This window comes from Thauera sp. 2A1 (genome assembly GCF_009469595.2).
GTDB lineage: Bacteria > Pseudomonadota > Gammaproteobacteria > Burkholderiales > Rhodocyclaceae > Thauera.
On the sequence record NZ_SSXV01000006.1, the window covers coordinates 1 to 57,671 of the forward strand.

The window sequence follows — 57,671 nt, forward strand, 5'->3', positions numbered from 1 at the left end:
GGGCTCATGACACTTCTCCTTGAACGCGGGGACATCCCCGGTTTCAAGGTAGGTCGTCGTCGCAGACGTCATGAAAAACGCGGTGGCGCTTGGGTTCGCGGCCACCGCGTCAGCGGTTTAGTTCAACATTTGAAATGAGCGGCCTCGCGCGGCTTTTCGCGCGAGGTCCGCTCGATTGATGGGTTGGGCATCACTTCTTCTTCGCCCTCCGCAACATGGCCTCCGCACTCTCTGCTGGCTTGCAGTTAAGCGCCTTTTCATACTCGACCAGCAAGCTTCTAATTTCCTTTTCGCAGTCAGGCAGGGCAAGCCTTCGAGAGATAATTTCAGTGGCCATGATTGCCCGATAAACGTAAGTGACGAGTTGATCGGCCCATTCCGCCATGCGAGGAGTGCCAAGCATGCCGGACATATGAAAACACGGCGGATTCCCGCCGTACATTTCCATGATGTGCGGATAGGCCCCATGAACGTATCCCGAAAACGCCTTGTGCACGGTGGAAACCGTATGCTGGGCATCGTGCGGGTTTAGTTCATCTTTTGCGATTTGCCCGAATGCTGCATTGATCTTTCGACGAGGCACGTTGTCTCGATCCTTTGCCGTTCCCAAAGGATTGTCGGGGTCTTCAAATTCTTCGCGAAAGAAGTCGTCAAACATTCGTTGCTGATCCTTGCTCGGCGCATCCGTCCCAAGAGGCTTTACAAAGAACATGATCTCGAAGAAGAAGTCGTCCGCCATTCGGCATAGGGCGCCAATCTCTTGCACGTACCCACGCCGAAAAAGAACTAGTGAGGCGTTTAGAGTGCTTACGAGCTTCACACCTTTCAGATAGCACAGCAGCACGTCGGAATACTGTTGATGCCGAAAGAACATCTGGTTCCCGACCTTTGCTCGGATCGGGGCCTCAATGGCGCGTCCCATCTGGTCGTAGTAACCCGCCAGTTTCGCTAGAGTCGATTCAAGGAAATCAGCGAGCGGCATGTGATGCCCAACTTTGTTTTCTGGTGACGGTTCTACGGCAGAACATCAGAATGCAGGATAAGTTGCTCTACAAGTTACTGTTTCAAGGGAGAAACTATGCGCAAGGCAGAGCAACAAGACAGTAAAAGCATCAACTGTCGGCATAGTGGATTGATCCGATCCATGTGGCACGTAGGCGGCGAGCATACCTCCTCGTGCGGATGGCCGCTATCTGGGTCGAGTTGCGACTGGCGCCTTCTGGCCGCTAGTACTCCCTCGCCCTACCGCCAGATAGCGGACACACGACCTCACCGCTGCGGTCGCGTTAGCGGCAAGCTCATTCAGCCGCTCGGCGGCGATCCGCGAAAGCCTTGTCGACGGACTTTGCAGTGGCCTCGAAGATCGCGTTCCACGTGGCATCCGCCTGCCCCGTCGGGTCCGCAAGTTCATTGACCCGGCCGTAGGCGAGCAGTCGGCGGCCTGCGTACTCGGCAAATCCCCCGTTACTGTCGAGCATGCCCAGCAACCGTTCCCGATTTTCCTCGGGCAGCTCATCCGCCCGATCGCCCATCGGCTCGTAGTGATTGGATGCGCTCCACATCACGGCCGAATACGCGGCCAGGGCGCGACCGGTCGCTTCATGGTCGCCGAGCAGCAGGCTCACGTGAATCAGGAGCTGAATGTGCGCGACGAAGAGCGGCAGGCTGTCGATCGGGCCGGTCTGGCCGGCCTCGACGAGCTTGGCGAGCGCGTGCGACATCTCGCGCAGTCGATCGAGCTCACTTCCTTCGGCGGCGGGGTAGAACGCGAAGTCGAGCGTGGTCTCTCGTTCCCCGGGCTTGAGTTCGGAATGGCTGTCATCGATGCGCTGCCTGACGGCTTCGATGTTCGCCTTGAACTCGTCGGGGCGCATCACGGTGAACACGTCGGCCAGGGCTTCACGGAGCTGTGCGGCGGTCAGCGACGGTGCCCCGCCCGGTTTGCTCCAGATCGTGCTGCCCGCCTTCCCGTCCATGGCTTGCTGGAGGTCGAGCTGCGACGCCTTCTTCTCGAGCGCTTGCTCATCGAATACGACTGTCACCCGGTCGCGGTATCGCGCGTCGCGCAGTTGTTCGAGTTCCCACAGGGCGCTTTCGGTGATCGACGACACGTAGACGATGAAATGGTCCATCCGCGGAATCAGTTCGAGCACCCCGCGTCGCCAATGCAGCGCGTTGAGGTAGAGGGCGGCCGGGCGCTGGCTGATCCACCGCATCATCTTGTCCAGGTTTTCGTAGTACCGCTCTGCGGTCACCGTCTCCGAATCGACCTCCTTGGGGCTGAGGATCTTGAACAGCGGGCGCTGCAGCAGCGCCGGCAGATCCAGCGTGAAACCCGTCGTATCCCAGGTCGAAATCCCCGCCGCCACGCCGCCGCCGGTCGTGAACGCCGCCTCGAAGTCGTAGCCCCGCAGATAGAGCACCCGCTTCGCATCGTCGCGGTGCTGGAGTCGCGCGTTTGCGGTGGTGTGGCACAGAAGCACGTACAGGCACACGCCAACGACATCTGTCAGCGCGTTGTAGTCGAGGGCGCGGAAATCGATCAGCATCGCGCGGCCCAGCGGCGTGGGTTGCGTCAGCCCCTCGTTCATGCCGTCGCGGTATTGCTGGTTCAGCGCGGCCACGATCGACGACAGATGGTTGTGGAACTTGCGATGGACGTAATAGCCCAGCAGCTTCCGGGAGGCCTCATCGAGCAATCTGAAGTCGACGGGCGCGGCGGCGGTCGGACTGGTCATCGGCGCTCCTTGCGATTCGGCATGAGAAAACCCGGGCCCGAGAAATCGTCTTGAATATAGCCCAGCCCATGCCTGTCGACCGGACGCCTCTATAATCCTGGCCGACGCTCATCCTGATTTGCTCGATGGGCATGTTCCTCCGATGAGCCCGAGCGGGCGGGGGACGTTCTCCGCCAAGGGTTTCCAATCCACTCCATGCGCACCTATCTCGCTCCGATCTCCGCGGGCTTCGTCACCGTCCTCGTCGGCTTCACCAGTTCCGCCGCCATCGTGTTCCAGGCCGCGGCGGCGGCGGGGGCGACGGCGGCGCAGATCAGCTCATGGATGTGGGCGCTGGGGCTGGCGATGGGGGTGACCTGCATCGGGCTGTCGCTGCGCTATCGCGCGCCGGTGGTCACCGCATGGTCGACGCCGGGGGCGGCGCTGCTGGTGACGGCGCTGGCGGGGGTGAGCCTGGCGCAGGCGACCGGGGCCTTCATCCTCTGTGCGGTGCTGATCCTGCTGGCGGGCGTCACGCGCGGCTTCGAACGCGTCATGGACCGCATCCCGCCCGGCATCGCGGCGGCGATGCTGGCCGGCGTGCTGGTGCGCTTCGGCATGGAGGTGTTCGTCGCGATGGGGCAGCGCTTCGGGCTGGTGCTGGCGATGTTCCTCGCCTACCTGATCGCGCGCCGGCTGCTGCCGCGCTACGCGGTGGTGCTGGTGCTGGCGCTGGGCAGCGTGATCGCGGCGGCGCAGGGGTTGCTGAACTTCGGCGCGCTGCGGCTGGAGATGGCGGCGCCGGTGTTCACGATGCCGGAGTTCGACCTGCGTACGACGATCGGCGTCGGCGTGCCGCTGTTCATCGTCACCATGGCGTCGCAGAACGTGCCGGGTGTCGCGGTGCTGCGCGCCTCCGGCTATGGCGGCGTGCCGGTGTCGCCGGTGATCGGCTGGACCGGGGCGGTGAGCCTCATCCTGGCGCCGTTCGGCTGCTACGCGATCAACCTCGCGGCGATCACCGCAGCGATCTGCACGGGGCGCGAGGCGCACGAAGATCCGGCGAAGCGCTACTTCGCCAGCGTGTTCGCCGGGGTGTTCTACCTGCTGGTGGGGCTGTTCGGCGCCACCGTGGGCGCGCTGTTCGCCGCCTTTCCGCGCGAGCTGGTGCTCGCGATTGCCGGGCTGGCGCTGTTCGGCACCATCGGCGGCGGGCTGGCCACGGCGATGAAGGATGAGGCGCAGCGCGAACCGGCGCTCGTCACTTTCCTCGTCACCGCGTCGGGTCTGTCGCTGGGCGGTATCGGCTCGGCGTTCTGGGGCGTGGTGGCAGGGGCGATCGCGCTCGTCATCCTGAACTGGCGCAAATAGGCGAAGGAAAACCGCATCGATGCCAACCAGAACCCACCTCGACCGCTTCGCCATCGGACTGCTGATCCTGTTCTGCACGATCTGGGGCGTGCAGCAGGTCGCGGTCAAGATCGCCAACGCCGGCATCTCACCGGTGTGGCAGGCGGGCTTGCGTTCGATCGGCGCCGCAGTGCTGGTGTGGGCGTGGGCCATGGCGCGCGGCATACGTCTGTTCGAGCGCGACGGCACCTTGTGGCCGGGGCTGATCGCGGGGCTGCTGTTCTCCGGCGAGTTCGCGCTGCTGTTCTGGGCGCTGGAGTTCACCACCGCGTCGCGCGGTGTGATCTTCCTCTACACCGCGCCCTTCGCCGTCGCGCTGGGCGCGGTGTGGCTGCTGCCACAGGAGCACATGCGGCGCGTGCAATGGGTGGGCATGGGGCTGGCGTTCGCCGGCGTGGTGGCGCTGTTCGGCGAGAACCTGCTGCGCCCGGCGGGGCAGGCGTGGATCGGCGACCTGATGATGCTGGGCGCCGCGGTGTTCTGGGCGGCCAACACGCTGACGATCAAGGTCTCGGCGCTGGGGCGCTCCTCAGCGGAGAAGATGCTGCTGTACCAGCTCGGCGTCTCGGCGCTGGCCTTGCCGATGCTGTCGTGGCTGTTCGGCGAGCCCGGCGTGTTCGCGCCCACGCCTGCGGTGTGGGCAAGCCTCGCGTTTCAGATCGTGGTGGTGGCTTCGGCCAGCTATGTGGGCTGGTTCTGGCTGATCCGCCATTACCCGGCGACGCGCCTGTCGTCCTTTTCCTTCCTGACGCCGGTCATGGGCGTGCTCGCCGGCGGCCTGCTGCTGGGCGAGCCGCTGACGCCGGCGGTGTTCATTGCGCTGGGGCTGGTCGGCGCCGGCATCTTCATCGCCAACCGTCCACCACGCGGCTGAGGTGCGGCCTCCTCCCGCTGCAGTCTCGTGTAGGAGCGCGCTTGAGCGCGACCGGGCCGTGGAATCGCGGTCAAGCCCGCTCCTACACGAGCGATTCGTCGACGTAGAGGGGCGTCATTCCCTGGCGGTTGTAGGCTGTGCGAGGTGCTTGCGTGCCGCGTCGGCCACCAGCGTGTGCAGGCCGTGCGTTTCGCCTGCGTCGCCACCCCTGGCGACGCAGGCGAGCAGTTCGCGGCGCATCTGCGGCGTCCAGAACATCTGGATGTGTTTGGCGATCGCGGCCTGCGCCTCGGCCTGGTCGGGGTATGCGGCGAAGTAGTCGCCGATGCGGTTGGCCATGCGCACGAGGTTGTCGAGGTCCATGAGGGCGTCTACGCAGTGAGGGATTCGGGAAAGGTGTAGGCGGTGCAGCGCTCGCCACGGGCGAAGCCGATCAGCGTGAGCCCGGCGGTTTCAGCCAGCCGCACCGCATGGGCTGTGGGCGCGGACACCGCGGCGAGCGCGCCGATGCCTGCCGAGGCAGTCTTGTGCACCATCTCGTAGCTGGCGCGGCTGGTGACGAGCACGAAGCCGGTTCGCGGATCGCCACCCCAGCGCAGCAGCGCGCCGATCAGCTTGTCGAGCGCGTTGTGGCGGCCGACGTCCTCACGCACCAGCAGTACCTCGCCATCGGCCGCCACCCAGGCGGCGGCGTGGGCGCCGCCGGTGCGGCGGTGCAGCGGCTGGTCGTCGTTCAGCTCTGTCAGTCCGCGCGCGAGTGCGGCGCGCGACAGCGCGAAGCGATGGGGAAGCCGCGCCACCGGCCGCATCGCGGCGGCCAGGCTGTCGACTCCGCACAGCCCGCAGCCTGTCCTGCCGGCGAGCGAACGGCGGCGCAGCTTGAGGTGGGCGAAGCGCTCCGCAGCGAGTTCGATGCGGATCTCGATGCCTTCGCCGGTCGGCACGATGTCCATGCCGTAGATGTCAGAGCGCGTGGGGACGATGCCCTCGGTGAGGCTGAAGCCGTAGGCGAAATCCTCCAGGTCGGACGGCGTGGCCAGCATTACCGCGTGCGAGATGCCGTTGTACACCAGCGCGACGGGCGTCTCCTCGATCAGGGTGTCGTCCACCGCATGCGGCCGCTGCTGCCCGCCACCCGACCAGGCCGATGCCGGCACGACGACATGATCGGGCGGCAGCGCCGCGTCGGCCGCGTCGTCGGCGTCGGGCAGCGTGAAGTCGACGGGGCGGGTGCGCGGCTCAAGCATCGACGCGATCCTTGCCGGTTTGGCGCTGGCCCTTCAGGTAAGCCTGCTGGCGCTCCGCGAAATCGCGGTGGCGTTGCTGCCATGCCGAGGGCTGGCTCACCTTCACCACCTGCACCGCGGTGACCTTGTACTCCGGGCAGTTGGTCGCCCAGTCGGAGTTGTCGGTGGTGATGACGTTGGCGCCCGACTCCGGGAAGTGGAAGGTGGTGTAGACCACGCCCGGCTGCACCCGCTTGGTGACGGTGGCGCGCAGCACGGTTTCGCCGGCGCGGCTCGCTACGCCCACCCAGTCGCCGTCCGCGATGCCGCGTTCTTCGGCGTCATGAGGGTGGATTTCCAGCTTGTCCTCGGCATGCCACACGATGTTGGCGGTGCGCCGCGTCTGCGCGCCGACGTTGTACTGGCTGAGGATGCGGCCGGTGGTGAGCAGCAGCGGGTAACGCTTGTTGGCGCGCTCGTCGGTGGGCACGTAGGCCGTGAGCATGAAGCGGCCCTTGCCGCGCACGAAGTGGTCAACGTGCATGATGGGCGTGCCGTCGGGCGCTTCGTCGTTGCACGGCCACTGGATGCTGCCCAGCTCGTCGATGCGCTCGAAGCTCACGCCGTGGAAGGTGGGTGTGAGGCGCGCGATCTCGTCCATGATCTCGGACGGATGGGCGTAGTCCATCGGGTAGCCCAGCGCCTTCGACAAGGCGCAGGTCACTTCCCAGTCCGCCATGCCCGCCAGCGGCGGCATCACCTTGCGCACGCGCGAGATGCGGCGCTCGGCGTTGGTGAAGGTGCCGTCCTTCTCGAGGAAGGACGAGCCGGGCAGGAAGACGTGGGCGTACTTCGCCGTCTCGTTGAGGAAGATGTCCTGCACCACCACGCATTCCATCGCGCGCAGCGCGGCTTCCACATGCTGGGTGTTGGGGTCGGACTGGGCGATGTCCTCGCCCTCGATGTAGAGGCCGCGGAAGCTGCCGTCCAGCGCCGCCTCGAACATGTTGGGGATGCGCAGGCCGGGTTCCGGATCGATCGACACGCCCCAGGCCTCCTCGAACTGGCTGCGGGTGGCGACATCGGAAAGATGACGGTAGCCGGGCAGCTCGTGCGGGAAGGAGCCCATGTCGCACGAGCCCTGCACGTTGTTCTGGCCGCGCAGCGGATTGACGCCCACGCCCATGCGACCGACGTTGCCGGTGACCATCGCCAGGTTGGCGATCGCCATCACCATGGTCGAGCCCTGCGAGTGCTCGGTGACGCCGAGGCCGTAGTAGATGGCGGCATTGCCGCCGGTCGCATACAGCCGCGCCGCGCCGCGCACCGCTTCTGCCGACACGCCGGTGATCGCCGCGGTGGCCTCGGGCGAGTTTTCCGGGCGGGCGACGAAGTCCTTCCACTGGCGGAAGGCGGCGTCCTCGCAGCGCTCGGCGACGAAGGCTTCATTGACCAGCCCTTCGGTGACGATGACGTGCGCCAGCGCGTTGGCGATGGCGACGTTGGTGCCGGGCATCAGCTTCAGGTGGTAGTCGGCCTGCACGTGCGGCGTCTTCACCAGCTCGATGGTGCGCGGGTCGATCACGATCAGTTTCGCGCCTTCGCGCAGCCGGCGCTTGAGCAGCGAGCCGAACACCGGGTGGCCTTCGGTCGGGTTGGCGCCGATCACCATCACCACGTCGGCCTGCAGCACCGATTCGAAGGTCTGCGTGCCGGCCGATTCGCCCAGCGTCTGCTTGAGGCCGTAGCCGGTGGGCGAGTGGCATACGCGCGCGCAGGTATCGACGTTGTTGTTGCCGAAGGCGGCGCGCACCAGCTTCTGCACCAGGTAGGTTTCCTCATTGGTGCAACGCGAGGAGGTGATGCCGCCCACCGCGTTGCGGCCATACTTGACCTGGATGGCGCGGAACTCGTTGGCGGCATGGTTGATCGCTTCTTCCCAGCTCACCTTGCGCCAGGGTTCGTCGATGCTGTTGCGGATCATCGGCGTGGTGATGCGGTCGGGGTGGGTGGCATACCCCCAGGCGAAGCGGCCCTTCACGCAGGAATGGCCCATGTTCGCCTTGCCGTCCTTGTGCGGCACCATGCGCACCACCTCGTTGCCCTTGACCTCGGCCTTGAACGAGCAGCCGACGCCGCAGTAGGCGCAGGTGGTGATCACGCTCTTTTCCGCCTGGCCCATCTGGATGACGCTCTTCTCCATCAGCGTCGCGGTCGGGCAGGCCTGCACGCAGGCGCCGCAGGACACGCATTCCGATTCCAGGAAGGGCTGGTTGGTGCCGGCGGCCACGCGCGAGTCGAAGCCGCGGCCGGAGATCGTCAGCGCGAAGGTGCCCTGGATCTCCTCGCAGGCGCGCACGCAGCGGTTGCAGACGATGCACTTGGCCGGGTCGTAGGCGAAGTAGGGGTTGGAGACGTCGGGCGCGACCGCGCTGGCCTTGTCGAAGTGGTTGCGGCCATCCATGCCGTAGCGCACTTCGCGCAGGCCGACCACGCCGGCCATGTCCTGCAGTTCACAGTTGCCGTTGGCCGAGCAGGTCAGGCAGTCGAGCGGGTGGTCGGAAATGTAGAGCTCCATCACGCCGCGCCGCAGCTCGGCGAGCTTCGCGCTCTGCGTGCGCACCACCATGCCGGCTTCGACCGGTGTCGTACAGGACGCCGGATAGCCGCGCCGGCCTTCGATCTCGACCAGGCACAGCCGGCACGAGCCGAAGGGCTCCAGGCTGTCGGTGGCGCACAGCTTGGGGATGCGGTTGCCGGCGAGTTCCGCCGCGCGCATCACCGAGGTGCCTGCCGGCACGGTCACGCGCTCGCCGTCGATGACCAGCGTCACCATCTCGCTGGAAGTGCGCTTGGGCGTGCCGTAGTCGGGTTCGCGAAAGATCGTCATTGCTCTGTCTCCTCGCCGCGCTCGTGCCATTCAGGCCGCTGCGGTCTTGTCGATGCTGAAGTCCTCGGGGAAGTGCTTCAGCGCGGACTGCACCGGGTAGGGCGTCATGCCGCCCATCGCGCACAGCGAACCGGCCAGCATGGTGTCGCACAGCGAATTGAGCAGCGCGATGTTCCGCCCGCGTTCCTCGCCGGCGATGATGCGGTCGATGACTTCCACGCCGCGCACCGAGCCGATGCGGCAGGGCGTGCATTTGCCGCAGGATTCCACCGCGCAGAAGGCCATCGCGTGGCGCGCCATCTTCGCCATGTCCACCGTGTCGTCGAAGGCGACGATGCCGCCGTGGCCCACCATCGCGCCCATCGCCGCGTACTGCTCATAGTCCAGCGCCACGTCGAACTGCGACGCCGGCACATAGGCGCCGAGCGGCCCGCCCACCTGCGCGGTGCGCAGCGGCTTGCCGCTGAAGCTGCCGCCGCCGTAGTCCTCGAGCAGTTCGCGCAGCGTGACGCCGAAGGCCTTTTCCACCAGCCCGGTGTGGCGCAGGTTGCCGGCGAGCTGGAAGGGCAGGGTGCCGCGCGAACGGCCCAGGCCGTAATCGCGGTAGAAGGCGGCGCCGCGCGCCAGGATGATGGGCACCGTGGCCAGACTCATGACGTTGTTGATCACCGTCGGCTGCCCGAACAGGCCGGACACCGCCGGCAGCGGTGGCTTGGCGCGCACCACGCCGCGCTTGCCCTCGAGGCTCTCCAGCATCGAGGTCTCCTCGCCGCAGATGTAGGCGCCGGCGCCCAGGCGCACGTCGATGTCGAAGGCGTGGCCGCAACCGGCGACGCTCGCGCCCAGCCAGCCGGCGGCGCGGGCGCGCTCGACGGCGGCCTGCAGCGTGCGGAAGGCGTGCGGGTATTCGGAGCGCACGTAGATGTAGCCCTGCGTCGCACCCACCGCGAGGCCGGCGATGGCCATGCCTTCGATCAGGCAGTAGGGGTCGCCTTCCATCAGCATGCGGTCGGAGAAGGTGCCGGAGTCGCCTTCGTCGGCGTTGCAGGCGACGTATTTCTGCGCCGCCGGCGTGTCGAGCACGGTCTTCCACTTGATGCCGGTCGGGAAGGCGGCGCCGCCGCGGCCGCGCAGGCCGGAATCGGTGACTTCCTTCACCACTTCGGCCGGCGCCATCACGATCGCGCGCTGCAGGCCGTCGAAGCCGCCGTGCGCGAGGTAGTCGTCCAGGCTCAGCGGGTCGGTGATGCCGACACGGGCGAAAGTCAGGCGCTCCTGGCGGGCGAGGAAGGGAATCTGGTCGGTCGGGCCGTGGCACAGCGAATGCGCCGCGCCCTGCTGGAAACCGGCATCGAACAGGCCGCGCACGTCTTCCGGCTGCACCGGCCCGTAGGCGATGCGGCCCTGCGGCGTGTCGACCTCCACCAGCGGCTCGAGCCAGAACAGGCCGCGCGAGCCGTTGCGCACGATGTCGACGGCGATGTCGCGCACCGCCGCTTCATGCCGGATCGCGCGCGCGACCTGCTCGGCGCCCAGTGACAGCGCGCTGGAATCGATCGGGACGTAGATGCGGATGCTCATGCCGACGCTCCTTCCGTCTGCTGCAGCTCATGTAAGACCGCGTCGAAGCGGCGCCCGTTCATGCGGCCGAGGATGTCGTCGTCGACGCGCATCGCCGGCGAACAGGCGCAGTTGCCCAGGCAATACACCGGCTCCAGCGTCACCGCGCCATCGGCAGTGGTTTCGTGGAAATCGACGCCCAGCTTCGCCTTGACGTGGGCTTCGAGGGCTTCGGCGCCCATCGCCAGGCAGGACTCGGCGCGGCACACCTGCACGACGTGGCGGCCGGGCGGCGTGCGGCGGAAGTGGTGGTAGAAGCTGACCACGCCCTGCACCTCGGCGCGCGACAGGTTCAGCGCCGATGCGATCATCGGCAACGCCTCGTCGGGCACGTAGCCATAGGCGTCCTGGATCGCGTGCAGCATGGGCAGCGTGGCGCCGGGCAGATCACGGCGCGCGTCTATGAGTGCGGCAAGCCCCGCCGCCGAGGGAGTCTCCTTCGTCATTGTCTTCACACCTTGCGCAAGTGTTGTGTGACATGACGATAGGCCGGCACCGTGTTCGTGCCAAGCGAATTATTTAGAAGAGGTGTTTGGTTTTTTAGAATGCATTGACGAGCGTGCCAGCCTGCTCGAGCAAGGCGGCGATCATGGTGGGACGCGGCTCCCGCGCCAGCGTGACGAGGCCGGTGTGCCATTTCACCGCCGGGCCGACCAGGCGCAACGCGTGGAAGCCGCTCGGCGCACCGATCAGTTCCAGCACGCTGCGCGGCAGGATGCTGCCCCACGGTCCGGCGCGCACGTGGGCCAGGATGCTGAGGATGGAGTTCGTCTCCAGGCTGATCTGCGGTGCGCAGCCCAGCTCGCCGAACACGCGGTCTATGGTCTGGCGGTTCTGCATGTCGCGCGACAGCAGGCACAGCGGCTGCTGCGCCGCGTCGCGCCAGGCGATCTCGGCCTGTGCCTGCAGCGGGCCGCCGCTGCGCGTCAGGAAGGCGAGGTCTTCCTCCCAGATCGGCAGGCAGTGCAGGTCACCCGCGCTGCCCGATTCCACATACAGGATGCCGGCCTCGAGCTCGAAGCTGCGCAACTGCGCGAGGATGCTTTGCGTGCTGGCCGAGCGCACCTCGATGTTCACCCGCGGGTGGCTGCGCGCGAAGGGCGCGGTGAGCGCCGAGATCACCGCCAACGCGGTCGGGATCACGCCGATGCGCAACTGCCCGCTGAGTCCGCCGCGCATCACGTCCAGCGCCTGGCGCAGGTCCTCGGCGTCGGCTACCGCGCGCTTGGCGTGCGCCACCACGCACTCGCCCTCGGGCGTGAAGCCGGCGAACTGCTGGCCGCGCTCGACCAGCACCACGCCCAGCTCCTGCTCGAGGTCACGGATCGCGGTCGATAGCGTGGACGGCGACACATGGCAGCTTGCCGCCGCCTTGCCGAAGTGGCGCTCGCGGGCGAGTGCGATGAGGTAGAGGTATTTGCGCGCGATCATGGGGCGAGCGTACATCCGAACGCGATGCCGTCAGGCATCGACTATATTGGCAGCGTCAACTTTTCCGGCTGCCGACCATGCCCCGTCCCACCATCGAGTTCTGGTTCGAGTTCGCCAGCACCTATTCCTATCTCACCGTGATGCGCATCGGCGAGGCGGCGCGGCAGGCCGGGGTCGATCTCGAGTGGAAGCCCTTCCTGCTCGGCCCGGTGTTCCTCGCGCTGGGCTGGAACGACTCGCCGTTCAACATCTACCCGCCCAAGGGGCGCTACATGTGGCGCGACCTCGCGCGGCTGGCGCACAAGTATGACCTGCCGCTGCGCCTGCCCAGCCGTTTCCCGCGCAATGGGCTGCTGGCGGCGCGGGTGGCGCTGGTCGGCGCCCGGGAGGGCTGGGTCGAGCCGTTTGCGAAGGCGGTGATGACGGCGAACTTCGCCGAAGATCGCGAGATCTCCGAGCCGACGGTGATCACCGCCATCCTGGATGCGCTGGGTCTGCCGGCGGACGACATCCTGCAGCGGGCGCAGGCCGAGTCCAACAAGACCGCGCTGCGCGAGCAGACCGAGCGCGCGGTGGAACTGGGGCTTTTCGGCGCGCCCAGCTTCCGTGTCGATGGCGAACTGTTCTGGGGCAACGACCGTCTGGAGGATGCGCTGGCCTGGGCGAGCGGCGGGCAGCGCCTGCCGCCAGCGGGCTGAGCTCAGCGCTTGCCTGCGGCGTCGCGTGCCTGCTGTTCCTCGTATTCGCGCATGCGCTTCTCGTAGCGCGCGCGGTCTTCCTCCGCCTGGCGGGCGCGTTTGGCAGCGTCGGCTTCGGCCCTGGCGCGCTGGCTTGCCCGGACGGCGTCCTTTTCCGCGCGTGCCGCCGCGGCGTCGCTGCCGGCCTTCTCCAGGCCGGCTTCGCGCTGCGCCCGGATGCGCTCGGCCTCGGGGGTCGGCTTGACCGTCGCCTCGCTGGTGGAGGACGGGCCTGCGGGCGTGGTCGGCGCAGTGGTCACGTCGCCGTGGCCGGCGGCGTCGGCTGCGCGCTGGCGCTCGGCCTGTTCGATGCGGCGTGCCTCGGCTTCGATTTCCCGTGCCTTGCGAATCTCCTGCAGTCGCTCGGTCTTGGCCTTGTCGATACAGTCGTTCACGAGGAACTTCCTGTAGCAGCCTGCTTCCGTGCGCAGGTAGGTCGCCTCCGCCGCCTGCCGCAGGGCCTGGCCCTGCTCCTTGAGGCGTGCGGCCTGCTGTGCCGGGGTCTCCTCGGTAGCACCGGGCCGCTGCGCTGCCGGATCCGCATCCCTTGGGGCGGCGGCGTCCTGTGACGCAGGCTCCCCGGCCCAGGCTGGAGCCAGCGGGGCGCAACAGGCAGACAGGGTCAGCAGCAGGGCGGCGAGACGGCGGGACATGCGCGGCAACTCCAATGGGTTCGGGCGAAGAGCTCGGCTGGGCGCGTAGAATACCGCCTTTATTTCATCGGGCGCGCCTGTGCGCTCGTTTCAAGACGTGATCAGCCTCCGCAACCTGCGCCTCGCCCGTGGCGCCAAGACCCTGATCGAAGGCGCCAGCCTGCAGATCTTCCCCGGCTGGAAGGTCGGCCTCACCGGCGCCAACGGCAGCGGCAAGTCCAGCCTGTTTGCCATGCTGCGCGACCAGTTGCACCCCGACCAGGGCGACCTGGAGATGCCGCCCGCCTGGGTGATCGCCCATGTGGCGCAGGAGACGCCCGGCCTGCCGCAGCCGGCGATCGACTACGTGCTCGACGGCGACGCCGAACTTCGCCGCATCGAGTCCGACCTCGCTGCGGCCGAAGCGGCCCACGATGGCGGCCACATCGGTGAACTCCACGCCCGCCTGCACGAGATCGGCGGCTACGCGGCGCGCGCCCGCGCCGCGGCGCTGCTCGACGGCCTCGGCTTCCTGCAGGCCGACATCGAGCGGCCGGTGGCGGACTTCTCCGGCGGCTGGCGCATGCGGCTCAACCTGGCGCAGGCGCTGATGTGCCGCTCCGACCTGCTGCTGCTGGACGAGCCCACCAACCACCTCGACCTCGACGCGGTGATCTGGCTCGAGGCCTGGCTGCGTGACTACCGCGGCACGCTGCTGCTGATCTCGCACGACCGCGAGTTCCTCGACGCCTGCGTGACGCACATCGCCCACATCGAGCAGCAGAAGCTCACGCTCTACAGCGGCGGCTACTCCGACTTCGAGCGCCAGCGCGGCGAGCGGCTGCTGCAGCAGCAGGCGATGTTCGACAAGCAGCAGCGCGAGATCGCGCACATGGAAGACTACATTCGCCGCTTCCGCGCCAAGGCCACCAAGGCCCGCCAGGCGCAGAGCCGGATCAAGGCGCTCGAGCGCATGGAGCGCATCGCCGCGGCACATGTGGACACGCCTTTCAGCTTCGCCTTCCGCGACGCGCCACCGGCGCCCGATCCGCTGCTGCAGATCGAGGATGGCGCGGTGGGCTATGGCGATAAGCTCGTGCTGGAGCACATCGGCATCACCTTGCGTCCCGGCGAGCGCGTCGGCCTGCTCGGGCGCAACGGCGCGGGCAAGTCGACGCTGATCAAGTTGCTGGCGCATGAACTCGAACTCGCCAGCGGCCGCCGGCTGGAAGGCAAGGGCCTCGCCACCGGCTACTTCGCCCAGCATCAGCTCGAGACCCTGCGCCCGGACGAATCCGCCCTGCAGCACATGGTGCGGCTGGACCCGCAGACGCGCGAACAGGAACTGCGCGACTACCTCGGCGGCTTCGACTTCCGCGGCGACGGCGTGGGTGGCACCTCCACCCCGGCGACGACGCCCTGCGGCCCCTTTTCTGGCGGCGAGAAGTCCCGCCTGGCGCTGGCGCTGCTGATCTGGCAGCGCCCCAACCTGCTGCTGCTCGATGAACCCACCAACCACCTCGACCTGGAAATGCGCCACGCGCTGACGATGGCGCTGCAGGACTACGAAGGCGCCATGGTGCTGGTGTCGCACGACCGCGCGCTGCTGCGCGCCACCTGCGACCGCTTCCTGCTGGTCGATAGCGGCCGCATCCAGCCCTTCGACGGCGATCTCGACGACTACCGCGACTGGCTTGCCACGCGTCGCGCCGAAGTCGCCGCCGCCGCGGCCTGTCCCGACCAGGCGGCCGACAAGGCTGCGCGCAAGGCCGACCGCGCCCAGGCCGCCGCCGACCGCCAGGCACGGCTCGCCGCGCGCCGGCCGCTGGTGAAGGAGATCGAGCAGATCGACAAGCGCCTCGCGGCGTGGAACAAGGAGAAGGCCGAGATCGACGGCAAGCTCGCCGACCCGGCGCTCTACACCGGCCCGCAGGCCGGCGACGTGCCCGCGCTCAACAAGCGCCAGGCGGAGCTGGCCGAGCGCATCGACGAAGCCGAGCTGCGCTGGCTGGAACTGCACGAGGCGCTGGAAGCGATCCCGGCCGATTGATCGAAGTGCCGTGTAGGAGCGGGCTTGACCGCGACCGGCGCGCGAAGTCGCGCTCAAGCGCGCTCCTACGGCGGGACAGCGATGTTGCTGTACGAGCGGGCTTGACCGCGATGGGGAGTGGCGGAGGGCGGGCTTCAGCCCGCCGGACGCGCGCATCGCCTCGACCCGCTCAGCTTGGCAGCCAGCGCGCCGTGTCGATGTTCCAGACTGCGAAGTCCTCGTAGCCGACGATCTGGTCCTGCGAGCGTCGCAGGTCCACATCCTCCGGCTGCAGGTAGTGGCCGGCGGTGTGGAAGATCACCTTCACCGTCGGCTGCATGGGCTTGTCGGCGTGCTGCGCCTGCACCACCGCCAGCCGGCGGCTTTCCAGCCTCACCAGCGAGCCGGTGGGGTAGATGCCCACCGAGCGGATGAAGGCCTGCACCAGCGTCGGCTTGAAGTGCATCGCCGACCATTCGAGGATCTTGCGCAGCGCCTCGGTGGGCGGCATGCCCTTGTGATATACGCGATTGGACGTGATCGCGTCATAGACATCGACGATGGCGCCCATCTGGCCATACAGGCTGATCGCCTCGCCCTTGAGCCTGTTGGGGTAGCCGGTGCCGTCGTGGCGCTCGTGATGCTGCGCCGCGACGTCCAGCGCGATGTCGCTGATGCCCGGCGTCGCCTGCAGGATGATCTTGCTCTGCACCACGTGGTTCTTCATTTTTTCGAACTCTGCGTCGGTCAGCCGGGCCGGCTTGTTCAGGATCTCGTCCGGCACCCTGGCCTTGCCGACGTCGTGCAGCAGCGCGCCGATCGCGATCTCGCGGATGATCTCGCGCGGCAGCTCCAGCGTGCGCGCGAAGGCGGTCATCAGCGCGCATACCGACACCGAATGCTGGAAAGTGTAGTTGTCGTGCTGCTTGAGACGCGCCAGCGGCAGCAGCGCGTCCTGCTGGGTGAAGATCGAGTCGACAATGCGCGTGACCAGCGGCTCGACCTTCTCCAGCTCGATCTGCTTGCCGAGGCGGATGTCGACCAGCATGTCGCGCACGATCTGCGTCGCCTCGCGGTGCAGTGCGCGGGCGCGCTCGAAGGCGTTGGCGGCCTTCGAGCCCGTGCGCACGGCCGGCGCCTCGCCGCTTGCAGGCGCGGCTGCCGGGGCCGCCGCCGGTGCCAGCGGCAGGGCGTCGGGATCGAGCCCGCGCGCGGTGTCGACATAGACCTCGCGCACGCCGATCGCGCGAACCTTGCGCACATCGTCCTCGCCCTCGACCAGGAAGCGGTTGCGCACGAAGTCGTGCTGCAGCCAGCCGCAGTTCAGGTCGTGGATGTACATGCCGGGCCGCAGCCGGCCGATGGGGATCAGCTTGATCACGGGCGCCCTGTGAGCCTTGGTGAGTGCGCGGATTATGGTTCGGCCGCGGCGCCTTGTGCGCACGTTCGCGCGCCGAGCCGGAAATTCCTTCACGGCCGGTCCGCTGCGGCAATCGAGCGGACGCGACACCGCGTGGCGGACGGGGGGCTGATAGAATCGCGCCTTCCCCGAATCTGCCCCAGGAGCCTGCGGTGCGTATCGTCTGTCTCGACCTCGAAGGTGTGCTCGTCCCCGAAATCTGGATCGAATTCGCCGAACGCACCGGCATTCCCGAGCTGCGTCGCACCACGCGCGACGAGCCGAACTACGACACGCTGATGAAGTACCGCCTGAACATCCTGGCGGAAAGGAAGCTCGGCCTGCCCGACATCCAGGAAGTCATCGCCAGCATGGGGCCGATGCCCGGCGCGCGCGAATTCCTCGACGAGCTGCGCGACGCCTACCAGGTGGTGATCCTGTCCGACACCTTCTACGAGTTCGCCAAGCCGCTGATGAAGCAGCTCGGCCTGCCGACGCTGTTCTGCCACAGCCTCGAGGCCAACGCCGACGGCATCCTGGTGAACTACCACCTGCGCATGCCCAACCAGAAGCAGGAGGCGGTCAGGCGCTTCAAGGAGCTCAACTTCAAGGTCGCTGCCGCCGGCGACTCCTACAACGACACCGCGATGCTCGGCGAAGCCCACGGCGGCATCCTGTTCCATCCGCCCGAGAACGTGATCCGCGAATTCCCGCAGTTCCCGGTGGTGCGCGATTACGCCGGGCTGCGCGCCGAGATCGACAAGGTCTTCGCACGCGTCTGAGCGTCGCCCCGCGCCCGTCGCCTGGCACGCGACGCCTCACATCTGCCGCTTCACTCCCCAACATGCACCGCGAACGCTTCTACACGCTTTCCGCTTCCTGCCCCGACCGCGTGGGCATCGTCGCCAAGGTCTCCGGTTTCTTCGCCGGCCACGGCGGCTGGATCCTCGAGACGTCCCTGCACGCCGAACGGCCCGACAACGGCGATGGGACGGGCCGCTACTTCATGCGCGTCGAGATCAAGGCCGACTCGCTGCCCTTCCACCTCGCCGAGCTGCGCGAGCGCTTCCGGCCGCTGGCCGAAGAGCTCGCCATGGACTGGAAGATCACCGATTCGGCGGTGAAGAAGCGGGTCGTGCTGCTGGTCAGCAAGCAGGAGCACTGCCTGTACGACCTGCTGGCGCGCTGGCAGTCGAAGGAGCTCGACATCGAGATCCCGTGCGTGATCTCCAACCACGACACCTTCCGCGGCTTCGTCGAGTGGCACGGCATCCCGTTTCATCACGTGCCGGTCACCGCCGACAACAAGGCCGCCGCCTATGCCGAAGTGCAGCGCATCTTCGAGGAAGTGCGTGGCGACACCATGGTGCTGGCGCGCTACATGCAGATCCTGTCGCCCGCGCTGTGCGCCGCCTATCCGGGCCAGATCATCAACATCCACCACAGCTTCCTGCCCAGCTTCGTTGGCGCCCGGCCCTACCATCAGGCCTGGGCCAAGGGCGTCAAGCTGATCGGCGCCACCTGCCACTACGTCACCGCCGACCTCGACCAGGGCCCGATCATCGAGCAGGACGTGATCCGCATCGACCACTCCGACACCGTCGACGACATGGTCCGCTACGGCAAGGACATCGAAAAAACCGTGCTCGCCCGCGGCCTGCGCTACCACCTTGAAGACCGCGTGCTGGTGCACGGCAACAAGACGATCGTGTTCCGCTGACCTCGTCCCTGCCCGATGAACCCGATCGCTACATTCATGGTCGGAGCAGATCATCAACCGACCGGGCAGGCCCGTGATGAGATTGCTGGCGACGACGCTATTCATGCTTGTGCTGCTGCCGGTGTCGGCGAGGAGCGCCGTCCATGGGCCTGAACCTTCGCACCTGTGGGCCGCGCTGCTCGATGGCCGGCATGTCGCGCTGATGCGGCACGCCACGGCGCCCGGCATCGGCGACCCGGAACACTTCCGGGTCGATGACTGCTCGACCCAGCGCAACCTGTCCGAGGCCGGGCGCCGGCAGGCGGAGGCCATCGGCGAGCGCTTCCGCGCGAACGGCATCAGCCGTGCCGCGGTGTTTTCCAGCCAGTGGTGCCGCTGCCTCGACACCGCGCGGCTGCTGGGCCTGGGCGAGGTGACGCCGTTCGCCGGGCTCAACTCCTTGTTCCGCGACGGCGGTCGTGAGGCCGCCAGCAGCGACGCCGTGCGCGCGCTTGTCGCGCGCGAATCCCGCCCCGGGCGCGCGCTGGTGCTGGTCACCCATCAGGTGAACATCACCGCCTTGAGCGGCGTGCATCCGGCGCCGGGCGAGATCGTGGTGATGCACGTCAAGGGCGATACGCTCGAGGCGGTCGGAAGTGTGCGGGCTGAGCCGGGGAACTGACGTCAGTGAACGCAAGACGGGCGCCCCGCAGGGCGCCCGTCCGTGGATTGCCGCTTCCCGGTGTGTTACATGTGGTACGCGGTTTCGCCGTGGGAGGTGATGTCGAGGCCTTCGCGCTCTTCGTCTTCCGGCACGCGCAGGCCGATCACCAGATCGACGATCTTGTAGGCGATGAAGGAGACCACGCCCGACCAGATGATCGCCACGCCCACGCCCCACGCCTGGCTGGTGACCTGCGCGACGGTGTCGAACGGGGCGACGGCGTTGGCGACGTAGTCATACACGCCGACGCCGCCGATCGCCGGGTTGGCGAACACGCCGGTCAGCAGCGCACCGAGGATGCCGCCCACGCCATGCACGCCAAACACGTCGAGCGCATCGTCCGCACCCAGCAGGCGCTTGAGGCCATTCACGCCCCACAGGCAGATCACGCCGGCGAGCAGGCCGATGACCAGCGCGCCGATCGGGCCCACCCAGCCGCAGGCCGGGGTGATGGCGACCAGGCCCGACACCGCACCGGAGGCCGCACCCAGCAGCGAGGGCTTACCCTTGATCAGGCCTTCGGCGAAGATCCAGGACAGCGTCGCGGCGCCAGTGGCGACCATGGTGTTGAGGAAGGCGAGCGCGGTGAGGCCGTTGGCTTCGAGGTTGGAGCCGGCGTTGAAGCCGAACCAGCCGATCCACAGCAGCGAGGCACCGACCATCGTCAGCGTGAGGCTGTGCGGCGCCATCGATTCGCGGCCGTAGCCGATGCGCTTGCCCACCATGAAGGCGCCTACCAGGCCGGCGACAGCGGCGTTGATGTGCACCACGGTGCCGCCGGCGAAGTCGAGCGCGCCCTTCTGGAACAGGAAGCCCGCGGTCGCAGCCGCCGCCTCGCCCGCGGCGGCATCGGTGTAGGCATCCGGGCCGGCCCAGAACCACACCATGTGCGCCATCGGCAGGTAGGAGAAGGTGAACCAGATCACCATGAACAGCAGCACCGCGGAGAACTTCATGCGCTCGGCGAAGGCGCCGACGATCAGCGCCGGGGTGATGGCGGCGAAAGTGGCCTGGAAGATGATGTAGACGTATTCCGGAATCGCCACGCCCTTGCTGAAGGTGGCCGCGACCGAATCCACCGTGACGCCGTTGAGGAACAGCTTGGAGAAGCCGCCGAAGAAGGCGTTGCCCTCGGTGAAGGCGAGCGAGTAGCCGTAGATGAACCACAGCACCATCATCAGCGAGAAGATCACGAAGACCTGCATCAGCACCGACAGCATGTTCTTCGCGCGCACCAGACCGCCGTAGAACAGCGCCAGACCGGGGATGCTCATCAGCCCGACCAGCGCGGTGCATACCAGCATCCAGGCGGTGTCGCCCTTGTTGACCACCGGCGCCGCGACGGCGGCCGCGGCCGCGACGGCCTGCGCTGCCGGGGCGGCGACGTCCTCGGCCCAGGCGCTGCCTGCCAGGGCGAGGCCCAGCGCCGGCAGCAGGATTGCAAGCAGTTTGTTCATTTTTTCAATCTCCCTTACAGCGCATCGGTGCCGGTTTCGCCGGTGCGGATGCGGATGGCCTGCTCCAGGTCGAAGACGAAGATCTTGCCGTCGCCGATCTTCCCGGTGGCGGCGGACTTCTCGATGGCTTCGATGGCCTGGTCGAGGATGTCGTCGGAAATCGCGGCTTCGATCTTCACTTTGGGCAGGAAGTCGACGACGTACTCGGCGCCGCGGTACAGCTCGGTATGGCCCTTCTGGCGGCCGAAACCCTTGACCTCGGTGACGGTGATGCCCTGCACGCCGATCGCGGACAGCGCCTCACGCACTTCGTCGAGCTTGAAAGGCTTGATGATGGCGGCGATGAATTTCATTGCGTTCTCCTTGGCAGCGACCGCCTTCCGGGCGGCCGCAAGGGGTTCGGGTCAGGGTCAGAAGGCGCGGCTGATGGACAGGATCACGCGCTCGCGAGCGAGCTTGGCGTTGTTGACGTCGGTATCGACGTAGAACAGGCCGATGTCGAAGCCGCCCAGCGATTGGGTGGCGCCCAGCTTCCAGTCGTTGTACGACACGCCGTTCTCGATCTTCTGGCGGCCGATGTGCGCCGACAGCTTCAGGCCCGGCATCACTTCGTGGCTGGCGCCGAGGTCGAAGTACTGGCTGCCGTCGGAGTTCGGCGCGCCGAACAGGTCGGTGAAGGCATAGGAATACTTGAAGGTGAGGAATTCCCACGACACGCCGATGTAGCCTTCCAGCGTGTGCGGCTTCTTCAGGCCGGAGTCGGCACGCCAGCTCGCGCTGTAGTTGCCCGGGTAGTAGTACTGCAGCAGGCCGACGTCGTAGCCGATGGGGCCCGCCGTGCCCTTGTAGCCGGCGTAGAGATCCAGTTCCAGGCTGTTGCCCGGCGACTTCGAGGCCTTGATGTCGTTCAGCCAGGACACGTTCGAACCCCACACTCCGGCATACAGACCGCTGGAGTGCGCATAGTCGAAGCCGCCCTGCAGCGCCAGCTTCTCGTCGGTCTGGCTCCAGCCACGGTAGGCGTAGTCGGAAACGATGCCCACGTTGGCGGTGAAGGGGCTGGCTTCCTCGGCGTGCACCGAGCTGGCGAGGGGCAGGGCGGCGAGCAGCGCGGCGAAGGGGGCTGCGGTCAGGGTACGGGTGATCATTGTTTTCTCCTGTGAAGGGTGACAGTGCTGACGGGTTTCCCTTAGCAGGCGCCGTGCCATCTTCGTGCAAGGCGCGCGGATGAAGGGTTTCGGGGCTGTGCCGGGTCTCGGGCGGGGCGCCGTGATGCGGTGCAGCACAGGAATGGGTGCTTTCTCGTGGTGCGGATGCACCATGTCGGTGCGCGCTTCCTGCCGCCAGACCAGATTCGGTGCCCGAGCGGCGTTGATCCGGCCGAACCCATCGCAGGGCTGGAAACCGCCTCGAAACCTGCGTGCTAAACTCGCGGCCATCCACCAACCGGTCGTGAATCCTCCGCCATGAGCACTCCCCGCTTCCTCGACGAAATCGGTTCCAAGCTTTCCGAACTGGCTGCCAACAGCCCCGCGCGCGACATCGAGAAGAACGTGAAGGCCCTGCTCGGCAGCGCGTTCAGCCGCCTCGACCTGGTCACGCGCGAGGAATTCGACGTGCAGCGCGACGTGCTCGCGCAGGCGCGGCAGAAGCTCGGCGAGCTCGAGGCGCGTGTCGCCGAACTCGAAGCCCGCCTCGCAGCCGGCGGCGACAAGCCCGCCTGAGCGCAGCGCGGCGTCGGCGACGCCCTATTATTCTTTTGTCATTGATCGGCGGTCTCCGCTAGACTGGGCGCCCTACCCAGCCCGGAGACCCGCATGTCGCTCGCGCTCGTGCGCACGCGCGCACTCGACGGCCTCGACGCGCCCGAGGTCACGGTCGAGGTCCATCTGGCCAACGGCCTGCCGGCCTTCAATCTCGTCGGCCTACCCGACACCGAGGTGCGCGAGGCGCGCGACCGTGTGCGTGCGGCCATCCTCACCTCGCAGTTCGAGTTTCCCCAGCGCCGCATCACCGTCAATCTGGCGCCGGCCGACCTGCCCAAGGAAGGCGGGCGCTTCGACCTGGCCATTGCGGTGGGTATCCTCGCCGCCTCGGGGCAGATCGATGCCGCGCGCCTCAACGACACCGAATTCTGCGGCGAGCTGTCGCTGACTGGCGGGCTGCGCGCGGTGCGTGGCGTGCTGGCGGTGGCGCTCGCGGCGGCGCGCGCGGGGCGTGGCCTGATCCTCGCCGCCGAGAACGGTGCCGAGGCTGCGCTCGCGCGCGAAGCGAAGGTGCTGCCGGCGACCAGCCTGCTGGCGGTCTGCGCCCACCTGAACGGCCACGAAGCCTTGCACAGGCTCGATGCGGCGCCACCCCCGGCGGACGCGCAGGCGGCGCCCGACCTCGCCGACGTGCGCGGCCAGTTGCAGGCGCGGCGTGCGCTGGAGGTGGCGGCGGCCGGCGGCCATTCGCTGCTGATGTTCGGTCCGCCGGGCACCGGCAAGTCCATGCTTGCCCAGCGCCTGCCCGGGCTGCTGCCGCCGATGGACGAGAGCGAGGCGCTCGAGAGTGCAGCGGTGTTCTCGCTCGAGGGCCGCTTCGATCCTGCGGCCTGGGGGAGACGGCCATTCCGGGCGCCGCACCATTCCGCCTCCGCCGCAGCGCTGGTGGGCGGCGGCGCGCTGCCGCGCCCCGGTGAGATCTCGCTCGCCAACCACGGCATCCTGTTCCTCGATGAACTGCCGGAGTTCGATCGCCGCGTGCTGGAGTCGCTGCGCGAGCCGCTGGAGTCCGGCATCGTCACCGTGTCGCGCGCGCGCCGGCGCGCGGAGTTCCCGGCGCGCTTCCAGCTCGTCGCGGCGATGAACCCCTGTCCCTGCGGCTACGCCGGCCATCCGACGCGCGCCTGCCACTGCACGCCGGACCAGGTGGCGCGCTACCGCGGCCGGCTGTCCGGGCCGCTGATGGACCGCATCGACCTCACCGTCGAAGTGCCGGCGCTGGCGCATGAGGAACTCGCCGCCGCAGCGCCGGGCGAGGCTTCGCTGGCGGTGCGCACACGTGTGTCGCAGGCGCGCGCGCTGCAGCGCGAACGCCAGGGCGTGCCGAACGCCCGCCTCGAACCCGGCCGGGTGGCCGCGATGTGCGCGCCCGACGCCGCGGGCGCCGACCTGCTGAAGCAGGCGATGGACCGCCTCAACCTGTCGGCGCGCGCCTACCACCGGGTGCTGCGCGTGGCACGCACGCTCGCCGATCTCGCCGGCGCCGAGCGCCCCGGGCGGGTGCATGTCGCCGAGGCCATCCAGTACCGGCGCAGCCTGGATGGGCGGTGAGGGACCTTCGGTCGCGTCCGGCCCCATAGGCCACACGCTATAATCGCGCCGGCCTGACGGTCATGGGCCGTCCCTGGCCCTCCATCCTTCCCCATTCCGCGCGAGTGCCGCTTCTGCCGTGGTCGAGAACCGTCCCTTCAGCCTCCTCGTGGTCGACGACGACCCCGTGACCTGCGCCCGGCTCAAATCCTATTTTGCCGGCGAGGGTTACGCGGTGGCGGTCGTCAGCAATGGCGACGACATGTGGCGGACACTCCGCGCCGGGCCGATCGACGTCGTGCTGCTCGACGTCGGCCTGCCGGGCAAGGACGGGCTCGAACTCGCGCGCGAACTGCGCGCACACGACGCGCATCTGGGCATCATCCTGGTCTCCGGGCGCAGTGACGACATCGACAAGATCGTCGGCCTCGAGTCGGGTGCCGATGACTACGTCACCAAGCCCTTCAATTCGCGCGAGCTTCTTGCCCGGGTGAAGATCGTGCTGCGCGGGGTACGCGACCGGCCGGCGCGGCAGGAACGCACCGAATGCCGCTTCGGGGCCTGGGTGCTGGACATTTCGCATCGCCGCCTGAGCGGTCCGCAGGGGCGCCGGGAAAGCCTCACCCGCGGCGAGTTCGACCTGCTGTCCATGCTGCTGCGCCATCCCGGCGTCGTCCTCGGGCGCGAGCGCCTGATGCAGGTCGTCAGCCATCGGTCCTGGGATCCCAACGACCGCACCATCGACGTGCTCGTCTCGCGCCTGCGCGACAAGCTCGAGGACGATCCGAAGAATCCCGAGCTGATCCTCACCGTGCGCGGTGAAGGTTATCTGTTCGCCGGCGAGATCAACCCAGAGCGGGCTTAGGCAACTCCTCGCCGGCGGCGTCCGGGGCGAGCAGCGCGTCGAGTGCCTGCCCGCTCTGCTTGCATGCCTGCGCAAGGGCCTCGAGGGCGGCATCGAGAGCCGCGTGCGCGGCGACGGAGTTGCCTTCGGCTGCCGCTTCGGAAGCCCGCTGTTCGAGTGCACGCGATTGTGCCATCACGCGCAGGAAGCCGAGGTTCCCGGCGGCGCTGCGCAGGCGGTGGGCGCGCTTGCCCAGCGCTGCCCAGTCCTGTTGCGCGCCGAGGCTCCGCATGTCGGCCAGCGCTTCCTCGTTGTCGGCGCGGAACAGGGCGAGCAGCTCGCGCAGCGTGTCGTCGCCCAATGTCTCGCGCTCGCCTGCGAGATAGTCCTCGTCGAGCAGCGGTGGCAGCGCGGCCGCCGGCGCCGCGGTGGCCCCTGGCTGGCTGGCTGCGGGCGTTGCGGCGGGCGGTGGCGCGGAGCGCACGGACGCCAGCGCCCGCCCCAGGTTGTCGCGGTCGAAAGGCTTGGCCAGGAAGCCGTTGATGACAGCGGGCGGAAAGAGCGCCGCAGCAGCGGGCGAGGCATGCGCCGACATGGCGATGATGGGCAGGCCGTGCCAGCGTTCATCGGGCAGCGCGCGGATCTCGCTGGCCACTTCCGGCCCCGAGCGGCCCGGCAGGCTCACGTCCAGCAGCACCGCGTCGACCTGAACATCTGGGCGCTGCAGCAGCGCCAGCGCAGTCTCGCCATCGGGCGCCGCCAGCGCGGTGTGGCCGAGCGCCTCGAGGTAGCGCAGGCACACCAGGCGGTTGATGTCGTCGTCTTCGACCACCAGCACCGACAGCGCCTCGCCCGCCTGTCGTGCCTCAGGGGTGCCCGCCGTCGCCTCCGCGACCGCGGCCACGATGCGGAACGGCAGCTCGAACCACACCTCGGTGCCTTCGCCGGGCGTGCTGGAGAGCCCGATGCGGCCCTGCATCAGCTCGACCAGGCGACGGCAGATGGCGAGGCCCAGCCCGGTGCCGCCGTGGCGCCGGTGCGCGGTGTCCTCGACCTGCACGAAAGGCTTGAACACGGCCTGCTGCTGCGCTTCCGGGATGCCGATGCCGGTGTCGCGGACGGTGAAGCGCAGGCGCACCGTCCCGTCTTCCCCGTCGCTCACGCGACGCACCGCGACGCTCACTTCCCCTTCGTCGGTGAACTTGATCGCGTTGCCGATGGTGTTGAGGAGGATCTGGTTGAGCTTGCGGCGGTCGCCTTCAACGTGGTGCGGAACATCGGTGGCGATGTCGCGCACCAGCGCGATGCCCTTGCTGCGCGCGGACACCGACTGCAGCACCAGCATGTCGTCGATGGCGGCATCGAGCATGAAGGCTTCGGACTCGAGGTGGAGCTTGCCGGCCTCGAGGCGCGAGAAGCCGAGGATATCCTCCAGGATCTCCAGCAGCGTGGTGCTGGCGTAGGAGATCATGTGCAGGTATTCCTGCTGGCGGCTGTCGAGCGGGGTGTCCTGCAGCAGTTGCACGACGCCTCGCACGCCGCTCAAGGGGGTGCGCAGCTCGTGGCTCAGGGTGGCGAGGAATTCGTCCTTGGCGCGGCTGGCTTCCTCGGCCCGCTGTCGTGCGCGCGCGTGCTCCGCCGCCTCGTGCTCGAGCAGGGCGTTGCTTTGCTGCAGTTCGCTGGTGCGTGCCGCGACCTGCTGCTCCAGCTCCTGCTGGTGGCGCAGCAGGGCCTGCTCCAGGCGCTGCCGCGCGCGCGCATTGTCGGCGAACTGCTCGAGCGCCTCGACGAGCGGGGCCAGCGGGTCGCCGCGGCCGGCGCGGCGGATCTCGATGTCGAGCTTGCCGCTGTTGAGCGCGCGCACCGCGGCTTCGAGATCCTTCAGGCGGTCGAGCACGTCGAAGCGGAAGATCACCCACAAGGTGCCCATCAGCGAGCAGAACAGCAGCGTCGCCACGGCGAAGAAGCCGGCCGTGCCGCGGTCCACCGCCCGGTTGGCGAGCTCGCCGGCCTGCCCGATGGCGAGGTTGTTGGCGGCGACGAGGGTGTCGCCGGCGTCGCCGAGCTGGCGCGCGAGCTTGTTGCCTTCGTCGCGCAAGGCCAGGCGCTCCTCGCCCAGCCCGAGTTGGCGCACGTGAAGGTCGAACAGCCCGCCAGCCGCAAGGCCGTCGGTCAGCAGGCGGTGATGGGCCAGGCCTTCCTCGCGGCGGCCCGGGTCGATGATGTCCTGCAGGCGGCGGCGCAACACCTCGAGGTTGGCAGCGAAGTCGGCCCGCAGCGCCTGCGCCTCTTCGATGCTGTTCTCGAGCCCGAGCCGCTCGAGCTGCGTCTTGAGGGCGAAGCACACCGACTGCAGTTCGGACATCCGTTCGGCGCGATCGACGTCGACCTCGATCAGACGGTCGAGCAATTCGAGCACCCGCTGCCGTGCGGAAGCCTGCTCGAGCAGCGGGTAGAGGCTGGAAACGGTCGCCGTGGTGGCGGTGGATGCGTTCGCCGCGAGCGAGTCGGCCAGCCGCATCAGCGCGGCCACCGCGCGCTCCTGGCCGGCGAGGGAAGATCTTTCCTGCTCGCGGATCTGCAGCCATTGGCCTGCGTCGTGCGCCTGTCGCTCGAGGTTGCGCTCGATGCCGTCCATCGTCGCTTCCAGCGTCGACTTCAGGCCGGGGTCGATGCGGCGGGAGTCCAGGCGCGGCAGCAAGGCGCGCAGCTCCGCCAGTTGCTCCTTGCCCGAGCGCAACAGGCGGTCCAGCTCTTCGCTTGAATCGGCGCGGCCGAGCTGGGCGACCAGCGCCGCGGTGCGGGTATTGAGCCGCGCGATCGCCTGTACCGTGGCGACTGCGGGGACCGCATCCTCGACGATGTCGCGCTGGGTGGACACGACCTCGCGGAAGCTCAGCCACCCCATCGTCGCGACAGCGAAGGTCAGCAGCGCCGACGCGCCCAGGGTGAGCAGGATCTTGCCGATGAGGCCGAGCCGTGCGTCGAACTGCTTCATCCAGTTGGCCATTGCGGGCAGGACCCTCGGCGCGGGGCACGAATGCAGGGGGAGAAGGCGTGGCGCCGGAGGGCGCCGCCGGCATCCGGCCGTCAGCGTTGTCCGCGCCCGGTGCTTGGCCTAGCATTCTGCCGTTGCGTCATTGCGCGGGCAACGCTGGCGGGGCCGGCGATGCGCCGCGTTTTCCTCCGCCCCGTCGCAGCGTTTCGTTCGTGACGCCATTCGTCCACTTCATGCCACAGGTCCGATGCCAACACGATCCCGCTTCGTGCCTCGTCTGTTGACCGCTGCCGCTGCGCTGGCGGCGATATGCGCAGGCACCGGCGCGGCACGCGCCGCAGATCCCCCGGCGCTCGCCATCCGCGATGCGGCTCCGGTCGGCGCGCCGCGCATCGTGCGCCACTCGCCGACGCGACCCGCGACACGCCGATGGACCCTGTGTGCCGTCTTCCCGCACATCAAGGATGCCTACTGGCTGGGCGTCAACTTCGGCATGATCGAGGAGGCGCGCCGCCTGGGCGTGGAGATCCGCTTCCGCGAAGCGGCGGGCTATCCCAATCTCGACATCCAGGCCGAGCAGGTTCGCGCCTGCGCGGCGAGTCCGGAGGTCGATGCACTGATCGTCGGCGCGGTGTCGCGTGACGGCCTGTCGCCCCTGCTGGAGGACATCGCCCGGCGCATGCCGGTGCTCGCCACGGTGAACGCGATCGACGATCGCGGCATCGCGGCGCGCGTCGGGGTGAACTGGTACGAGATGGGCCGCGCCGCCGGCGACTACCTCGTCGCCCACCTGCCGCCCTCGCGCGAGCCGGTGCCGGTGGCCTGGTTTCCCGGCCCGCGCAGCGTCAGTGCAGTGGTGGACGAGGGTTTTCGCGATGCCATCGCCGGCAGCCGCGTCCGTGTCGCGACGACGGCCTGGGGCGATACCGGCAAGAGCATCCAGCGCAACCTGGTGCAGGCCGCGCTCGACGCCCATCCCGAGGTGCGCTACCTCGTCGGCAACGGCCTGATGGCCGAGGCTGCGGTCAGCGTGCTGCGCGAGCGCGAGCTGCAGCAGCGCGTGTCGATCCTGTCCACCTACCTGACGCCGGCAGTGCTGCGTGGCATCGCGCGCGGCCGGATCCTTGCCGCGCCGACGGATTTCCCGGTGCTGCAGGGACGGCTGTCGGTGGGGCAGGCGGTCGACCTGCTGGAAAAACGCCCGTTTCCGCGCGACTTCGGTCCCGTCATCCGCATCGTCGATCCCGCCTCGCTGAAGCACATCGCCGTCGACGAGTCGATCCCGCCCAGCGGCTTCGTGCCGACCTTCCTCTACAAGCCGCAGTTGCCGCCCGCAAAGCAATGACGGATCCGGCCGCTCAGGCCGGATCCGTCTCACGCGTGGAGCTGCAGACCCCGCTTACATCGCCGCGGCGTCCTTCGCGTTCTTCTCGAGGAACTCCAGCACCAGCTTGCGCTGCGCGTCGTCCAGGCCGGCGCGCGGGAACATGCTCTGGGTGATGCCATGCCACTGGTTCTTGGTGAAGTCGCCCGGTTCGCGTGGCACGTGGCATAGCGTGCAGCGCTCGTAGAACAGCTTCTCACCCGGCGTCATGCTGGCCATGGTCGAGCCCTTGATCGTCGCCGCGCGTTCCATCAGCTTCATGCCGGCGATGTCGAGCCCCAGCTTGCCGGCCTGCTCGATCGCAGGCGGCTCGTAGGCGAGGTTCTCGGACTCGGCATCGGTGCATTTGCGCAGGTTGGCGATGCAGGTGTTTGCGCTCGTCGCCTGGCTGAGGCCGCTGGAGGCCACGCTGGTGGTGATGATGTTGATCGCCCCGCTGTTGCAGCGGCCGCGCGAGTCGAGCTGGATCCAGTTGCCTTCCTCCAGGCTGACCACCCCCTTCATGATCTGGTCGGTGACTTCCGCGCCGGCGATGAGCGCGCCACGCTCGTTGTAGAGCTCCACCAGGTCGCCGTTGCGGATGCCCTTCGCCTTGGCATCCTCGACGCTGATGCGCACATGCTGGCGGCCCTTCACGTTCTGCTCGAAGCGCACGTCGGCCTGCGCCATCTGCGAATGCACGCGGTTGTACGGGTGCGGGCTGACCACATGGACCTGACCCGGCCTGGCGTTGCCGAGGAATTCGGCCGGCTCGAGGTATTTCGGGATCGGCGGGCAGTCCGGGATCTTGAAGCTGTCGATCTCGGAGCAGTACAGCTCGATCTTGCCCGACTTGGTGTGCAACGGATGCTTCGCCGGGTCGGTGTAGAAGTCGCCGTGGCGCACCCAGCGGCGCATCTTGTCGGGCACGTCGATCCTGACCATGCCCTTCTCCCAGAACTCGGCGAACGGCACTTTCGGGTTGGTGGCGTTGTACGACTTTTCCAGGATCTGCATCACCGTCAGGCCTTCGGTGAACTGGTAGCCCACGCCCATCAGCTCGCCCAGGCGGCGGAAGATCTCGAAGTCGTCCAGGCTCTCGCCATACGGCTCGATGACCTTGCGCATCGCGTAGATCTTGTCGTTGCTGTAGGTGCCGCCGGTGCTCATGTCGTCACGTTCGAGCGCCGAAGTGGCCGGCAGGACGATGTCGGCGAAGCGGGAAGAGGCGCACCACCACGGATCCTGGCAGATCACCGTGTCCACGTTCTCGTTCATCGCGCGCAGCAACTCGTTGGTGTTCTGCTGGTGCGACATGAAGTTGTTGCCGGCGTTGTAGATCAGCTTGACCCTGGGGTAGGTGTGGGTCGCGCCGTCGCGGGTGTATTGCTTGCCGGGGTTCATCAGCATCTCGCTGATGCGCGACGCCGGGCAGCGGGTCTTCACCGGGTTGCGGCCCTGTGACAGACCCACCGGCATCACCGCGCCCGACTGCGGCATGCCGCCGCCGCCGTAGTGCCACGAAAAGCCCACGCCTTCGCCCGGCTTGCCGATCTTGCCCAGCATCGCGGCGAAGTTGATGATCGCCCAGTGCGTCATCTCGCCGTGGTGGGCGCGCTGCAGCGCCCATGCGCCAGCGAACTGGGTGCGCTTGCTGGCGAACAGCTCGGCCAGCTCGACGATCTTCTTCGCCGGGATGCCGGTGATCTTCGCCGCCCATTCGGGCGTCTTCGGCGGCGTGCCGTCGGCATCCTTGCCGAGCAGGTAGGGCAGGAACTTGTCGAAGCCGACGGTGTATTTGTCCAGATAGGCCTTGTCGTACCTGCCCGTCGTATACACGTGATAGGACATCGCGAGGAACAGCGCGGTGTCGGTGTTGGGGACGATCTTCACCCACTCCGAGCCCAGCGCGACGTCGGTCGGCGTGTATTGCGGGTTGATCGAGACGAACTTGACGCCGCGCTCCTTGATCAACTGCCAGCGCGGGAACATCTGGTGGTCGGCCACCGTGTATTCGATGCGGTTGTTCTTGAACGGGTCGCAGCCGATCCACACCATCACCTCGGTGTGGTCGGCCATCACTTCCCAGGCGGTCTGCGGCGAATACACTTCCATGTCGCCGATGATGTGCGGCAGGCTCACCTGCGAGGCGCCGCCGGAATAGTCGCCGGTGGTGACCGAATGGCCGCCGATGAGGCCGAACAGGCGGCCCTGCAGCACCTGCGGGCGCAGCAGGCCGGCGTGCGACCAGCCGCCGTAGGAACTGCTGAACAGCGCCTCGTTGCCGTATTTCTCGGCGGTGGTGAGGATCGCGTTGGCGGTGAGCGCCAGCGCCTCGTCCCAGCTCACGCGCACGAAGGGCTCCTTGCCGCGCAGGTGGCGCTTGGTGTCGCCGCCCGGATTGGCGAGATAGGACTTGCGCACCATCGGGTACTTGACGCGGGTCTTGTGATAGACGCGGCTGATGAGGCCCTTGGTCAGCATCGTCGTCGGCATCGCGTCGACGTCGGTCAGTGGCTGGATGCCGACCAGCACGCCTTTCTTCACCACCGCCTTGAACGGGCCCCAGTGGCTGGCGCTGGGAATGAGCACCGTATCGGCACCGAAGACTTCGCTGGCGCTGAACCAGGTCAGGCCATTGGCCGCAATCGCAGAAGCGACCGACGCCTTCAGGAAATTTCTTCTCGTCATGTTCATGATGTGGCTCTCCGCAGCAATCCGGTTCGTAACAAGTTCTTGACCTGATGCCATGCTAGGGGCCGACGATGAACAGACTGATCGGGTTTGTTCGATTCCTTGCGCCGTTCGTTAATGGCGATTCACATGGTTGCCGCTGCAGGCCGTCAAAAACGCTGCGGTCGAAATGCAAGTCATTGAATATGAATGGGAAGTGGCGGGAGCTCGGGTACGGAATGAATGCAGCCCGGTTTACCTTTCTGTGCCCGCCGTTCATCACGGCTGCGCATCATCCTTTCACGCATCGGGCGTTGCCCGGACCGAGTCTTACGACCCAAGTGAAAGGAGCTGTCATGCACAAGAAACTGATTGCCCTGGCCATCGCCGGCCTGGTTGCCGCGCCCGCGCTGGCGCAATCGAACGTCACCCTCTACGGCCTGGTGGACATGGGCTACAAATGGACCGGCGACAAAATCGACAACCGAGTGTCGAACCGCTCCGCCATCGACTCGGGCATGGCGGCAGGCAGCCGCCTGGGCTTCAAGGGCACCGAGGATCTGGGCAATGGCCTGAAGGCGGGCTTCGTGCTCGAGCAGGGCATTGCCGCCGATACCGGCGAGTCCGGGCAGGGGCGACGCAGTTTCGGCCGCCAGGCCTTCGTCAGCCTGTCGGGCAGCTTCGGTACCGTCGGCCTCGGCCGCCAGTATCCGGCCGGCTACAACCTCACCGCCACGGTGGATCCCTTCGGCAGCGGTACGGCCGGGCAGTACAACAGCGTGTACCTGACCGAGTACCGCTGGGACAACGCGGTGACCTATGTGTCGCCGAGCTGGGCCGGGCTCTCGGTGTCGGCGGCGTTCACCATGAACGCCAACTATGCGAATGAATCGGCCGGCAACCGTGGCGCCGGCGATAGCGGCGACATCCGCGCCTGGTCCGTCGTGCCGCAGTACGTGAATGGCCCGCTGCTGATCGGCCTCAACCTGCAGGAGATGCGCGCCAGGTCGACCGGTGCCTTCGACGGCGAGAAGATCCGCGTGTATGACCTCGCCGGCACCTATGACTTCGGCGTGGCCAAGCTCGCCGCGTCGTACGGCCTGCGCAAGGCGAGCGCTGCCGACTTCAGCCCCGACACCGCCGCCGTTGATGGCAAGGACACCAGGCAGTGGTTCGTCGGCGTGACCGTGCCGGTCAGCGTCGCCGGCACCGTGCGTGCCTCCTACGTCCACCGCAAGACCGAAGTCGCCGTCAGCGGCGCCGACGCCAAGGTCAGCCAGTGGGCGCTCGGCTACGAGCATGCGCTGTCGAAGCGCACCAGCCTGTACGCGGTGTATGCGGACATCAACAACAATTGCACGGCCAGGGACAGCGGCCTGTTCTCCTCCATCGGCGATGCCATGAGCAACGGCACCGCCGGCGGCGACGGCTACCAGCGGGGTGCGAACTTGGGTGTGCTGCACCGCTTCTGATGTTGCGCCAGGGGGCGACGGTCACCATGAGCCACGCCCCTTCGCCGTCATCGGCGGAGCGACGGCAAAACCCCTGGATTCACCCGGCGCTGGCGCGTGGGAGCGGGCTCGACCGCGATCCGCTGCATGAGGGCGCGCGGTCCGCCCCGCTCCGGCGCGCTGGGGGGGCGGTGGCGGATCTCAGGCCGCCTCGCCCAGGTAGGCGGCGCGCACCTTCGGGTCGGCCAGCAGCGCCTCGCCGGTGCCGGTGAGCGTGATCTTGCCCGACTCCATCACGTAGCCGCGCTGCGCGAACTCCAGCGCCAGGTTGGCGTTCTGCTCCACGAGCAGGATGGTCACGCCTTCCTTGGCCACCGTCTGCACCACCTCGAAGATCTTCTCCACCACCAGCGGCGCGAGGCCCATCGACGGCTCGTCGAGCAGCAACAGTTTCGGCCGCGACAGCAACGCGCGCCCGATCGCCACCATCTGCTGCTCGCCGCCCGACAGCGTGCCGGCGACCTGGGGCAGGCGCTCCTTGACGCGCGGCAGCATGGTGTAGACGCGCTCCAGGTCGGACTCGATGGCGTCCTTGTCGTTGCGCGTGTAGGCGCCCATGCGCAGGTTCTCTTCCACCGTCAGGCGGGTGAAGATGCCGCGCCCTTCGGGGACCAGCGCGATGCCGCGGCGCAGGCGCTTGTGCGCGGGCACGGTGTTGATCTTGTCTCCGGCGTAGTGAATCTCGCCGCCGGCGACCGGCAGCACGCCGCCGATGGCGTTCAGCGTGGTGGTCTTGCCGGCGCCGTTGGCGCCGATCAGGCAGACGAGCTCGCCGGAATACATCTCGAGGCTGATGCCCTTAACGGCCTGGATGCCGCCATAGGCGATCTGCAGGTTCTGCAACTGCAGCAGCGGTGATACCGGATTAGTGTGCATGCTTGCCTCCGCCCAGGTAGGCGGCGATCACCGCTTCGTTCTTCTGCACCACCGCCGGCACGTCCTCGGCGATCTTCTTGCCGAAGTCGAGCACCGCGACGCGGTCGCAAAGGCCCATCACCAGCTTCACGTCGTGCTCGATCAGCATCACGGTGATGCCGTCGCGGCGGATCTGCTCGATCAGCGCCTTGAGCTGCGCGGTCTCGGTGGCGTTCATGCCGGCCGCGGGCTCGTCCAGCGCCAGCAGTTGCGGTTCGGTGGCCAGGGCGCGGGCGATCTCCAGCCGGCGCTGGTCGCCGTAGGACAGGTTCTTCGACACGACCTCGGCGAAGCGCTCGATGCCGACGTACTTGAGCAGCTCGTAGGCGCGCTCGGTGGTCAGTCGCTCTTCCTCGCGGGTGAAACGGTTCTGCGTGAGCACGCCCCACACGCCCGCCTTGGTGCGGATGTGGTGCCCCGCCATGACGTTCTCGAGCGCGGTCAGCTCGCGGAACAGGCGGATGTTCTGGAAGGTACGGGCGATGCCGCGCCCCACCACCTTGTGCGGCTTGCCGGTGGGCAGCTCGCTGCCGTTGAAGACGAATTCGCCGCCATCGGGCGTGTAGGCGCCGGTGAGCACGTTGAAGAAGGTGGTCTTTCCGGCGCCGTTGGGGCCGATCAGGCCATAGACCTCGCCCTTGCGGATGGTCAGCGAGACGTCGGACAGCGCCTGCAGGCCGCCGAAGCGTTTGCCGATGTTGCGGGCTTCGAGCAGCGTGATCACTTCGCGGCCTCCTGCTTCAGCTTGTTGCTCAGGTGGTGGTCGTGGGAATAGCGCGCGCGCGCCGGGATCAGGCCGGCCGGCCGCAGCAGCATCATCAGGATCATGGCCAGCGACAGCAGCAGCATGCGCAGCACTTCCGGGTCGAGCAGCACATGGCCGAACAACGTCTGCTGCAGGGGCACCGCCACGTCACGCAGGATCTCGGGCAGCAGCGCCAGCACGAATGCACCCACCAGCGCACCGGCGATGTTGCCCATGCCGCCGAACACCACCATCGTCAGCACCGCGATGGATTCCATCAGGCTGAAGCTCTCCGGGCTGACGAAGCCCTGGAAGGCGCCGAACAGGCAGCCCGACAGCCCACCGAACGTAGCGCCCAGCGAAAACGCCAGCAGCTTCATGTTGCGCGTGTTGATGCCGATCGCCTTGGCGGCGAGCTCGTCGTCACGCATCGCCGCCCAGGCGCGGCCGACGCGCGAGATCTGCAGGCGGTGGACGAAGACGATGGAGCCGGCCACTGCTAGCAGGAAGAAGTAGTAGTAGAGGAACAAGGAGTTGATGCTGAAGTTCTCGCCGATCTGCAGGTTGCGCGACAGGTCCCAGCCGAACAGGTTGATCGGGTCGATCATGTTGATGCCCTGCGGCCCGTTGGTGATGTTGACGGGGTAGTTCAGGTTCAGCATGAAGATGCGCACGATCTCGCCGAAGCCGAGCGTGACGATGGCGAGGTAGTCGCCGCGCAATCGCAGCACCGGGAAGCCCAGCATGATCCCCGCCATCGCGGCGAAGCCCGCGCCCAGCGGCAGGATCGTCCAGAACGGCAGATGCACGTCGAAATGCGGCGAAGCGAGGAAGGCGAAGGTGTACGCGCCCACCGCATAGAACGCGATGTAGCCCAGGTCGAGCAGGCCGGCGAAGCCCACCACCAGGTTCAGGCCCATCGCCAGCAGCATGTAGAGCAGCGCGAAGTCGAGGATGCGCACCCAGCTCTTGCCGAACTGCCAGGCAACGAGCGGAGCGGTGATGGCCAGGATGATGATCAGCCAGCGTGCGGCCAGCGGGTTGCGTTTGCCCAGCCACGGGACGGCGGCAGCGAGTTCGTTCATGGTGTCGTCGCTCCCTTATGCCCGATCCGACACGCGTTCGCCCAGCAGGCCGGTGGGGCGGAAGATCAGCACCAGACCGAGGATGAGGAAGGCGAAGATGTCCTGATACGAGGAGTTCAGGAAGCCGAAGGTGAGGTTTTCGATATAGCCCGCGCCGAAGGATTCGACCACGCCGAGCACGAGCCCGCCCAGCATGGCGCCGCCGAGGTTGCCGATGCCGCCCAGCACCGCCGCGGTGAAGGCCTTCAGGCCGGGCATGAAGCCCATGCCGTAGTGGGCGATGCCGTAGTTGCTGGCGAACATCACGCCCGCCACCGCGGCGAGCCCCGCGCCGATGACGAAGGTGAAGGCGATCACCGCATTGGTGTCCACGCCCATCAGGCTGGCGACGCGGTGGTTCTCGGCGGTGGCGCGCATCGCGCGGCCGATCTTGGTGCGGTTGACGAGCAGCAGCAGGCCGATCATCAGCGCGGCCGAGCCGAAGATGATGGTGATCTGGACCGGAGTGATGAACACGCCCTCGATCGGCTGCAGCGGCGTCGTCGAAATCAGTTGCGGATAGGTGTGGTAGTTGCGGCCCCAGATGATCATCGCGATCGTCTGCAGCAGGAAGGAGACGCCGATCGCGGTGATCAGCGGCGCCAGCCGCGGCGCGTTGCGCAAGCGCCGGTAGGCCAGCCGCTCCATCGTGAAACCGAGCAGCATGCACACGACGATCGCCACCAGCAGCGCGATGCTCAGCATCACCAGCGGCGACATGCCGGGCGCCATGCCCATGAGGAAGGTCATGGTCTGCAGGGCGACCAGCGCGCCGACCATCAGCACGTCGCCATGTGCGAAGTTGATCAGGCCGAGGATGCCGTAGACCATCGTGTAGCCGAGTGCGATCAGCGCGTAGACGCTGCCGATCACCAGGCCGTTGATGAGTTGCTGGATGAGGGTTTCCATGATGCCTCTGCCGAGTCTGACGAGCCGCCAGTCGGGCGCGGCCGTCGGGTCCATGAGCCGGGCCGGCATGACGCCCACGACCGAGCGTGGCGTCATGCCGGCCCTTGCCTTCGCACCGGGTCAGGTGCGAAGGGGGCGGGTTACATCGGAACCCAGTTGCCGTCCTTGAAGCTGTAGATCGTCACCGCGCCTTCCTTGATGTCGCCCTTGTCGTCGAAGGCGACGTTGCCGGTCACGCCGTTGAAGTTGATCTTCTTCAGCTCGGGCAGGTACTTGGACGGTTCGGGCGAGCCGGCCTTCTCCATCGCCTTCACGATCGCGGTCGCGGCGTCGTAGGCATACGGCGCATACAACTGCACTTCGCCGCCGAAGCGCTTCTTGTACTGCTCGCGGAACGCGGCGCCGCCGGGCATCTTGTCGAGCGGCAGGCCCGCCATCGAGCAGTAGGTGGAGGCGCTCATCGCCTCGCCGGCGAGCTTGATCATCTCGGGGCTGCAGCCGCCGTCGCCGGTCAGGAACTTGGCGTTGATGCCGAGCTGCTTCATCTGGCGCAGCATCGGGCCGGCCTGCGCGTCCATGCCGCCGAAGAAGATCACGTCCGGGGCGGTGGCGCGGATCTTGGTCAGGATGGCGTTGAAGTCGGTGGCCTTGTCGGTGGTGAATTCGCGCGCCACCACCTGGGCACCCGATGCCTTCACCGCCTTCTCGGTCTCGTCGGCGAGGCCCTGGCCGTAGGCGGTGCGGTCGTCGATGATGGCGACCTTCTTCGCGCCCAGCGACTTCACCGCGAACTTGCCCAGCGCGCCGCCCTGCTGCACGTCGTTGGCGATGGTGCGGAACACGCCCTTGAAGTTCTGCTGCGTCAGCTTCGGGTTGGTGGAGGCGGGCGAGATCTGCGGAATGCCGCCCTGGTCGTAGATGCGCGAGGCGGGGATGGAGGTGCCGGAGTTCAGATGGCCGATGACGCCCTTCACGCCGGCATCGACCAGGCGCTGTGCCACGGTGGTTCCGGTGCGCGGGTCGGCCTGGTCGTCTTCGCCGATCAGCTCGAACTTGACCTTCTTGCCGCCGATGGTCACGCCCTGCGCGTTCAGCGCCTCGACCGCCATCCGGGTGCCGTTCTCGAGGTCCTTGCCGAGGTGGGCGATGGTGCCGGTCAGCGGCGCGGCGCTGCCCAGCTTGACAACTTCCTGAGCCTGGGCGGCGCCCAGGCCGATGCTCATGATTGCGAATGCGACGACGGTTTTCTTCATGCTATCTCCTCCCAGATGGGGTGGTGGCGTGGGGTTGAAGCCGAAACGCGCCCGTATTGTGCCCAAAAAAGCGGATCTGGAGCGCTGTACGCACGAGCATTGCACGTTGCGACGGGTGTTGCGATGCACAAATCATGCCACGCCGACTGCGTCCGCCTCGCCGTGGGGCCGGTGCCCCAGGCGGGTGCGTCTCAGCCCAGGTCTCCCCCCATTGCGGGGCAGCGACCGCGACCGTGGTCAGTTGAAGGGCTCCCACTTGCCATTGACGAAGTGGTACATCGTCACGCCGCCTTCCTTGATGTCGCCCTTGGCATCGAAGGCGATGTTGCCGGTCACGCCACGGAACGAAACCTTCTGCAGCGCCGGCAGGTACTTCGCCGGTTCGGTCGAGTCGGCGAGCTTCATCGCTTCGTAAAGCGCAGTGGTGGCGTCGTAGCTATAGGGCGCGTACAGCAGCACGTCGCTCTTGAAGCGGGCCTTGAAGCGGGCGAGGAAGTCCGAGCCCCCCGGCATCTTCGTCGCCGGAATGCCGGCCTGGGTGCACAGCACCTTGTCGTCGATGGCGCCGCTGGCGAGCTTGATCATCTCGGAGGTGCAGCTCCCGTCGCCGCCGAGGTAGGTGGCGTTCATGCCGAGCTGGCGCATCTGGCGCAGCAGCGGCGCGCCCTGCGAGTCCATGCCGCCGTAGAACACTGCGTCCGGCGCCTTCGACTTGATCTTGGTGAGGATGGCGGTGAAGTCGGTGGCCTTGTCGGTGGTGAATTCGCGCCCGACGAGTTCGCCGCCCGCCTTCTTCAGGCTCTCGGCGAAGGCGTCGGCCAGGCCCTGGCCGTAGGCGGTGCGGTCGTCGATGATCGCGACCTTCTTCAGCTTGAGCGTGCCCAGCGCGTACTTCGCCATCGCCTCGCCCTGCTGCATGTCGTTGGCGATGACGCGGTAGGTGACCTTGAAGCCCTGCTGGGTCAGCTTCGGGCTGGTCGCCGACTCGGTGATCACCGGCACGCCGGCCTGTTCGTAGATGCGCGAGGCCGGGATCGCCGCGCCGGACGTGACGTGGCCGACCACGCCCTTGACGCCGAGGTCGGTCAGGCGCTGCGCCACGGTGGTTGCGGTGCGGGGGTCGGCCTGATCGTCCTCGCTCACGAGTTCGAACTTGACTGCCTGGCCGCCGATCTTGGGATTCTTGGCGTTGATTTCCTCGACGGCGAGGCGTGCGCCGTTTTCGCCGTCCTTGCCGAAGTGCGCGGCCGGGCCGGTCAGCGGGCCGGCGTGACCGATCTTGACCACCGTCTGGGCATGCGCTGCCGTCAGACCCACGCCGGCGAGGGCGAGGGCAACCAGGGTTTTCTTGAGCATGTGAAACCTCCGAAATGTCGCAAACGATCACCGCGCGGGCATTGCAAATCGCCCGGTGTTCGCCGATTCTAGCCCAGGCGCCGATGGCCGGGATTTGAGCTTTCGCAGGAATGCAGATGGGTGGGCGGGGCGCTGCACCGCAAACGAGACGTGGGTGAGCAATTGATGAAACGCTTCATGGCCTGGTTGTGTTCCCTGCTGTCCGCAATCGGCATCACTGCCTGCGACTACATCAACATCCGCGAACTCAAGCCCGGGGTCTCATCCGCGCTCGAGGTGCGCGACCGCTTCGGGCCGCCGCAGATGGAGTGGAGCAACGGCGACGGCTCGGTCACCTGGGAGTACACGCGCCAGCCCGAGGGCGTCGAGTGCTTCATGATCACCATCGGCCCCGACCAGATCCTGCGCAGCATCGACCAGGTGTTGAACGAGAAGACCTTCGCGCGGGTCGAAAGTGGCATGAACGGCGACCAGGTGCGGCGCCTGCTGGGCAAGCCCGCGTCCAGCCAGTTCTTCCAGCTCAAGCAGGAGACGGTGTGGGAATGGAAGATCGACCAGGGTCAGGCCACCGGCGGCGAACCCACCTATTTCACCGTGTCGTTCAACACCGACGGCCGTGTGGTGGGCACCGGCCGCTACACCAAGCACAGGAATTGACCGGGAGGTCGACATGTCTGCCGCAGTCCGCTCTGCCTCCGGTTCAGGGCGCGGAGCGTTGTTCGCCCTGTTGCTGCTGATTGCAGCCGCATTGCTCGGAGGCTGTGCCGCATTCGCCCCGCCGAAGCCCTTCACTACCGAGGCCGAGGCGCTGGCCGCGCGCGGCGAGCCCAGCCGGCGCTGGAAGAACGAGGATGGGACGACCACGCTGGAATACGCCACCCAGCCCTACGGCCACACCTGCCTGATGGTGCAGGTCGACGCCGGCGGCATCGTGCTGCGGCAGTGGGATGCGCTCGACGACGACAACCTGGCGCGGGTCAGAAAGGGCATGACGCGGGAAGAGGTGGCGCGCCTGCTGGGCGAGCACCGCTCGGAGCAGTTCTTCAAGCTGTCCGGCGAGGAGGTGTGGGACTGGAACATCCACAACGATGGTCCGGGCATCGCCACGCTGTTCAACGTGCATTTCATCGACGGCAAGGTGGTGCGCACCAGCCAGACCTACGTGTTTCCGCGCGACGGGGCGATGTTCGGCCCCTGGGGCTATCCGCCGCCTTTCGGTTACCCGTATCCGCGCTTTCCCGGCTACGGGCCGTGGCCGTACTGGTGGTGAGTGCTGAGCACGTCCGCTTGGTGCGGCAGGTCTGGTGGCGGGGGATGCGTGGAGCGGACGAGCACTGTCCGAGTCCCGAGCGTAGCAAGGTCGAGTTGCGCAGTCCGACGGAGCGCATCCCCCGCCGCCAGACCGCATTAGCAGCAATGCGGGATTGGCAGACGCCACCCTGAGCCGATAGAATTCAAGGCACTGCCGAGGAGCGCTGCGACCCCGTGAATAGCCCGGGGCCAGGCTCGGCAACCGATCAACGGCGCTCACAAACCTTCAGCCGGTTTGTGGCGCCGTTCGCATTTGTGCGTGGCGTTGCCCGGCGATCGTCGAACGACCGAGGAACACGCCATGCAAGCCGACCGCAGCACCGAACTCCGCCAGCTTCTCGCCGAGCGCATCCTGATCCTGGATGGTGCGATGGGCACCATGATCCAGCAGCAGAAGCTGGGCGAGGCGGACTACCGCGGCGAGCGCTTCCTCGACCACCCGAAGGACCTCAAGGGCAACAACGACCTGCTGGTGCTGACCCGCCCGCAGGTCATCGCCGGCATCCACCGCGCCTATCTCGAGGCCGGCGCCGACATCATCGAGACCAACACCTTCAACGCCACCCGCGTGTCGCAGGCGGAATACGGGCTCGAGGCGCTGGCTTACGAGCTCAACGTCGAGGGCGCGCGCCTGGTGCGCCAACTGTGCGACGAATACACGGCACGCAATCCCGCCAGGCCGCGCTTCTGCGCCGGCGTGCTGGGGCCGACCTCGCGCACGCTGTCGATCTCGCCGGACGTGAACGACCCCGGCTACCGCAACATCAGCTTCGACGCGCTGGTCGACGACTACTATGACTCCGCCAGGGGCCTGCTCGAAGGCGGTGCCGACCTGCTGCTGATCGAGACCATCTTCGACACCCTCAACGCCAAGGCCGCGGTGTTCGCGATCGAGAAGCTGTTCGAGGACCTCGGCAGCCGCTGGCCGGTAATGATCTCGGGCACCATCACCGACGCCTCCGGCCGCACGCTGTCGGGCCAGACCGCGGAAGCGTTCTGGAACTCGCTCAGCCACGCGCAGCCGATCAGCTTCGGCCTCAACTGCGCGCTCGGCGCCGACCAGCTGCGCCAGTATGTCGACGAGTTGTCCAACGTCTGCGACACCCATGTGTCCGCCCACCCCAACGCCGGCCTGCCCAACCCGCTGTCGCCCACCGGCTACGACGAGACGCCCGAGCACCTCGCCGGCGAGATCCGCGAGTGGGCGCAGAGCGGCCTGGTGAACATCGTCGGCGGCTGCTGCGGCACCACGCCGGCGCACATCGCGGCGATCGCGCAGGCGGTGGTGGGCCTCGCGCCGCGCGCCGTGCCGGTGCTGGAGAAGAAGCTGCGCCTGTCGGGCCTGGAGCCCTTCAACGTCGGCGGCGAGAGCCTGTTCGTCAATGTGGGCGAGCGCACCAACGTCACCGGCTCCAAGGCCTTCGCACGCATGATCCTCGAGGGCCGCTTCGACGACGCGCTGGCGGTGGCGCGCCAGCAGGTCGAGAACGGCGCCCAGGTCATCGACATCAACATGGACGAGGCGATGCTGGATTCGGTCGCCGCCATGGAGCGCTTCTGCAAGCTGATCGCCTCCGAGCCCGACATCTCGCGCGTGCCCATCATGCTCGACTCGTCGAAGTGGTCGGTGATCGAGACCGGCCTGAAGTGCATCCAGGGCAAGGGCGTGGTCAATTCGATCTCGATGAAGGAAGGCGAGGCCGAGTTCCTGCGCCAGGCGCGGCTGGCGCGCCGCTACGGCGCCGCGGTGATCGTGATGGCCTTCGACGAGCAGGGCCAGGCCGATACCTTCCGCCGCAAGACCGAGATCTGCGAGCGTGCCTACAAGCTGCTGGCGAAGCCGGTGGCCGAGGGCGGCGCCGGCTTCCCGCCCGAAGACATCATCTTCGACCCCAACATCTTCGCCATCGCCACCGGCATCGAGGAGCACGACAACTACGCGGTCGACTTCATCAACGCGGTGGCCTGGATCAAGGACAACCTGCCTCACGCCAAGACCTCGGGCGGGGTGTCGAACGTGTCCTTCAGCTTCCGCGGCAACGACCCGGTGCGTGAGGCGATCCACACCGTGTTCCTGTACCACGCGATCAAGGCCGGGCTGTCGATGGGCATCGTCAACGCCGGCCAGCTTGGCGTGTATGACGAGCTGGCCCCCGAACTGCGCGACAAGGTCGAGGACGTGGTGATGAACCGCAGGCCGGGGGCGGGCGAGGCGCTGGTCGAGTTCGCGCAGACGGTGAAAGGGCAGGCGAAGGAATCCGCGCAGGACCTGGCCTGGCGCGAGTGGCCGGTCGAGGAGCGTCTCTCGCACGCGCTGGTCAAGGGCATCACCGAGTTCGTCGTTGCCGACACCGAGGAGGTGCGCGCCAGGCTGGAGGCCGAAGGCCGCCCGCCGCTGGCGGTCATCGAAGGCCCGCTGATGGCGGGCATGAACGTGGTCGGTGACCTCTTCGGCGCCGGCAAGATGTTCCTGCCGCAGGTGGTGAAGTCGGCGCGCGTCATGAAGCAGGCGGTCGCGCACCTGATTCCCTACATCGAGGCCGAGAAGCTGCGCACCGGCGCCAGCAGCAAGGGCCGCATCGTCGTCGCCACGGTGAAGGGCGACGTGCACGACATCGGCAAGAACATCGTCGGCGTGGTGCTCGGCTGCAACGGCTACGAGGTCATCGACCTCGGCGTGATGGTGCCGGCGGCGAAGATCCTCGACGCGGCCCGTGAGCATGGCGCGCAGGCGATCGGCCTGTCCGGCCTGATCACGCCCTCGCTGGAGGAGATGGCCCACGTCGCCGCCGAGATGAAGCGCCAGGGCTTTTCCGTGCCGCTGCTGATCGGCGGCGCCACCACCAGCCGCAACCACACCGCGATCAAGATCGCGCCGCACTACGACCAGCCGGTGGTGTATGTGCCGGACGCCTCGCGCGCGGTGGGCGTGGTCACCGCGCTGCTCTCCGAGGGTCAGAGCGCGGCCTTCAAGGCCGAGGTTGCCGCCGACTACGAGAAGATCCGCGCGCTGCACGCCAACAAGAAGGGCATGCAACTGGTCGGCATCGAGGCGGCGCGCGCCAACTCATTCCGCATTGCGCCCGACTACCGACCGCCCAAACCCAACGTGCTCGGCGTGCAGGCGATCGACGTCGAGCTCGGCGAGCTCGTCAGCTACATCGACTGGGGGCCCTTCTTCCAGACCTGGGACCTCGCCGGCCGCTTCCCCGCCATCCTCGACGACGCGGTGGTGGGCGAGACCGCGCGCAACGTGTTCGCGGACGGCCAGGCGATGCTGCAGCAGATCGTCGCCGAGGAGTGGCTGCAGGCGAAGGCGGTGTTCGGCCTGTTTCCGGCCAACGCGGTGGGCGACGACATCGAGGTCTACACCGGCGAGGACCGCAAGCACCTGGCGATGGTCTGGCACGGCCTGCGCCAGCAGCACGAGCGCCCGGCGGGCAAGCCGCACTGGTGTCTGACGGACTTCGTCGCGACCAGGGATTCGGGCGTGCCCGACTGGATCGGCGCCTTCGCGGTGACCGCCGGGCTGGGCATCGAGACCAAGCTGGCCGAGTTCGAGGCCGCGCACGACGACTACCGCGCAATCATGCTGAAGAGCCTGGCCGACCGCCTCGCCGAGGCCTGCGCCGAGTGGCTGCACGAGCGCGTGCGCCGCGAATGCTGGGGTTACGTCGCCGACGAGACGCTCGACAACGAGGCGCTGATCCGCGAGGAATACCGCGGCATCCGCCCCGCGCCCGGCTACCCGGCCTGCCCGGATCACACCGTCAAGGGGCCGCTGTTCGAGCTCCTCGGCGTCACCGAGCGCATTGGCATGGGGCTGACCGAAAGCTACGCGATGACGCCGGCGGCGGCGGTGAGCGGCTTCTACTTTGCCCACCCCGAGAGCCACTACTTCGCCATTCCGAAGATCGGGCGCGATCAGTTGGAAGACTGGGCGCGCCGCACCGGCATGGAGGTGGACGAGGCGGCGCGCTGGCTGGCGCCGCTGTTGTGAGACCGCCGAGTGTCCGTACCCCTGCCTCGCGTATGATGCCGCTTTGCCGACCAGCCGGAGCCTGACATGCCCACCGTGGAGATCACCGCAGAAAACTTCAACGATATCGTGGAGAAGAACGACATCGTCTTCCTCGACTTCTGGGCGGCGTGGTGCGGGCCCTGCCGCAACTTCGCGCCCACCTACGAGGCGGCCGCCGATGCCCATCCGGACATCGTGTTCGGCAAGATCGACACCGAGGCCCAGCAGGAACTCGCTGCCAGCTTCCAGATTCGTTCGATTCCCACCATCGCGGTGATCCGCAGCAACATCATGGTGTTCCGCGAGTCGGGCGCGCTGCCCGCGAACGCGCTCAACCAGGTGATCGACGGTGTGCGCGCGCTCGACATGGATGAAGTGCGCGCCGACATCGCCCGGCAGCAGCAGGAACAGCAACAGCAATAGGCGTAGGCCGCGGCGGGCGAACAATCTCCCGCAGCGAGGCGAAAGAAAACGGCGGCCCGGGATCGCTCCCGGGGCCGCCGTTTTTCTCTGCCTTGCCGCGGTCCGCCTTCAGCAGGGGCAGCGGCTGCCGCTGCGTTCGGCGCTGGGGAAGCGCGCCTCGAGGCAGTAGCGGTAGAACTCCTCGCGGCTGAACGGCGTCGCTTCCGGATGGCGCGAGCGCATGTGGTCGAGGTAGTACTCGTAGTCGTGGATGCCGACCACCAGACGACAGGTCTGCACCACCTTCTTCGCCACGTCGCGCAGTCCGCTCAGCCAGTTCGAGCCCAGGCTGTAGCGCTCGAACTCGGCTTCCGGCATCGGCACCGCATTCGGGTCCCGAGCACGCGTCTCGGCCACGTAGCGTGCATAGGCGTCGTCGAGGTCGACTTCGGCCGGTGCCGCGGCGGCACCGGCCTTGCCGCGGCCGGTCAGGAGGCTCAGGTCAAGCATTGGCCGCCGCCGTGCGGTATTCCACCGGCGCCTCGACAGCGGTCGGCGTGCGGCTGGCGAGCGCCTCGCGGATCACGCTGAAGGCCGAGATCACCATCGTCACCGCAACCAGCATGAAGAAGCCGCACAGCACCGCATCGATCTGGTTGTTGAAGGCGACGCGGCTCATCTCCTCGATCGACTTCGCCGGCGCCAGCACCGTGCCTTGCGCCGCGGCGTCGTTGAACTTGTTCGCCAGGGCGAGGAAGCCGACCTTCGGGTTGTCGCTGAAGATCTTTTCCCAGCCCGCGCTCATCGAGGTGATGAACAGCCAGGTGGTGGGCAGCAGCGTGACCCAGGCGTAGCGCTCCTTCTTCATCTTGAACAGCACGACCGTGCCCAGGATCAGTGCCATCGACGCCAGCATCTGGTTACCGATGCCGAACAGCGGCCACAACGTGTTGATGCCGCCCAGCGGGTCGGTGACGCCCTGGTACACGAAGTAGCCCCAGCCGGCGACCGCCACCGAGGTGCCGATCAGATTGCCTACCAGGCTGCGCGTCTGGTGCAGACCCGGGATGAAGGTGCCCGCGAGGTCCTGCACCATGAAGCGGCAAGCGCGCGTGCCGGCGTCGACCGCGGTGAGGATGAACAGCGCTTCGAACAGGATCGCGAAGTGGTACCAGAAGGCCATCATCGCCTTGCTGTTGAACAGGTCGGTGACGATCACCGCCATGCCCACCGCGAACGTCGGCGCGCCGCCGGCGCGCGACAGGATGCTGTGCTCGCCAACGTCCTTCGCGATCTGCGTCAACATCTCCGGGGTGATCATGAAGCCCCAGCCGGAGATCACCTGCGAGGCGGATTCCACCGTCTTGCCGATCACCGCGGCGGGCGAGTTCAACGCGAAATACACGCCCGGATCGAGGATGGATGCGCACACCAGCGCCATGATCGCCACCAGCGACTCGCCCAGCATGCCGCCATAGCCGATCAGGCGCATCTGGCTCTCACGTTCCACCAGCTTGGGCGTGGTGCCCGACGCCACCAGCGCATGGAAGCCCGAGCAGGCGCCGCAGGCGATGGTGATGAACAGGAAGGGGAACAGGCTGCCGGAGAACACCGGGCCGCTGCCGTCGATGAAGCGCGATACCGCCGGCATCTTCAGGTCGGGCAGGGCGATGGCGATGCCGATCGCCAGGCCGACGATGACACCCAGCTTGAGGAAGGTCGACAGGTAGTCGCGCGGCGCCAGCAGCAGCCACACCGGCAGCACCGAGGCGACGAAGCCATACACCACGAGCGCCAGCGTGAGCTGCGGACCGGTCAGCGTGAACAGCGGGCCCCAGTATTCGCTGCGGGCGATGTCCTCGCCGTAGATGATGGCCGCCATCATCAGCACGAAGCCGAGCACCGAAATTTCGGCGATGCGGCCCGGACGGATGAAGCGCATGTAGATGCCCATGAACAGCGCGATCGGGATCGTCGCGGCGATCGTGAACGTGCCCCAGGGGCTCTCCGCCAGCGCCTTCACCACGATCAGCGCCAACGCCGACAGGATGATGATCATCACCGCGAGCGCGCCCAGCATCACGATCACGCCGGCGCGCGGCCCCAGCTCCTGCTTCGCCATCTCGCCCAGCGAGCGGCCGTCGCGCCGCGTGGAGATGAAGAGCACGAGGAAGTCCTGCACTGCGCCGGCCAGCATCACGCCGACCAGGATCCAGATCGTGCCCGGCAGGAAGCCCATCTGCGCCGCCAGGATGGGGCCGACCAGCGGGCCGGCGCCGGCGATGGCGGCGAAGTGGTGGCCGAACAGCACCCACTTGTTGGTCGGCACGTAGTCCAGGCCATCGTTGTAGCGCTCGGCCGGCGTCAGGCGCCGGTCGTCGAGCTCGAACACTTTCTCGGCGATGAACTTGCTGTAGAAGCGATAGGAAATCGCATAGCAGGACACTGCTGCCAGCACCAGCCATACCGCATTCACATGCTCGCCGCGGCTCAGGGCGAGCATGGCAAAGCCCGCTGCGCCCACAAGGGCGACGAGCAACCACACCAATTTGGACTTCACGCGAATCTCCAGAAGTTGCAATGAGATCCGGGGCGTGCCGACTGTCTCCCTGCCAGGGCAAGCCTAGACATCGAAGGGTCCGCCGTGCGGCGGTTATTGTTTTGTACCGACGATGAAACGGGACCGGAAGATTCAATTGTATGGCAATGCGCACGCGCTTGTGCCTTGCGCCGGATCAGGTTCCATACAGAATTTTAATTTGCGCTCGGGTGCGCCGTGCGCCGCGGCTGCTGGCAGAATCGCGCCTTCCGCCGTGCCGTGGCGTCAACACGCTCCATGCCCAATTGATCGTCCGTCCCCGCCCCCACTGGATTCGCCTGATCTTCGTTCGCCGCGGCTCGCTGGTGCGGCGCATCCTGTCGCAGCAGATCTTCGTCTTTCTGCTGTCGTGCGCGGTGGTACTCGCCCATGGCCAGTTGTTCCACTGGAAGGTCACGCTGACCTCCGCGCCGTTTTCGCTGATGGGGGTGGCGCTCGCCATCTTCCTGGGCTTCCGCATCAACGCGAGCTACGACCGCTACTGGGAAGCGCGCAAGTTCTGGGGGCTGGTGCTGGTCGAAGGGCGCAACCTGGCGCGCCATGCCCTGAGCCTGACCGGCGGCGGCGTCGATGCGCGGCCTTTCGTGCTCGGGCTGATCGGCTTTGCCACCGCGATGCGCAACCAGTTGCGCGGGCGTCCGCGCGAGGATGGTCTCGCCGGCTTGTTGCCGGCGGAGCTCGTCGAGCGGATCGGGCAGGCGCGCTTCGCGCCGGCGCTGGTGCTGCTGTGGCTGGCGCAGTGGCTGCGCGGTGTGCGCGAGGCGGGGCACCTGTCGCCGATGCTGGCGCAGCACATGGAGCAATCGCTGGATGCGCTGTCCGCAGCGCTGGGCGGTTGTGAGCGCATCGCCAACACGCCGCTGCCCTTCACCTATTCGGTGATCCTGCACCGCAGCTCCTACTTCTACTGCATGCTGCTGCCCTTCGGCCTGGTGGACACCATCGGCTGGATGACGCCGCTGGTCGTTGCCTTCGTGTCCTACACCTTCTTCGCGCTGGAAGCGCTCAGCGACGAGATCGAGGAGCCGTTCGGCACCATGCCCAACGACCTCGCGCTCGACGCCATCGTCGCCGGCATCGACGCCAGCCTGCGCGAAATGATCGGCGACCCGCTGCCGCCGGTGCCCGTGCCGGACGCCGAGTTCATTCTCAACTGAGCGTGCCGCGGCGGCGCATCCTTGCCCGGGCGCCTCGACTCCTGCCCCGACACGGCCGCCCGCCGCACCGGCGCGGCCGGCAGTGCGATCTGCCAGCGACGTGGGTGCGCGCAGCCGACGGGCCGTTCCGGAGCCGGCGCGTTCAGCCCGGCGTTCCGACCCGGTCGCGGATCGCCTGCATGGCAGGATGCGCCAGGCGGCGCTCGGTGGTGATCGCGTACACCTGGCTGTTCACGCCGACGATCTCGCCGACTGCTTCCAGACCGTACTGGCGCAAGACGCGGTCGCCGATCGAGGTGGGTGCCGCGAAAGCGCCCGCGCCGCTCTGGCCAAAGGCCTCCATCAGTGCGCTATCGTCCAGTTCGGCGACGATCGAGGGCTGCACGCGCAGGGCATCGAACCATTGCAGCAGTGCGTTGCGGCAGGCGACGCCCTCGCGCGGCAGCAGGAAAGGGGCGCCGCTCAGCGAGGCCGGGAAACCCGGCCTCAGTCGTGCCGCGAGCACGGGAGCGGCGAACACCGTCAGCGTGCTCTCGTCGAGCAGTGTGCTGTGGCCGCGCACGCTCACCTCTGCTGGAATGGGCCTATCGGCGAGCACGAGGTCGAGCCGATGCACCGCGAGCTCGGCGAGCAGCTCGGCGAGTGGCGCCTCGCGGCAGACGAGACGGCCCGGGCGTTCGACGCGCAGCGCTGGTTCGATGAGGTGATGGACGACGGACTTCGGCAGAGAGTCGGGGAAGCCGATGCGAAAGGGCAGGCTGCGGCGCAGGGTGTCGTCGCGCACCACCTCGACGATCTGGTCGCCGAGCGCGAAGATTTCGTCCGCGTGGCCGAGGATGCGCTCGCCCGCCTCTGTGAGTCTCAGCCGGCGCCCGCTGCGGCGGAACAGACTCACCCCCAGCGCGGCTTCGAAGGTGGCGAGCTGGGCGCTGATCGAGTGCGGTGCCAGATTCAGCACGCGACCCGCCTCGGCGATCGTTCCCAGCCGGGCCACGGTCCAGAAGTAGCGCAGGTGCTTGAAGTTGAGTTCGGTCATGATTCGGGTCCCGCCATTTGCTCGAAAAAATCGATTGAAATACTACTCATAATCGACTTTTTATGCGCAACCTTCTCCTGTAGTCTGCCCCTGTCTGCAGCTTCACCGAGAGCCGCTCACCCGGCGGCATAGGACCCTGCAGCGACCCTGACACGACAAGGAGACTGCATCATGCGCCACTATGAAATCGACAGTCCTCACACCGTTTCTCGCTTGCTCGCCCTCACCGCGCTCGCCGACGGCGGGCTGGGATGCAGCGAGATCGAGGTCTTGATGGAGGCGGATCTTGCCCGCCGGCTGAGAATCGGCAGGGTCGAGTTCGAGCGCATCCTGCGCGAACACTGCGATGACTTGCTGGCCAGCGCGCACTGCTCCCGGGGCCTGCGGCTGAACGTCGCGGGCGAGGTGCTCGACCTGCTGCTCGAGGATATCGCCGACCCGGCACTGCAGCGCGCCTTGCTGCACGCGATGCAGGACATCGCCAGCGCCGACGGCGTGGAGACGGCAGCCGAGGTGTACGTGCTCGGGCGGGCGCTGGAGAAGTGGGGAGGCCGCGCGGCCGCAGGCCGGTTCAACTGACAACGACCACCGCGCCGTTCCGGACGGCGCGGTGGTCGTTGTCGCAGGCCCTACTCGAACAGCGCGCCCACGCTCTCGCCGCTGTGGATGCGCTCGATCGCTGCGGCGAACAGCGGCGCCACGCTGAGCACCGTGATCTTGTCCAGGCGCTTGTCGGCCGGCAGATGCACGGTGTTGGTGACGACGATGGAGTCGATGTCGGCATCGCGCAGGCGCTCGATCGCCGGGCCGCACAGCACGCCGTGGGTGGCGCCGGCATGCACGCTGCGCGCGCCGGCCGCCTTCAGCGTGGCGACGGAGGACACCAGCGTGCCGCCGGTGGAGATCTCGTCGTCGAAGATCACCGCATCGCGCCCGGCCACATCGCCGACGATCTCGCCGTGCTTCACCGAAGTGTCGCTGGTGCGGCGCTTGTCGATGATCGCCATCGGGATGCCCAGCCGCTCCGAGAACCGGCCAGCGCGCTTGGCGCCGCCGGCATCGGTCGCCACCGCGACCATGTTGCTGGTGTCGTGGTTGTTGCGGAAATGCTCGGCGATCGCCGGGATCGCGGTCAGGTGGTCGACCGGCACGCTGAAGAAGCCGTGCACCTGGTCGGCGTGCAGGTCCATCGTCAGCACGCGGTGAGCGCCGGCGGTCTTCAGCATGTCGGCGATCAGGCGGCCGGTGATGGAGATGCGCGGTGCGTCCTTCTTGTCCGAGCGTGCGTAGGAGTAATAGGGGATCACCGCGGTGATGCGCTGCGCCGACGCGCTGCGCAGCGCGTCGAGGGTGATCAGCAGCTCCATGATGTGGTCGCTCACCGGCTCGGTGAAGGACTGCACCACATAGACGTCGCGCTCGCGCACGTTGTCGCCGATCTGCACGCGCAGGTTGTCATTGGAGAAGCGCGAGATGTCGAGCCGGCCGAGGCGCCGGCCGAGGCGGGCGCAGATCTCGGTGGCAAGGTCACGGCTGGCGCTGCAGGCGAAGATCTGTAGGGCGTGTTTGCTCATGGCGGGCTTAGCGGGTGGGGCCGGGAACTGCCTTTTTACCCCGTCAGGCGTAAAGCAGGAAAGGCCTGCGCGTGTCGCGCCATGCCGCTTCGTCAGCGCCAGCAATGGCGTCGAGTTCAGCGGGTGACGCTGTCGGGTCGTTCACCCATTCGCGCAGCAGCGGCGAGCCGTTGATCAGGTCGATCGCGAGGCGGTCGTGCTCGTATTCATAGGGGAATTCGCGCCACAGCGGGTAGTCCGGCTGCAGCCGGCGGATCGCCTTGAACGCCAGCGCCTGCACCCGCCAGGGGCGAAAGGCGGCGTGGTCGTAGTGCGCCGGGTCTTCGACATGGATGTGCACACCGTGGCACAGCCTGCCGGCGTGCTTGTGGAAAGTTGGCTCGAACCAGCACTCGCGCAGCACGCAGCCGGCCAGCCAATGCGGCGCGAGGGTGCGCATCTCGGCGATCACCGCGCGCGCGTCGACGTCGGGCGCGCCGAAGAGCTCCAGCGGGCGCGTGGTGCCGCGGCCCTCGGACAAGGTCGTGCCTTCCAGCATCACCGTGCCGGCATAGGCGCGCGCCATCCACAGGTTGGGCGCGTTGGGGCTGGGGTTGATCCACGTCCGCTCGCCCAGCGGCCAGCCGTAGCCTGGTGCGGCGTCGGGCTGCCAGCCCTGCATGGTGACGACCTGGCAATCGACATCGAGCTTCAGCGTGGCGACGAACCAGCGCGCCAGCTCGCCCATGGTGAGGCCGTGGCGCATCGGCAGCGGGCTGGCACCGACGAAGCTTTCCCAGCCTTCCCTCAGCAGCGTGCCTTCCACCGGCCGGCCGGCGGGGTTGGGGCGGTCCAGCACCCACACCGACTTGCCGTGCTTGGCAGCTTCCTCGAGCACGTAGCGCAGCGTGGTGATGAAGGTGTAGATGCGGCAGCCGAGGTCCTGCAGGTCGACCAGCAGCACGTCGAAGCTGTCCATCATCGCCGCCGTCGGCCGACGCACCTCGCCATACAGGCTGAACACCGGAATGCCCAGCAGCGGGTCGACGTAGTCTGCCGACTCCACCATGTTGTCCTGCTTGTCGCCGCGCAGACCATGCTGCGGGCCGAAGGCGGCGGAAAGCGTGAGGTCGGGCAGCGCCGCGAGCGCATCGAGCGAATGCGTCAGGTCGCGCGTCACCGATGCCGGATGGGCGAGCAGCGCGACACGGCGCCCCGCGAGCGGCCGGCGCAGCGCGGCGTCTTCCAGCAGGCGGTCGAGGCCGAACTGCAACGTGTCGGCATGCAGTGGCGCGGACATGTGCGCTCAGCCCTTGGCTTGCGCCGTGGTCATCACCATCGCAAACGCGGCGCGCTGGTGGAAGTCGGGCACTGGCGCGGCGTGGTGCAGCGCCCAGTAGGCGAGCCCGCCTTCGGCCGTCTCGATCACGGCGGACACGCCCACCGGCAGGCTGGTGCCGGGGTCGCAGGCGGGCAGCGCGGAGGGCGGCAGCACCACGTCCAGGCGGAGGCCGTCGGCTTCCTGCTGGAACACGATCTGCGGTGTGATGCGCGGATCGCTGGCCGGGGCGCGCACGCGGCAGGCGCTGAAGGCGTAGGCCCCCCACTGGCCGGAAGGTGAGAAGTTGAATTCGCGGTAATGCTCTTCACCCGGCACGCCGACGAAGACTTCGAAGCAGGTGTGCTTCCACAGGTCGTCCGCCGCGGACGGTGGCTGCGGCGTCGGCACGCGCAGTCCGGAAACGTCGCCCTCCAGCCGGAAGGCGAAGGCGAAGCTGCCGTCGGCCAGGGTGCGCGCCGACAGCCGGATGCCATTCACCGTGGTGGCCGGGCTGGTGGAGTGAGGACAGAGGGCGACGGTGATGGTCGGCGCGGGCGGCAGGTCGGAGAACGGACGATTCACGGCGAATGGGAATGTGGTTCGGATGCGGGGCGGATTCGGGGCGGATGAGCGGGCGCGCCTGCGCTTCGGGCGGCGCGGCCGCAATGGTAGCGCGTTAGCGCATCGCCGCGGGGGCCAAGAAGACCCCTTGCCCGTCTAGCGGGTCGGCCCCCCCTGCCCGCCGAAAGTCCGTTCCCATTCGGCGTCCGACAGCAAAATTTCGCTGACCTCCGGCTTGCGGGGATCCGGTTGCCTGCGCCGTTCGCGTTCGCCCGGCCTCGGGCCGAAATCCACCTGACGGCGATCGATGCCGGTGCGGCGCTCTGCGCCGGAACGTCTCTCGTGGGAGCTATGTCTGCTCATGCCTGCTTGCCCGGGACGGTCCCGGTCCTACGCGCACATGCCCGCGCTGCGGGGCGGTGCGGCGGGTTGTTGTGGTACTGCAGCGCGCTGATCTGAATGATAGTGCGTGCCGCAACGGATGCCGTCCAAAGAACACATGCTGTTGCGACATTTTTCCCAGCGCGGCGCACATGCGGCCGGCCACGGTGGCGCGGGGCGGGGGCGCGGTCCACAGCCTGGCCTCGCAGGCGCTAAACTTGCGCCCTTTCATCCCTTGCCCACGCATCGCCGGAGCGATCCATGTCCGTCAGCCATCCGTCCGTCCAGCGCGTCCTCACCGGGATCACCCCGTCGGGCACGCCCCACCTCGGCAACTATGCGGGGGCGATTCGTCCTGCGATCGCCGCCAGCCGCCAGCCGGGCGTGGAGAGCTTCTACTTCCTGGCCGACTACCACGCGCTGATCAAGACCACCGACCCGGCGCGCGTGCAGCGCTCGACGCTGGAGATCTCGGCATCCTGGCTGGCTGCCGGGCTGGACACCGAGCGCGTGTGGTTCTACCGCCAGTCCGACATCCCCGAGATCCCGGAGCTGACCTGGCTGCTTGCCTGTGTCGCGGGCAAGGGCCTGCTCAACCGTGCGCACGCCTACAAGGCTGCGGTGGACAAGAACGTCGCCGCCGAGGAGGACCCGGATGCCGGCGTGAACATGGGCCTCTTCATGTACCCGGTGCTGATGGCGGCCGACATCCTGATGTTCAAGTCGCACAAGGTGCCGGTCGGCCGCGACCAGATCCAGCACATCGAGATGGCGCGCGACATGGCGGCGAGCTTCAACCATCTGTACGGCGAGCACTTCGTGCTGCCCGAAGCCGAGGTCGATGCCTCGGTGGCGACGCTGCCCGGCCTCGATGGCCGCAAGATGAGCAAGAGCTACGACAACACCATCCCACTGTTCGCGCCCGCGGCCGAGCTGAAGCGCCTGATCTTTTCCATCGTCACCGACTCGAAGGCGCCCGGCGAACCCAAGGAGGCCGAGGGCTCGGCGCTGTTCCAGCTCTATCAGGCCTTTGCCACCGCCGAGGAGACGCGCGCGATGCGCACCGCGTTCGAGGAAGGCATCGCCTGGGGCGAGGCCAAGCAGGCGCTGTTCGAACGGGTCGACGCCGCGGTCGCGCCGATGCGGGTGAAGTACGAGGCGCTGATCGCCGAGCCGCACGTCATCGAGCGCCATTTGCAGGAAGGTGCGGAAAAGGCACGCGCGATCGCCACGTCCTTCATGGCTGAACTACGACACGCGGTCGGCCTGCGCAACCTGGCCGTGGCCTTTGCCGCGAAGGCCGCCGACAAGCCGAAGGTGGCACTGCCCCAGTTCAAGCAGTACCGCGAGGCCGACGGTCGCTTCTACTTCAAGTTCGTCGACGGCGACGGGCGCCTGCTGGTGCAGGGCGCGGGCTTCGACTCGCCGCGCGACGCCGGGCGCTGCGTCGCCGCCCTGAAGCAGGGCACGCCGTTCCACATCGAGGGTGATGGCATGCATGTGGACGGGGCGCGCATCGGCGACCTGGCCGACGGCGTGCATGCCGACGAGGTGCGTCGGGCGCTTGCCTCGCTGGCGGCCTGAAGCGCAGGCGCCCGGTTTCCCCTGGAGCCGCGGCCAGGTCCGCGCCCACCGCAGCCCCTCCCGTGGGAGCGCCGACGGCCGCGATCAGGTCCGCACGGGAAGGCGGCGCCAACGCGGCCCTCGTCAGCCGCCGATGGCATTCCTGTCACGGAATGCCGGATAATTGATGCAGCGCAAAAACTAGAAGATTGTTGTCCGTGACCCCCGACGTTCCACAAGCAGAACCTGATCCCGCCCCGATCGACCCGGTCGCACCCGCCCCCGCCGCAGCGACCGACGGGAGCCCCCCGACATCGGCGCCGCCGCCGCGCGGCCGGCCGCGCCCCGGCTTCTTCCGCCTGCTACGCTGGCTGACCCTCATCGTCCTGCTCGTCGGCCTCACCGCGGTCGCCATCCTGATCACCGACGAAGTCGTCAGCTCGCGGCTGCAGGCGCGCTACATCAGCCGCTATGCCGCCACCCTGGACTACGGTCTGGTAGAAGGCGCGAGCGATGCGATCCGCTTCCCGACGCATGGCCCCTTCGACCGCCGCATGGGGTATGCCGATCTCCCGGTCATCGCCCAGCGCCTGACCGAGCGTGGCTTTGCCATCACGCAGCAGGTGCGCTTCTCCGACGAGCTGATGAAATACACCGGTCGCGGCTTCTTCCCGCCCTATCGCGAGAAGACCCATGCCGGCCTCGATCTGGCCGACTGCCGCGGCGAGCCGCTGTACCAGTTCCGCTACCCGTACCGGCACTACGACGGCTTCGCTGCCGTGCCGCCGCTGGTGGGGCAGGCGCTGATGTTCATCGAGAACCGCGACCTGCTGGACGAATCGCGCCCCCGGCTCAACCCGGCGGTGGACTGGGTGCGCTTCTCGCGCGCGGTGCTGGGCCAGATCGGGCGCATGGTCAATCAGGACCTCGACGCCCCCGGCGGCAGCACCCTGGCGACGCAGATCGAGAAATATCGCCATTCGCCCGACGGCGTAACCTACGACGCGCGCGAGAAGCTGCGGCAGATGGTGTCGGCCAGCGTGCGTGCCTACCGCAATGGCGAGGAAACGCTGCCGGTGCGCCGTGAACTGCTGCTCGACTACCTGAACACCGTGCCGCTGTCGGCGGCGCCGGGCCACGGCGAAGTCAATGGCCTGGGCGACGGCCTGTGGGTGTGGTTCGGTGCCGATTTCGACAAGGTCAACGCACTGCTTTCCGCGCCGCCTGCCGACGGCAGCACGCTGGCGGCGCAGGGCCGTGCGCTGCGCCAGGTGGTGGCGCTGATGATCGCGCACCGCCGGCCGTCCTTCTATCTTTCGCGCAGTGGCCGCGACGACCTCGCCCAGCTCACCGACAGCTACGTGCGCCTGCTTGCGGAGGCGAGGCTCGTCGCGCCCGCGCTGCGCGACGCGGCGCTCGCCGAGCCGTTGAAGTTCCGCGATCTGGTGAAGGATCCGGCGGTGCTGCCGGCCGACCTCGGCAAGGGCGCGACGGCGATCCGCACGCGGCTGGCGGGCATGCTCGACGCCTCGCTGTACGAGCTGGACCGCTTCGACCTCGACGCCACGGCGACGCTGGATGGCCCGCTGCAGCAGGCGGTGAGCGACTTCCTCGGCAAGCTGCGCGACCCCGCGTTCGCCCGCAGCCAGGGCCTGATCGGCGAGCGCATGCTCACGCCGGAGCGCATCGACGCCGTGCGCTACAGCTTCAACCTGGTGGAGCGCACGCCCGGCGGCAACCGCGTGCGGGTGCAGACCGACACATCCGACCAGCTTTTCGACATCAACGAGAGCAGCAAGCTCGAGCTGGGCTCCACCGCCAAGCTGCGCGTGCTGGCCACGTATCTCGAGATCGTTGCCGAACTGCATGGCCGCTTTGCCGGCCAGTCGGCTGCGGACCTGCGCCGCGTCGAGGTCGCGCAGCGCGACAACATC

The 57,671-nt window shown here is 67.7% G+C and carries 47 protein-coding genes and 1 riboswitch (1 of these 48 running past the window's edge); of the genes, 20 read left to right on the top strand and 27 right to left on the bottom strand.

All coding sequences use genetic code 11. From position 1 onward, the window contains the following. Positions 1-190 precede the first annotated feature (190 nt). A complete protein-coding gene (locus GH664_RS07300; protein ID WP_153167396.1) occupies positions 191-982 on the bottom strand; it encodes a hypothetical protein in 792 nt (263 codons plus the stop codon). A 316-nt stretch (positions 983-1,298) separates the two neighbouring features. Further along, entirely contained in the window at positions 1,299-2,738 is a 1,440-nt protein-coding gene (locus tag GH664_RS07305) for a hypothetical protein (RefSeq protein WP_153167397.1), read from the bottom strand. Between the two features lie 195 nt (positions 2,739-2,933). On the opposite strand from GH664_RS07305, the gene GH664_RS07310 reads away from it, so the two are divergent. Beyond that, entirely contained in the window at positions 2,934-4,088 is a 1,155-nt protein-coding gene (locus GH664_RS07310) for a benzoate/H(+) symporter BenE family transporter (RefSeq protein WP_153167398.1), read from the top strand. A 19-nt stretch (positions 4,089-4,107) separates the two neighbouring features. Further along, positions 4,108-5,001, top strand: coding sequence for a DMT family transporter (locus GH664_RS07315; protein ID WP_153167399.1), 894 nt, complete (start codon positions 4,108-4,110; stop codon positions 4,999-5,001). 114 nt (positions 5,002-5,115) lie between these two features. Here the strand turns inward: GH664_RS07315 and GH664_RS07320 are convergent, their stop codons facing one another. From GH664_RS07320 to GH664_RS07345, 6 genes are all read right to left on the bottom strand, one after another. Further along, positions 5,116-5,364: a formate dehydrogenase subunit delta gene (locus GH664_RS07320; protein WP_153167400.1), complete on the bottom strand. Its 249-nt coding sequence runs from the start codon at positions 5,362-5,364 to the stop codon at positions 5,116-5,118. An 8-nt stretch (positions 5,365-5,372) separates the two neighbouring features. Beyond that, the gene (gene fdhD / locus GH664_RS07325) at positions 5,373-6,248 is read right to left on the bottom strand and encodes a formate dehydrogenase accessory sulfurtransferase FdhD (protein ID WP_153167401.1); all 876 of its coding nucleotides are present in this window, start codon (positions 6,246-6,248) and stop codon (positions 5,373-5,375) included. After that, positions 6,241-9,117 carry a formate dehydrogenase subunit alpha gene (gene fdhF, locus GH664_RS07330; RefSeq protein ID WP_153167402.1) on the bottom strand — a complete coding sequence of 959 codons (2,877 nt, stop codon included), beginning with the start codon at positions 9,115-9,117 and terminating at the stop codon, positions 6,241-6,243. Before fdhF ends, fdhD begins: the two co-directional genes overlap by 8 nt. A gap of 30 nt (positions 9,118-9,147) precedes the next feature. Beyond that, positions 9,148-10,698, bottom strand: a complete 1,551-nt coding sequence (locus GH664_RS07335; protein WP_153167403.1) for an NADH-quinone oxidoreductase subunit NuoF — start codon at positions 10,696-10,698, stop codon at positions 9,148-9,150. Further along, a complete protein-coding gene (locus GH664_RS07340) occupies positions 10,695-11,183 on the bottom strand; it encodes a formate dehydrogenase subunit gamma (protein ID WP_153167404.1) in 489 nt (162 codons plus the stop codon). Before GH664_RS07340 ends, GH664_RS07335 begins: the two co-directional genes overlap by 4 nt. A gap of 94 nt (positions 11,184-11,277) precedes the next feature. After that, complete coding sequence (locus tag GH664_RS07345) at positions 11,278-12,168, bottom strand: LysR substrate-binding domain-containing protein (protein ID WP_153167405.1); 891 nt, start codon at positions 12,166-12,168, stop codon at positions 11,278-11,280. 77 nt (positions 12,169-12,245) lie between these two features. Here GH664_RS07345 and GH664_RS07350 point away from each other — a divergent pair, with 77 nt between their 5' ends. After that, positions 12,246-12,866, top strand: a complete 621-nt coding sequence (locus GH664_RS07350; RefSeq protein WP_153167406.1) for a 2-hydroxychromene-2-carboxylate isomerase — start codon at positions 12,246-12,248, stop codon at positions 12,864-12,866. Between the two features lie 2 nt (positions 12,867-12,868). On the opposite strand, the gene GH664_RS07355 is transcribed toward GH664_RS07350, so the two are convergent. Further along, on the bottom strand, positions 12,869-13,558 hold the full coding sequence (locus tag GH664_RS07355; protein WP_153167407.1) for a hypothetical protein: 690 nt from the start codon (positions 13,556-13,558) through the stop codon (positions 12,869-12,871). A 97-nt stretch (positions 13,559-13,655) separates the two neighbouring features. On the opposite strand from GH664_RS07355, the gene GH664_RS07360 reads away from it, so the two are divergent. Further along, positions 13,656-15,587, top strand: coding sequence for an ATP-binding cassette domain-containing protein (locus GH664_RS07360; RefSeq protein ID WP_153167408.1), 1,932 nt, complete (start codon positions 13,656-13,658; stop codon positions 15,585-15,587). A gap of 169 nt (positions 15,588-15,756) precedes the next feature. Here GH664_RS07360 and GH664_RS07365 read toward each other — a convergent pair whose 3' ends face one another. Further along, positions 15,757-16,947, bottom strand: coding sequence for an HD-GYP domain-containing protein (locus tag GH664_RS07365; protein WP_153167409.1), 1,191 nt, complete (start codon positions 16,945-16,947; stop codon positions 15,757-15,759). A gap of 191 nt (positions 16,948-17,138) precedes the next feature. On the opposite strand from GH664_RS07365, the gene thrH reads away from it, so the two are divergent. From thrH to GH664_RS07380, 3 genes are all read left to right on the top strand, one after another. After that, a complete protein-coding gene (thrH, locus tag GH664_RS07370; protein WP_153167410.1) occupies positions 17,139-17,747 on the top strand; it encodes a bifunctional phosphoserine phosphatase/homoserine phosphotransferase ThrH in 609 nt (202 codons plus the stop codon). A gap of 62 nt (positions 17,748-17,809) precedes the next feature. Next, entirely contained in the window at positions 17,810-18,685 is an 876-nt protein-coding gene (purU, locus tag GH664_RS07375; protein ID WP_153167411.1) for a formyltetrahydrofolate deformylase, read from the top strand. A 76-nt stretch (positions 18,686-18,761) separates the two neighbouring features. Continuing rightward, positions 18,762-19,346 carry a histidine phosphatase family protein gene (locus tag GH664_RS07380; protein WP_153167412.1) on the top strand — a complete coding sequence of 195 codons (585 nt, stop codon included), beginning with the start codon at positions 18,762-18,764 and terminating at the stop codon, positions 19,344-19,346. Between the two features lie 65 nt (positions 19,347-19,411). On the opposite strand, the gene GH664_RS07385 is transcribed toward GH664_RS07380, so the two are convergent. The 3 genes from GH664_RS07385 to GH664_RS07395 are packed head-to-tail and all read right to left on the bottom strand — an operon-like array spanning position 19,412 to position 21,993. Then, positions 19,412-20,845 (bottom strand): ammonium transporter, encoded by a 1,434-nt coding sequence (locus GH664_RS07385; protein WP_153167413.1) that lies wholly within the window; start codon positions 20,843-20,845, stop codon positions 19,412-19,414. A 14-nt stretch (positions 20,846-20,859) separates the two neighbouring features. Beyond that, positions 20,860-21,198, bottom strand: a complete 339-nt coding sequence (gene glnK / locus GH664_RS07390) for a P-II family nitrogen regulator (protein ID WP_096450309.1) — start codon at positions 21,196-21,198, stop codon at positions 20,860-20,862. 57 nt (positions 21,199-21,255) lie between these two features. Continuing rightward, on the bottom strand, positions 21,256-21,993 hold the full coding sequence (locus GH664_RS07395) for a TorF family putative porin (RefSeq protein WP_153167414.1): 738 nt from the start codon (positions 21,991-21,993) through the stop codon (positions 21,256-21,258). A 318-nt stretch (positions 21,994-22,311) separates the two neighbouring features. Between GH664_RS07395 and GH664_RS07400 the strand changes: the two genes are divergently transcribed. The 3 genes from GH664_RS07400 to GH664_RS07410 all read left to right on the top strand — a co-directional run bounded on the left by GH664_RS07400 (position 22,312) and on the right by GH664_RS07410 (position 25,006). Next, positions 22,312-22,569 (top strand): accessory factor UbiK family protein, encoded by a 258-nt coding sequence (locus GH664_RS07400; RefSeq protein WP_153167415.1) that lies wholly within the window; start codon positions 22,312-22,314, stop codon positions 22,567-22,569. A 93-nt stretch (positions 22,570-22,662) separates the two neighbouring features. Beyond that, on the top strand, positions 22,663-24,162 hold the full coding sequence (locus GH664_RS07405; RefSeq protein WP_153167416.1) for a YifB family Mg chelatase-like AAA ATPase: 1,500 nt from the start codon (positions 22,663-22,665) through the stop codon (positions 24,160-24,162). 118 nt (positions 24,163-24,280) lie between these two features. Beyond that, the gene (locus GH664_RS07410; RefSeq protein WP_153167417.1) at positions 24,281-25,006 is read left to right on the top strand and encodes a response regulator; all 726 of its coding nucleotides are present in this window, start codon (positions 24,281-24,283) and stop codon (positions 25,004-25,006) included. Here the strand turns inward: GH664_RS07410 and GH664_RS07415 are convergent. Further along, the gene (locus tag GH664_RS07415; RefSeq protein ID WP_153167418.1) at positions 24,987-27,983 is read right to left on the bottom strand and encodes an ATP-binding protein; all 2,997 of its coding nucleotides are present in this window, start codon (positions 27,981-27,983) and stop codon (positions 24,987-24,989) included. The two genes, GH664_RS07410 and GH664_RS07415, sit on opposite strands and share 20 nt — an antisense overlap. Before the next feature lie 268 nt (positions 27,984-28,251). Here GH664_RS07415 and torT point away from each other — a divergent pair, with 268 nt between their 5' ends. Further along, positions 28,252-29,328, top strand: coding sequence for a TMAO reductase system periplasmic protein TorT (gene torT / locus GH664_RS07420; RefSeq protein ID WP_228111421.1), 1,077 nt, complete (start codon positions 28,252-28,254; stop codon positions 29,326-29,328). A 54-nt stretch (positions 29,329-29,382) separates the two neighbouring features. Here the strand turns inward: torT and GH664_RS07425 are convergent, their stop codons facing one another. Beyond that, on the bottom strand, positions 29,383-32,037 hold the full coding sequence (locus tag GH664_RS07425) for a molybdopterin-dependent oxidoreductase (protein ID WP_228111422.1): 2,655 nt from the start codon (positions 32,035-32,037) through the stop codon (positions 29,383-29,385). A gap of 338 nt (positions 32,038-32,375) precedes the next feature. On the opposite strand from GH664_RS07425, the gene GH664_RS07430 reads away from it, so the two are divergent. Continuing rightward, positions 32,376-33,491 (top strand): porin, encoded by a 1,116-nt coding sequence (locus GH664_RS07430; protein ID WP_153167421.1) that lies wholly within the window; start codon positions 32,376-32,378, stop codon positions 33,489-33,491. A gap of 180 nt (positions 33,492-33,671) precedes the next feature. Here the strand turns inward: GH664_RS07430 and GH664_RS07435 are convergent, their stop codons facing one another. The 6 genes from GH664_RS07435 to GH664_RS07460 form a co-directional block, all read right to left on the bottom strand. Next, positions 33,672-34,406, bottom strand: coding sequence for an ABC transporter ATP-binding protein (locus tag GH664_RS07435; protein WP_153167422.1), 735 nt, complete (start codon positions 34,404-34,406; stop codon positions 33,672-33,674). Further along, positions 34,396-35,169 carry an ABC transporter ATP-binding protein gene (locus GH664_RS07440; protein ID WP_153167423.1) on the bottom strand — a complete coding sequence of 258 codons (774 nt, stop codon included), beginning with the start codon at positions 35,167-35,169 and terminating at the stop codon, positions 34,396-34,398. Before GH664_RS07440 ends, GH664_RS07435 begins: the two co-directional genes overlap by 11 nt. Next, a complete protein-coding gene (locus GH664_RS07445) occupies positions 35,166-36,275 on the bottom strand; it encodes an ABC transporter ATP-binding protein (protein ID WP_153167424.1) in 1,110 nt (369 codons plus the stop codon). The genes GH664_RS07440 and GH664_RS07445 overlap by 4 nt, the downstream gene beginning before the upstream one ends. A gap of 15 nt (positions 36,276-36,290) precedes the next feature. Next, the gene (locus GH664_RS07450; protein WP_153167581.1) at positions 36,291-37,223 is read right to left on the bottom strand and encodes a branched-chain amino acid ABC transporter permease; all 933 of its coding nucleotides are present in this window, start codon (positions 37,221-37,223) and stop codon (positions 36,291-36,293) included. A gap of 140 nt (positions 37,224-37,363) precedes the next feature. Next, complete coding sequence (locus GH664_RS07455; RefSeq protein WP_153167425.1) at positions 37,364-38,476, bottom strand: branched-chain amino acid ABC transporter substrate-binding protein; 1,113 nt, start codon at positions 38,474-38,476, stop codon at positions 37,364-37,366. 237 nt (positions 38,477-38,713) lie between these two features. Beyond that, positions 38,714-39,832 carry a branched-chain amino acid ABC transporter substrate-binding protein gene (locus GH664_RS07460; protein ID WP_153167426.1) on the bottom strand — a complete coding sequence of 373 codons (1,119 nt, stop codon included), beginning with the start codon at positions 39,830-39,832 and terminating at the stop codon, positions 38,714-38,716. A gap of 165 nt (positions 39,833-39,997) precedes the next feature. Between GH664_RS07460 and bamE the strand changes: the two genes are divergently transcribed. The 4 genes from bamE (at position 39,998) to GH664_RS07480 (ending at position 45,587) form a co-directional block, all read left to right on the top strand. Beyond that, complete coding sequence (bamE, locus tag GH664_RS07465; RefSeq protein ID WP_153167427.1) at positions 39,998-40,489, top strand: outer membrane protein assembly factor BamE; 492 nt, start codon at positions 39,998-40,000, stop codon at positions 40,487-40,489. A gap of 13 nt (positions 40,490-40,502) precedes the next feature. Further along, entirely contained in the window at positions 40,503-41,102 is a 600-nt protein-coding gene (locus GH664_RS07470) for a hypothetical protein (RefSeq protein WP_153167428.1), read from the top strand. 191 nt (positions 41,103-41,293) lie between these two features. Then, positions 41,294-41,368, top strand: a riboswitch (S-adenosyl-L-homocysteine riboswitch). A 76-nt stretch (positions 41,369-41,444) separates the two neighbouring features. Continuing rightward, positions 41,445-45,143 carry a methionine synthase gene (metH, locus tag GH664_RS07475; RefSeq protein ID WP_153167429.1) on the top strand — a complete coding sequence of 1,233 codons (3,699 nt, stop codon included), beginning with the start codon at positions 41,445-41,447 and terminating at the stop codon, positions 45,141-45,143. A 66-nt stretch (positions 45,144-45,209) separates the two neighbouring features. Then, positions 45,210-45,587 (top strand): co-chaperone YbbN, encoded by a 378-nt coding sequence (locus GH664_RS07480; protein WP_153167430.1) that lies wholly within the window; start codon positions 45,210-45,212, stop codon positions 45,585-45,587. 108 nt (positions 45,588-45,695) lie between these two features. Here the strand turns inward: GH664_RS07480 and GH664_RS07485 are convergent, their stop codons facing one another. Then, the gene (locus GH664_RS07485) at positions 45,696-46,076 is read right to left on the bottom strand and encodes a YbdD/YjiX family protein (RefSeq protein ID WP_153167431.1); all 381 of its coding nucleotides are present in this window, start codon (positions 46,074-46,076) and stop codon (positions 45,696-45,698) included. Next, a complete protein-coding gene (locus tag GH664_RS07490; RefSeq protein ID WP_368857350.1) occupies positions 46,069-48,147 on the bottom strand; it encodes a carbon starvation CstA family protein in 2,079 nt (692 codons plus the stop codon). Before GH664_RS07490 ends, GH664_RS07485 begins: the two co-directional genes overlap by 8 nt. A gap of 263 nt (positions 48,148-48,410) precedes the next feature. Between GH664_RS07490 and GH664_RS07495 the strand changes: the two genes are divergently transcribed. Continuing rightward, the gene (locus GH664_RS07495; RefSeq protein WP_153167432.1) at positions 48,411-49,322 is read left to right on the top strand and encodes a bestrophin family protein; all 912 of its coding nucleotides are present in this window, start codon (positions 48,411-48,413) and stop codon (positions 49,320-49,322) included. A 142-nt stretch (positions 49,323-49,464) separates the two neighbouring features. Here GH664_RS07495 and GH664_RS07500 read toward each other — a convergent pair whose 3' ends face one another. Next, a complete protein-coding gene (locus tag GH664_RS07500; RefSeq protein ID WP_153167433.1) occupies positions 49,465-50,358 on the bottom strand; it encodes a LysR family transcriptional regulator in 894 nt (297 codons plus the stop codon). A gap of 171 nt (positions 50,359-50,529) precedes the next feature. On the opposite strand from GH664_RS07500, the gene GH664_RS07505 reads away from it, so the two are divergent. Next, positions 50,530-50,937 carry a TerB family tellurite resistance protein gene (locus GH664_RS07505; RefSeq protein WP_153167434.1) on the top strand — a complete coding sequence of 136 codons (408 nt, stop codon included), beginning with the start codon at positions 50,530-50,532 and terminating at the stop codon, positions 50,935-50,937. Between the two features lie 50 nt (positions 50,938-50,987). Here GH664_RS07505 and GH664_RS07510 read toward each other — a convergent pair whose 3' ends face one another. The 3 genes from GH664_RS07510 to GH664_RS07520 are packed head-to-tail and all read right to left on the bottom strand — an operon-like array spanning position 50,988 to position 53,814. Beyond that, entirely contained in the window at positions 50,988-51,932 is a 945-nt protein-coding gene (locus GH664_RS07510) for a ribose-phosphate pyrophosphokinase (protein ID WP_153167435.1), read from the bottom strand. 43 nt (positions 51,933-51,975) lie between these two features. Beyond that, a complete protein-coding gene (locus tag GH664_RS07515; RefSeq protein ID WP_153167436.1) occupies positions 51,976-53,211 on the bottom strand; it encodes an exo-beta-N-acetylmuramidase NamZ domain-containing protein in 1,236 nt (411 codons plus the stop codon). A gap of 6 nt (positions 53,212-53,217) precedes the next feature. Beyond that, entirely contained in the window at positions 53,218-53,814 is a 597-nt protein-coding gene (locus GH664_RS07520; RefSeq protein WP_153167437.1) for a DOMON-like domain-containing protein, read from the bottom strand. Positions 53,815-54,435: 621 nt separating this feature from the next. Here GH664_RS07520 and GH664_RS07525 point away from each other — a divergent pair. Both GH664_RS07525 and GH664_RS07530 read left to right on the top strand, forming a co-directional pair. Further along, the gene (locus GH664_RS07525; protein ID WP_153167438.1) at positions 54,436-55,758 is read left to right on the top strand and encodes a tryptophan--tRNA ligase; all 1,323 of its coding nucleotides are present in this window, start codon (positions 54,436-54,438) and stop codon (positions 55,756-55,758) included. A 338-nt stretch (positions 55,759-56,096) separates the two neighbouring features. Then, positions 56,097-57,671: the 5' portion of a transglycosylase domain-containing protein gene (locus tag GH664_RS07530; protein ID WP_153167585.1), read on the top strand. 1,479 nt of this gene lie beyond the right edge of the window; only the first 1,575 of its 3,054 coding nucleotides appear in the window; it begins with the start codon at positions 56,097-56,099; the stop codon falls past the right edge of the window.

Bases quoted from the DNA above. Each gene is read 5' to 3' on its own strand.
- GH664_RS07300 (WP_153167396.1), bottom strand. From the start codon at position 982: ATGCCGCTCGCTGATTTCCTTGAATCGACTCTAGCGAAACTGGCGGGT.
- GH664_RS07305 (WP_153167397.1), bottom strand. From the start codon at position 2,738: ATGACCAGTCCGACCGCCGCCGCGCCCGTCGACTTCAGATTGCTCGAT.
- GH664_RS07310 (WP_153167398.1), top strand. From the start codon at position 2,934: ATGCGCACCTATCTCGCTCCGATCTCCGCGGGCTTCGTCACCGTCCTC.
- GH664_RS07315 (WP_153167399.1), top strand. From the start codon at position 4,108: ATGCCAACCAGAACCCACCTCGACCGCTTCGCCATCGGACTGCTGATC.
- GH664_RS07320 (WP_153167400.1), bottom strand. From the start codon at position 5,364: ATGGACCTCGACAACCTCGTGCGCATGGCCAACCGCATCGGCGACTAC.
- fdhD (WP_153167401.1), bottom strand. From the start codon at position 6,248: ATGCTTGAGCCGCGCACCCGCCCCGTCGACTTCACGCTGCCCGACGCC.
- fdhF (WP_153167402.1), bottom strand. From the start codon at position 9,117: ATGACGATCTTTCGCGAACCCGACTACGGCACGCCCAAGCGCACTTCC.
- GH664_RS07335 (WP_153167403.1), bottom strand. From the start codon at position 10,698: ATGAGCATCCGCATCTACGTCCCGATCGATTCCAGCGCGCTGTCACTG.
- GH664_RS07340 (WP_153167404.1), bottom strand. From the start codon at position 11,183: ATGACGAAGGAGACTCCCTCGGCGGCGGGGCTTGCCGCACTCATAGAC.
- GH664_RS07345 (WP_153167405.1), bottom strand. From the start codon at position 12,168: ATGATCGCGCGCAAATACCTCTACCTCATCGCACTCGCCCGCGAGCGC.
- GH664_RS07350 (WP_153167406.1), top strand. From the start codon at position 12,246: ATGCCCCGTCCCACCATCGAGTTCTGGTTCGAGTTCGCCAGCACCTAT.
- GH664_RS07355 (WP_153167407.1), bottom strand. From the start codon at position 13,558: ATGTCCCGCCGTCTCGCCGCCCTGCTGCTGACCCTGTCTGCCTGTTGC.
- purU (WP_153167411.1), top strand. From the start codon at position 17,810: ATGCACCGCGAACGCTTCTACACGCTTTCCGCTTCCTGCCCCGACCGC.
- GH664_RS07380 (WP_153167412.1), top strand. From the start codon at position 18,762: ATGAGATTGCTGGCGACGACGCTATTCATGCTTGTGCTGCTGCCGGTG.
- GH664_RS07385 (WP_153167413.1), bottom strand. From the start codon at position 20,845: ATGAACAAACTGCTTGCAATCCTGCTGCCGGCGCTGGGCCTCGCCCTG.
- glnK (WP_096450309.1), bottom strand. From the start codon at position 21,198: ATGAAATTCATCGCCGCCATCATCAAGCCTTTCAAGCTCGACGAAGTG.
- GH664_RS07395 (WP_153167414.1), bottom strand. From the start codon at position 21,993: ATGATCACCCGTACCCTGACCGCAGCCCCCTTCGCCGCGCTGCTCGCC.
- GH664_RS07400 (WP_153167415.1), top strand. From the start codon at position 22,312: ATGAGCACTCCCCGCTTCCTCGACGAAATCGGTTCCAAGCTTTCCGAA.
- GH664_RS07405 (WP_153167416.1), top strand. From the start codon at position 22,663: ATGTCGCTCGCGCTCGTGCGCACGCGCGCACTCGACGGCCTCGACGCG.
- GH664_RS07415 (WP_153167418.1), bottom strand. From the start codon at position 27,983: ATGAAGCAGTTCGACGCACGGCTCGGCCTCATCGGCAAGATCCTGCTC.
- GH664_RS07425 (WP_228111422.1), bottom strand. From the start codon at position 32,037: ATGACGAGAAGAAATTTCCTGAAGGCGTCGGTCGCTTCTGCGATTGCG.
- GH664_RS07430 (WP_153167421.1), top strand. From the start codon at position 32,376: ATGCACAAGAAACTGATTGCCCTGGCCATCGCCGGCCTGGTTGCCGCG.
- GH664_RS07435 (WP_153167422.1), bottom strand. From the start codon at position 34,406: ATGCACACTAATCCGGTATCACCGCTGCTGCAGTTGCAGAACCTGCAG.
- GH664_RS07445 (WP_153167424.1), bottom strand. From the start codon at position 36,275: ATGAACGAACTCGCTGCCGCCGTCCCGTGGCTGGGCAAACGCAACCCG.
- GH664_RS07450 (WP_153167581.1), bottom strand. From the start codon at position 37,223: ATGGAAACCCTCATCCAGCAACTCATCAACGGCCTGGTGATCGGCAGC.
- GH664_RS07455 (WP_153167425.1), bottom strand. From the start codon at position 38,476: ATGAAGAAAACCGTCGTCGCATTCGCAATCATGAGCATCGGCCTGGGC.
- GH664_RS07460 (WP_153167426.1), bottom strand. From the start codon at position 39,832: ATGCTCAAGAAAACCCTGGTTGCCCTCGCCCTCGCCGGCGTGGGTCTG.
- bamE (WP_153167427.1), top strand. From the start codon at position 39,998: ATGAAACGCTTCATGGCCTGGTTGTGTTCCCTGCTGTCCGCAATCGGC.
- GH664_RS07470 (WP_153167428.1), top strand. From the start codon at position 40,503: ATGTCTGCCGCAGTCCGCTCTGCCTCCGGTTCAGGGCGCGGAGCGTTG.
- metH (WP_153167429.1), top strand. From the start codon at position 41,445: ATGCAAGCCGACCGCAGCACCGAACTCCGCCAGCTTCTCGCCGAGCGC.
- GH664_RS07480 (WP_153167430.1), top strand. From the start codon at position 45,210: ATGCCCACCGTGGAGATCACCGCAGAAAACTTCAACGATATCGTGGAG.
- GH664_RS07485 (WP_153167431.1), bottom strand. From the start codon at position 46,076: ATGCTTGACCTGAGCCTCCTGACCGGCCGCGGCAAGGCCGGTGCCGCC.
- GH664_RS07500 (WP_153167433.1), bottom strand. From the start codon at position 50,358: ATGACCGAACTCAACTTCAAGCACCTGCGCTACTTCTGGACCGTGGCC.
- GH664_RS07505 (WP_153167434.1), top strand. From the start codon at position 50,530: ATGCGCCACTATGAAATCGACAGTCCTCACACCGTTTCTCGCTTGCTC.
- GH664_RS07510 (WP_153167435.1), bottom strand. From the start codon at position 51,932: ATGAGCAAACACGCCCTACAGATCTTCGCCTGCAGCGCCAGCCGTGAC.
- GH664_RS07515 (WP_153167436.1), bottom strand. From the start codon at position 53,211: ATGTCCGCGCCACTGCATGCCGACACGTTGCAGTTCGGCCTCGACCGC.
- GH664_RS07525 (WP_153167438.1), top strand. From the start codon at position 54,436: ATGTCCGTCAGCCATCCGTCCGTCCAGCGCGTCCTCACCGGGATCACC.